General features: G+C 64.7%; 50 protein-coding genes (2 of these 50 running past the window's edge). 23 read left to right on the top strand and 27 right to left on the bottom strand.

The genetic code is table 11. The annotated features are described in order from the left end of the window. The 3 genes from HBA99_RS00535 to HBA99_RS00525 all read left to right on the top strand — a co-directional run. Positions 1-1,176, top strand: the 3' portion of a protein-coding gene (locus HBA99_RS00535; RefSeq protein WP_070951721.1) for an amino acid deaminase/aldolase. It extends 12 nt beyond the left edge of the window; the window shows 1,176 of its 1,188 coding nt (coding positions 13-1,188); its start codon lies beyond the left edge, outside the window; its stop codon occupies positions 1,174-1,176. Then, positions 1,173-2,459: a D-arabinono-1,4-lactone oxidase gene (locus HBA99_RS00530; protein ID WP_070951722.1), complete on the top strand. Its 1,287-nt coding sequence runs from the start codon at positions 1,173-1,175 to the stop codon at positions 2,457-2,459. The genes HBA99_RS00535 and HBA99_RS00530 overlap by 4 nt, the downstream gene beginning before the upstream one ends. A gap of 312 nt (positions 2,460-2,771) precedes the next feature. Further along, positions 2,772-3,425, top strand: coding sequence for a TetR/AcrR family transcriptional regulator (locus HBA99_RS00525; protein WP_057969530.1), 654 nt, complete (start codon positions 2,772-2,774; stop codon positions 3,423-3,425). A gap of 88 nt (positions 3,426-3,513) precedes the next feature. On the opposite strand, the gene HBA99_RS00520 is transcribed toward HBA99_RS00525, so the two are convergent. The 9 genes from HBA99_RS00520 to HBA99_RS00480 all read right to left on the bottom strand — a co-directional run bounded on the left by HBA99_RS00520 (position 3,514) and on the right by HBA99_RS00480 (position 13,511). Then, on the bottom strand, positions 3,514-4,998 hold the full coding sequence (locus HBA99_RS00520) for a flavin-containing monooxygenase (protein WP_070923233.1): 1,485 nt from the start codon (positions 4,996-4,998) through the stop codon (positions 3,514-3,516). A gap of 336 nt (positions 4,999-5,334) precedes the next feature. After that, entirely contained in the window at positions 5,335-6,453 is a 1,119-nt protein-coding gene (locus HBA99_RS00515; protein WP_070951723.1) for a DUF4238 domain-containing protein, read from the bottom strand. A gap of 153 nt (positions 6,454-6,606) precedes the next feature. Continuing rightward, positions 6,607-7,842 carry a cytochrome P450 gene (locus tag HBA99_RS00510; protein ID WP_070951724.1) on the bottom strand — a complete coding sequence of 412 codons (1,236 nt, stop codon included), beginning with the start codon at positions 7,840-7,842 and terminating at the stop codon, positions 6,607-6,609. Next, positions 7,839-8,681 carry a mycofactocin-coupled SDR family oxidoreductase gene (locus tag HBA99_RS00505; RefSeq protein ID WP_070951725.1) on the bottom strand — a complete coding sequence of 281 codons (843 nt, stop codon included), beginning with the start codon at positions 8,679-8,681 and terminating at the stop codon, positions 7,839-7,841. Before HBA99_RS00505 ends, HBA99_RS00510 begins: the two co-directional genes overlap by 4 nt. Continuing rightward, positions 8,653-10,227 (bottom strand): flavin-containing monooxygenase, encoded by a 1,575-nt coding sequence (locus tag HBA99_RS00500; protein ID WP_070951726.1) that lies wholly within the window; start codon positions 10,225-10,227, stop codon positions 8,653-8,655. The genes HBA99_RS00505 and HBA99_RS00500 overlap by 29 nt, the downstream gene beginning before the upstream one ends. Further along, the gene (locus tag HBA99_RS00495; RefSeq protein ID WP_030096185.1) at positions 10,224-10,817 is read right to left on the bottom strand and encodes a TetR/AcrR family transcriptional regulator; all 594 of its coding nucleotides are present in this window, start codon (positions 10,815-10,817) and stop codon (positions 10,224-10,226) included. The genes HBA99_RS00500 and HBA99_RS00495 overlap by 4 nt, the downstream gene beginning before the upstream one ends. Before the next feature lie 44 nt (positions 10,818-10,861). Continuing rightward, a complete protein-coding gene (locus tag HBA99_RS00490; RefSeq protein ID WP_030096186.1) occupies positions 10,862-11,872 on the bottom strand; it encodes a PHP domain-containing protein in 1,011 nt (336 codons plus the stop codon). Positions 11,873-11,881: 9 nt separating this feature from the next. Then, on the bottom strand, positions 11,882-13,216 hold the full coding sequence (locus tag HBA99_RS00485; RefSeq protein WP_070951727.1) for a glycosyltransferase 87 family protein: 1,335 nt from the start codon (positions 13,214-13,216) through the stop codon (positions 11,882-11,884). 28 nt (positions 13,217-13,244) lie between these two features. Next, positions 13,245-13,511 (bottom strand): helix-turn-helix domain-containing protein, encoded by a 267-nt coding sequence (locus tag HBA99_RS00480; protein WP_070951728.1) that lies wholly within the window; start codon positions 13,509-13,511, stop codon positions 13,245-13,247. A 75-nt stretch (positions 13,512-13,586) separates the two neighbouring features. On the opposite strand from HBA99_RS00480, the gene map reads away from it, so the two are divergent. Continuing rightward, positions 13,587-14,354 carry a type I methionyl aminopeptidase gene (gene map, locus HBA99_RS00475; RefSeq protein WP_070951729.1) on the top strand — a complete coding sequence of 256 codons (768 nt, stop codon included), beginning with the start codon at positions 13,587-13,589 and terminating at the stop codon, positions 14,352-14,354. Positions 14,355-14,786: 432 nt separating this feature from the next. On the opposite strand, the gene HBA99_RS00470 is transcribed toward map, so the two are convergent. Together HBA99_RS00470 and gltB are read right to left on the bottom strand one after the other, a co-directional pair. Further along, a complete protein-coding gene (locus HBA99_RS00470; RefSeq protein ID WP_070951730.1) occupies positions 14,787-16,253 on the bottom strand; it encodes a glutamate synthase subunit beta in 1,467 nt (488 codons plus the stop codon). Then, on the bottom strand, positions 16,246-20,838 hold the full coding sequence (gene gltB, locus HBA99_RS00465; RefSeq protein ID WP_057967345.1) for a glutamate synthase large subunit: 4,593 nt from the start codon (positions 20,836-20,838) through the stop codon (positions 16,246-16,248). The genes HBA99_RS00470 and gltB overlap by 8 nt, the downstream gene beginning before the upstream one ends. A 493-nt stretch (positions 20,839-21,331) precedes the next feature. Here gltB and HBA99_RS00460 point away from each other — a divergent pair, with 493 nt between their 5' ends. From HBA99_RS00460 to phoA, 4 genes are all read left to right on the top strand, one after another. After that, positions 21,332-22,168 (top strand): SDR family NAD(P)-dependent oxidoreductase, encoded by an 837-nt coding sequence (locus HBA99_RS00460; protein ID WP_070923224.1) that lies wholly within the window; start codon positions 21,332-21,334, stop codon positions 22,166-22,168. A gap of 9 nt (positions 22,169-22,177) precedes the next feature. Further along, positions 22,178-23,095 (top strand): metal-dependent hydrolase, encoded by a 918-nt coding sequence (locus tag HBA99_RS00455; protein ID WP_030096193.1) that lies wholly within the window; start codon positions 22,178-22,180, stop codon positions 23,093-23,095. Further along, on the top strand, positions 23,095-24,234 hold the full coding sequence (locus HBA99_RS00450) for a PDR/VanB family oxidoreductase (RefSeq protein ID WP_030096194.1): 1,140 nt from the start codon (positions 23,095-23,097) through the stop codon (positions 24,232-24,234). The genes HBA99_RS00455 and HBA99_RS00450 overlap by 1 nt, the downstream gene beginning before the upstream one ends. Positions 24,235-24,360: 126 nt before the next feature. Then, positions 24,361-25,920 (top strand): alkaline phosphatase, encoded by a 1,560-nt coding sequence (phoA, locus tag HBA99_RS00445; RefSeq protein WP_070951731.1) that lies wholly within the window; start codon positions 24,361-24,363, stop codon positions 25,918-25,920. 95 nt (positions 25,921-26,015) lie between these two features. Here phoA and HBA99_RS00440 read toward each other — a convergent pair whose 3' ends face one another. Continuing rightward, positions 26,016-26,948 carry a TauD/TfdA dioxygenase family protein gene (locus HBA99_RS00440; protein ID WP_070951732.1) on the bottom strand — a complete coding sequence of 311 codons (933 nt, stop codon included), beginning with the start codon at positions 26,946-26,948 and terminating at the stop codon, positions 26,016-26,018. A 71-nt stretch (positions 26,949-27,019) separates the two neighbouring features. Between HBA99_RS00440 and HBA99_RS00435 the strand changes: the two genes are divergently transcribed. After that, positions 27,020-27,580, top strand: coding sequence for a TetR/AcrR family transcriptional regulator (locus HBA99_RS00435; RefSeq protein WP_070918728.1), 561 nt, complete (start codon positions 27,020-27,022; stop codon positions 27,578-27,580). 6 nt (positions 27,581-27,586) lie between these two features. Here HBA99_RS00435 and HBA99_RS00430 read toward each other — a convergent pair whose 3' ends face one another. Together HBA99_RS00430 and HBA99_RS00425 are read right to left on the bottom strand one after the other, a co-directional pair. Then, the gene (locus HBA99_RS00430) at positions 27,587-28,666 is read right to left on the bottom strand and encodes a DUF1254 domain-containing protein (protein ID WP_081347651.1); all 1,080 of its coding nucleotides are present in this window, start codon (positions 28,664-28,666) and stop codon (positions 27,587-27,589) included. A gap of 40 nt (positions 28,667-28,706) precedes the next feature. Then, positions 28,707-29,141 carry a MarR family winged helix-turn-helix transcriptional regulator gene (locus tag HBA99_RS00425; RefSeq protein WP_070951733.1) on the bottom strand — a complete coding sequence of 145 codons (435 nt, stop codon included), beginning with the start codon at positions 29,139-29,141 and terminating at the stop codon, positions 28,707-28,709. Between the two features lie 86 nt (positions 29,142-29,227). Between HBA99_RS00425 and HBA99_RS00420 the strand changes: the two genes are divergently transcribed. Further along, a complete protein-coding gene (locus tag HBA99_RS00420) occupies positions 29,228-29,917 on the top strand; it encodes a PadR family transcriptional regulator (protein WP_057967350.1) in 690 nt (229 codons plus the stop codon). On the opposite strand, the gene HBA99_RS00415 is transcribed toward HBA99_RS00420, so the two are convergent. After that, positions 29,918-31,624, bottom strand: a complete 1,707-nt coding sequence (locus HBA99_RS00415) for a 3-ketosteroid-delta-1-dehydrogenase (protein WP_070952374.1) — start codon at positions 31,622-31,624, stop codon at positions 29,918-29,920. A 173-nt stretch (positions 31,625-31,797) separates the two neighbouring features. Between HBA99_RS00415 and HBA99_RS00410 the strand changes: the two genes are divergently transcribed. Then, positions 31,798-32,952, top strand: a complete 1,155-nt coding sequence (locus HBA99_RS00410) for a 3-ketosteroid-9-alpha-monooxygenase, oxygenase component (RefSeq protein ID WP_070951734.1) — start codon at positions 31,798-31,800, stop codon at positions 32,950-32,952. Continuing rightward, the gene (locus tag HBA99_RS00405) at positions 32,949-33,206 is read left to right on the top strand and encodes a ferredoxin (RefSeq protein WP_078321777.1); all 258 of its coding nucleotides are present in this window, start codon (positions 32,949-32,951) and stop codon (positions 33,204-33,206) included. Before HBA99_RS00410 ends, HBA99_RS00405 begins: the two co-directional genes overlap by 4 nt. Here HBA99_RS00405 and HBA99_RS00400 read toward each other — a convergent pair. From HBA99_RS00400 to HBA99_RS00385, 4 genes are all read right to left on the bottom strand, one after another. Next, positions 33,203-34,123 (bottom strand): alpha/beta hydrolase, encoded by a 921-nt coding sequence (locus HBA99_RS00400; protein WP_070951735.1) that lies wholly within the window; start codon positions 34,121-34,123, stop codon positions 33,203-33,205. The two genes, HBA99_RS00405 and HBA99_RS00400, sit on opposite strands and share 4 nt — an antisense overlap. Next, positions 34,120-34,968 carry an IclR family transcriptional regulator gene (locus HBA99_RS00395; RefSeq protein WP_070952375.1) on the bottom strand — a complete coding sequence of 283 codons (849 nt, stop codon included), beginning with the start codon at positions 34,966-34,968 and terminating at the stop codon, positions 34,120-34,122. Before HBA99_RS00395 ends, HBA99_RS00400 begins: the two co-directional genes overlap by 4 nt. 166 nt (positions 34,969-35,134) lie before the next feature. Further along, complete coding sequence (gene bphC / locus HBA99_RS00390; RefSeq protein WP_070950344.1) at positions 35,135-36,034, bottom strand: biphenyl-2,3-diol 1,2-dioxygenase; 900 nt, start codon at positions 36,032-36,034, stop codon at positions 35,135-35,137. Beyond that, positions 36,034-37,215, bottom strand: coding sequence for an acyl-CoA dehydrogenase family protein (locus HBA99_RS00385; RefSeq protein ID WP_030096207.1), 1,182 nt, complete (start codon positions 37,213-37,215; stop codon positions 36,034-36,036). The genes bphC and HBA99_RS00385 overlap by 1 nt, the downstream gene beginning before the upstream one ends. Before the next feature lie 131 nt (positions 37,216-37,346). Here HBA99_RS00385 and HBA99_RS00380 point away from each other — a divergent pair, with 131 nt between their 5' ends. From HBA99_RS00380 to HBA99_RS00365, 4 genes are read left to right on the top strand one after another with little or no spacing between them, the layout of a single operon-like run. Next, positions 37,347-38,960: a flavin-containing monooxygenase gene (locus tag HBA99_RS00380; protein WP_070951736.1), complete on the top strand. Its 1,614-nt coding sequence runs from the start codon at positions 37,347-37,349 to the stop codon at positions 38,958-38,960. After that, a complete protein-coding gene (locus tag HBA99_RS00375; protein WP_081347652.1) occupies positions 38,957-39,751 on the top strand; it encodes a mycofactocin-coupled SDR family oxidoreductase in 795 nt (264 codons plus the stop codon). Before HBA99_RS00380 ends, HBA99_RS00375 begins: the two co-directional genes overlap by 4 nt. Before the next feature lie 8 nt (positions 39,752-39,759). Next, on the top strand, positions 39,760-40,590 hold the full coding sequence (locus HBA99_RS00370) for a mycofactocin-coupled SDR family oxidoreductase (RefSeq protein WP_109394491.1): 831 nt from the start codon (positions 39,760-39,762) through the stop codon (positions 40,588-40,590). Positions 40,591-40,615: 25 nt separating this feature from the next. Next, positions 40,616-41,452, top strand: coding sequence for a sulfurtransferase (locus HBA99_RS00365; protein ID WP_070931852.1), 837 nt, complete (start codon positions 40,616-40,618; stop codon positions 41,450-41,452). Positions 41,453-41,456: 4 nt separating this feature from the next. Here HBA99_RS00365 and HBA99_RS00360 read toward each other — a convergent pair whose 3' ends face one another. From HBA99_RS00360 to bla, 4 genes are all read right to left on the bottom strand, one after another. Beyond that, the gene (locus HBA99_RS00360; RefSeq protein WP_070931854.1) at positions 41,457-41,846 is read right to left on the bottom strand and encodes a DUF1304 domain-containing protein; all 390 of its coding nucleotides are present in this window, start codon (positions 41,844-41,846) and stop codon (positions 41,457-41,459) included. A gap of 26 nt (positions 41,847-41,872) precedes the next feature. After that, complete coding sequence (locus HBA99_RS00355) at positions 41,873-43,120, bottom strand: MFS transporter (protein ID WP_459543433.1); 1,248 nt, start codon at positions 43,118-43,120, stop codon at positions 41,873-41,875. Further along, on the bottom strand, positions 43,113-43,751 hold the full coding sequence (locus HBA99_RS00350) for a GntR family transcriptional regulator (RefSeq protein ID WP_070932428.1): 639 nt from the start codon (positions 43,749-43,751) through the stop codon (positions 43,113-43,115). The genes HBA99_RS00355 and HBA99_RS00350 overlap by 8 nt, the downstream gene beginning before the upstream one ends. Positions 43,752-43,876: 125 nt before the next feature. After that, positions 43,877-44,794, bottom strand: a complete 918-nt coding sequence (bla, locus tag HBA99_RS00345; RefSeq protein WP_070952377.1) for a subclass B3 metallo-beta-lactamase — start codon at positions 44,792-44,794, stop codon at positions 43,877-43,879. A 59-nt stretch (positions 44,795-44,853) separates the two neighbouring features. Here bla and HBA99_RS00340 point away from each other — a divergent pair, with 59 nt between their 5' ends. The 3 genes from HBA99_RS00340 to HBA99_RS00330 all read left to right on the top strand — a co-directional run bounded on the left by HBA99_RS00340 (position 44,854) and on the right by HBA99_RS00330 (position 47,810). Next, positions 44,854-45,999, top strand: coding sequence for an acyl-CoA dehydrogenase family protein (locus tag HBA99_RS00340; protein WP_030096216.1), 1,146 nt, complete (start codon positions 44,854-44,856; stop codon positions 45,997-45,999). A 95-nt stretch (positions 46,000-46,094) separates the two neighbouring features. Next, positions 46,095-47,345 (top strand): lipase LipE, encoded by a 1,251-nt coding sequence (gene lipE / locus HBA99_RS00335; protein WP_070923210.1) that lies wholly within the window; start codon positions 46,095-46,097, stop codon positions 47,343-47,345. Between the two features lie 78 nt (positions 47,346-47,423). Next, entirely contained in the window at positions 47,424-47,810 is a 387-nt protein-coding gene (locus tag HBA99_RS00330) for a heme-binding protein (RefSeq protein WP_070951737.1), read from the top strand. A 6-nt stretch (positions 47,811-47,816) separates the two neighbouring features. Here HBA99_RS00330 and HBA99_RS00325 read toward each other — a convergent pair whose 3' ends face one another. The 3 genes from HBA99_RS00325 to HBA99_RS00315 are packed head-to-tail and all read right to left on the bottom strand — an operon-like array spanning position 47,817 to position 51,084. After that, positions 47,817-49,220 carry a mycothione reductase gene (locus tag HBA99_RS00325; RefSeq protein WP_070931859.1) on the bottom strand — a complete coding sequence of 468 codons (1,404 nt, stop codon included), beginning with the start codon at positions 49,218-49,220 and terminating at the stop codon, positions 47,817-47,819. 50 nt (positions 49,221-49,270) lie between these two features. Beyond that, positions 49,271-50,413: a sensor histidine kinase gene (locus HBA99_RS00320; RefSeq protein WP_070952378.1), complete on the bottom strand. Its 1,143-nt coding sequence runs from the start codon at positions 50,411-50,413 to the stop codon at positions 49,271-49,273. A 44-nt stretch (positions 50,414-50,457) separates the two neighbouring features. Continuing rightward, positions 50,458-51,084, bottom strand: coding sequence for a response regulator (locus tag HBA99_RS00315; protein ID WP_030096221.1), 627 nt, complete (start codon positions 51,082-51,084; stop codon positions 50,458-50,460). Positions 51,085-51,279: 195 nt separating this feature from the next. Here HBA99_RS00315 and HBA99_RS00310 point away from each other — a divergent pair, with 195 nt between their 5' ends. The 3 genes from HBA99_RS00310 to HBA99_RS00300 all read left to right on the top strand — a co-directional run bounded on the left by HBA99_RS00310 (position 51,280) and on the right by HBA99_RS00300 (position 54,566). Then, positions 51,280-51,594, top strand: coding sequence for a hypothetical protein (locus tag HBA99_RS00310; RefSeq protein WP_030096222.1), 315 nt, complete (start codon positions 51,280-51,282; stop codon positions 51,592-51,594). Between the two features lie 178 nt (positions 51,595-51,772). After that, complete coding sequence (locus tag HBA99_RS00305) at positions 51,773-53,002, top strand: MinD/ParA family ATP-binding protein (protein ID WP_070951738.1); 1,230 nt, start codon at positions 51,773-51,775, stop codon at positions 53,000-53,002. 103 nt (positions 53,003-53,105) lie between these two features. Next, the gene (locus HBA99_RS00300; RefSeq protein ID WP_070951739.1) at positions 53,106-54,566 is read left to right on the top strand and encodes a carotenoid oxygenase family protein; all 1,461 of its coding nucleotides are present in this window, start codon (positions 53,106-53,108) and stop codon (positions 54,564-54,566) included. 24 nt (positions 54,567-54,590) lie between these two features. Here HBA99_RS00300 and HBA99_RS00295 read toward each other — a convergent pair whose 3' ends face one another. Continuing rightward, complete coding sequence (locus tag HBA99_RS00295; RefSeq protein ID WP_070951740.1) at positions 54,591-56,261, bottom strand: NAD-binding protein; 1,671 nt, start codon at positions 56,259-56,261, stop codon at positions 54,591-54,593. Between the two features lie 136 nt (positions 56,262-56,397). Between HBA99_RS00295 and hrpA the strand changes: the two genes are divergently transcribed. Then, positions 56,398-57,671 carry the beginning of an ATP-dependent RNA helicase HrpA gene (hrpA, locus tag HBA99_RS00290; protein WP_070951741.1) on the top strand. 2,611 nt of this gene lie beyond the right edge of the window, so only the first 1,274 of its 3,885 coding nucleotides appear in the window; the start codon lies at positions 56,398-56,400; the stop codon falls past the right edge of the window.

The following is a 57,671-nucleotide window of genomic DNA, read 5'->3' as shown; positions in this document are numbered from 1 at the left end:
CGGCTGGCCACGGCACTACGGGGGGCACCCGCACCGCTGGCCGCGGTCGATATGGACGCGGCCCGGGCCAACGCCGCGTCGTTGGTCGCCGCCGCCTCCGGCTTACCCATCAGGGTGGCCAGTAAGTCCATACGCAGCACCGCATTGATCCGGAAATTCCTGGAAATACCGGGTTTTCGCGGGGTGCTCGCCTTCACCCCAGCGGAGGCCGTGCACCTCGCCGACGCCGGGGTCGACGATCTGTTGATCGCCTACCCGAGTGTCGATCGGGGGGCCCTGGCGACTGCGGCGCGGCATCGTTCGGTCATCCGCCCCTTGATCGATTCTGCCGACCATGTCCGTCTACTGGCAGACATCGCGCAGGAGACGAATGCACCGATCCCGGTGTGTCTCGACATCGATGCCGGGTGGTGGCCTCTCGACGGGCCGGTTCATCTGGGGCCCAAGCGATCACCGGTGCGCACCCCCGAACAGGCAGCCACCCTCACCGACCTGGTGTGCGCTACACCCGGTCTGCGGCTCGCCGCGGTAATGGCCTATGACGGGCAGATCGCCGGTGTGGGCGATATCGTCCCCGGAAATCCCTGGTACCAGTTGGCTGTTCGCGGAATGCAGGCCTCCTCGCTGCGTGATCTCGGCCAGCGCCTTCCCCGGATTCTGGACGCGGTGAGCGCGCGGCTTCGTGCCGCCGGAGCGCCGCCGCTGGAACTGGTGAACTCCGGCGGCACCGGCAGCCTGGCCCGTATCGGCGGGTTGGGATTCGCCACCGAACTGGCGGCCGGTTCGGGCTTCTTCGCTCCCGCTCTCTTCGACAACTATCGCAGCCTGCAGCTGGATCCCGCGGCGGCGTTCGCGTTGCCGGTGGTGCGCAAGCCGAGTCCCGAGCTCGCCACCGTGCTGGGCGGTGGGTACATCGCCAGCGGCCCTGTCGGGGCCAGCCGCGTACCGCTCCCGTCGTGGCCTACGGGTTTGTCCTTCGAGGCCTCCGAGGGCGCCGGTGAGGTACAGACCCCGTTACGGGGTGCGCGGGAACTACGGATCGGCGATGCGGTGTGGTTCCGGCATGCCAAGGCTGGTGAGCTCTGTGAACACTTCACCGAACTGCAGCTGGTCGAAGACGGTCAACACGCAGGTGCGGTATCCACGTATCGCGGCGAGGGAATGATGTTCCTATGAGTCAGTGGCGCAACTGGAGTGGTCAAACATCCTGCGCCCCAGGACTTGTGGTACGTCCACGGTCCGAGGACGAGCTGGCGTTCGCCCTGAGACGCTCCGCCGGACGAACAGTGAGGCCGATCGGATCATCACATTCCTTCACCGAACTGTGCGTCACCGACGGCGTACAGGTCGACATCTCCGAACTGCGGCAACTGATCTCAGTGGACGAACACGACCGGGTGCGGGTCCAGGCCGGCATCAATCTGCATGAGCTGAACCGCAAACTGCTGCGGCGCGGGCTGGCGCTGCCGAACCTCGGCGATATCGACGTCCAGAGCCTTGCCGGGGCCGCCGCCACGGGAACGCACGGGACGGGCCTGCGATTCGGCAACATCTCGCAGACCATCGTGTCGATGCGAATCATGACTGCCGACGGCGTAATTCATGAGATCGACAGCGGCGATGAGCTGCTCGCCTCGCGGATCTCATTGGGCGCACTGGGTGTGGTCACCGAACTCACCCTGCAATGTGTTCCGGCCTTCCGGCTGCACCGGCGCCAGTCAGTGCGTGACCTGGACACCGTCTTGGCTGATCTGCCCACATTGCTGGCCGAGACCGATCACCTTGAGCTGTATTTGTTTCCACATACACGACGGGTTCTGCTGCTGCAGTCGACACGCACCCAAGAGGATCGGTGGCCCAGTCATCCGGTGCGGCATTGGGTGGAGCGCGACCTGGTAGAGAACGGCGCACTCGGCGCGCTGATGTGGACGGCCGGGCGCCTACCCGTGGCTGCCCCCTACATATCCAGATTGGTCGCCAAACTCGCGGGTTCGAATGAGTCGCAGGATGAAAGCGCCGCGGTGTTCGCGAGTCCCCGCAAGGTGAAGTTCACGGAGATGGAGTATTCGCTTCCGCTGACAAATGCGGGTGATGCGATTGAGACCGTGCTGGCCACGATTGAACAGAATCGTCATCGAGTCGCCTTCCCGCTGGAGGTCCGCTTCACCCAGGCCGATGATGCGCTGCTGGCCCCGGCCTACGGCCGCGAGAGCGTGTACCTGGCAGTGCACCAGAGCATTCACGGGCTATGGGAGCCCTACTTCCACGACCTTGAACCCATCCTGATCGGGCTCGGCGGCCGGCCCCACTGGGGCAAACGACACACTTTGACCGCCGGGCAGCTCAGCGAGCGGTATCCGCAATGGCGGACCTTCCAGGAGGTCCGCGCCCGGCTGGATCCCGAGGGCGTGTTCAGCGGTGCGTACCTGAATAGGCTCCTGGGCCCGGTCAGCCCCTGAACCAGGGCGGCGGCGTTGGGGAGAACGCTGAGTCGGAATCGATCACCGCGGGCGATACCCCGGTCACTTCGCTGTCGACCAGGAAGTCGGCGCTCCAGTCTGTACGGATGGGCACATCGTCGGCTACGGCTGGCCGGTTGTGTCGTCCCACGACGTTCTCCAATCCCTGTGATGACGGCGGCTATCTGGCTACGTACTGTACCCAAAACTGTTCCGTGCCGGCGAGATGAGGGATTCAGCCCTCGATACGCTGCGGCGTTACTCGCGATATCTCTCCTGGCACGTGTCGATGACCGCATAGACTCACTGGTTGTGGCCAAGCGATTGACTCGTTCTGAAGCCCAGGCTCAGACAAAGGCCCGGCTGGTGGAGTCTGCGACCCAGCTCTATTTGCAACAGGGTTTCGCCGCGACGTCGAACGAGCAGGTGGCCGAAGAAGCCGGTTACAGTCGCGGCGCCGTGTACTCGAATTTTCCCAGCAAAGAGGCGTTGGCGCTAGAGGTCATCGACCGTCACACCGAACAGGTTCTGGAGAGCTATCGCACCACTCTCGCCGAAGGATCGTCAGAGGATCGCGTTCAAAAGTTTCAGGACTGGATCGAGCAATCACTCAGCGACACCGGCTGGGCCCTGCTGAAGATCGAGCTCGCCTTGGTTGCCCGACGCAATTCGACGCTGAACGATGAACTCGCTGCACGCGACAAAACCATGCTGGACCACGTTGCGGGTGCGATCTCGCAGCTGGACGACGACCTCGAACTTCCGGAGGCAAGCGTGCGTGACCTCGCCCGCCTCTGCGTCGCCATGGGTCAGGGAGTGGCCCTCGACAGCATCAAAGATCCTTCATCGACCACCGACTGGACGGCGCGGCTCCTGACCGCGGTGCAACGGCTGCTACCCATGAGCCCGATGCTTCCCATGCTGATCGCCGCCAGCACGGATCAGGCTGCACCCGAACAGAAATAGCGTTTTACGGGCGTCCACCGGTAGCGGTTCGTAGACAGCGAACGGCCGGGTGTCCGCGCGTGACACCCGGCCGTTCCGCAGAGAAGATCTAGCTGTTGACGGCCACCGGCGTTGTCTCGGTGGCGGCCTTCTTTCTGCCGAAGCGCATACCCTCGCTGACCCGGCTGCGCCGCATCATCCCGACGTCATAGGCATAGTTCTGCTTCAGACGCCACGGGTGCTTGTCACCCTGCTTGGGCAGCTCATCCAGCGCGCGCAGCACGTAGCCCGGTGTGAAGTCCATGAACGGCTGCTTTTCGAGCGTCTCATCGGCCAGCTCGGGAACCGCTGTGACATAGCCGTTCTCGTCCATGTAGTTCAGTAGACGTCCAACGTACTCGGATACCAGGTCTGCCTTGAGTGTCCACGAGGCGTTGGTGTACCCGATGGTGAACGCCATGTTCGGGATGCCCGTGAGCATCGCACCCTTGTACACGGTCTGCGCGGGCAGGTCTACGGGTACGCCATCAACCGTCGGGATGACACCGCTGAAGAATTTCAGGTTCAAACCCGTTGCGGTGATGATGATGTCAGCATCGAGATGCTTGCCCGACTTGAGCTTGATGCCGGTCTCGTCAAATGTCTCGATGTGATCGGTGACGATATCGGCCTTGCCCTTGCGGATGGTCTTGTACAGGTCACCGTTGGGCACCACGCAAAGACGCTCGTCCCACGGGTTGTACTTGGGACCGAAGTGGGTCTTGTAGTCATAGCCCTTGGGCAGCTGCAGTTTGGCCTGCTGCATGATGATCCGCCGCGCGGCCTTGGGGAACTTGCGACTGGCCTGGTAGCTGAAGATCAGCTGGCCGATATTGATCCAGCGGGCGATCGGATAGGCGACCTTGGCCGGCAATATCTTTCGCAAACCGTTGATGATCGGGTTCTCGTTCGGCAACGACAGGATGTAGGTGGGCGAGCGCTGCAGCATGGTGATGTGTCCGACATCGGGCGCCATCGCCGGCACCAGGGTCACCGCGGTGGCGCCGGAGCCGATCACCACGACCTTCTTACCCTTGTAATCGAGGTCCTCAGGCCAGTGCTGAGGGTGAATCACGGTGCCCTTGAAGTCGGCGACGCCGGGAAACTCGGGCGAGTAACCCTGGTCGTAGTCGTAGTAGCCGCTGCAGCAAAACAGGAAGGAACAGGTGTACTCGACGGTCTCGCCGTCGTGATCCACCTGGACCGTCCATTGCTGGGTCTCGGTGGACCAGGCCGCTCCGACCACCTTGTGGCGGTATCGGACGTGCCCGTCGATTCCGGAGTTGGCCGCGGTCTTGTGCACGTAGTCGAGGATCGACGGTCCGTCCGCCAGGGTGCGGCTGTCGTTCCACGGCGAGAAGCGGAACCCCAACGTGTACATGTCCGAGTCCGACCGGATACCTGGGTACTTGAACAGATTCCAGGTCCCGCCCATATCGTCGCGGGCCTCAAGCACCGCATAGGTCTTGGACGGGCAGCGGTTCTGGATGTGCCAGGCGGCGCTGATGCCGGAGATGCCGGCGCCGACGATGAGCACGTCAAAGTGTTCGGACATGCCGCGATGCTACCGCTTACGGATCGGGGAGAAAAGTAAAGTTAGACCCTTGCGGTTGCACACACACTGTGCCGCCGACGTCGCAGGTCAGGACTGTCCAGCGCCGGTGAACACGTACTCAGACCAGTCCAGGCTGCGGATCGCATGCCAATACTCGGGTAGTCGCCAGGGGCTGACGGTGTGCATCTCGCCGTCGGCGTTCTTACGGCACGACGGTCCACCCGTGTCGCCACAGCACCTCTGTCGCCTGGGGCCCTTGATGCGGATCTACTAGTAATCCAACTGCCATCGGCGCCATAGCATTCTGTCCATATTGTTGCCAGGCATCTAAGCCTGTCACGGCCACCACCTGGCAACAGGCTTGCTGGGCGCCTGCGGTTGTGCCCTCCACCGACGGCCCGGGGTGAACTTGTGGATCTCCTCACCTGTCGATTTACGTGAGACAACAACGCGCTCACCGGCTGGAGGTAAGGGTGGGACGTACAACCGTGTGGTCAGGGACATCGATGGCTTTTCGAAGCCGTGCAGGTACGCGTTGCCCAGGATTGACTGATTGAGGCCCAGCAATTCGTCGTGAGTCAGCATTTCGTCGTCGCGCAGCATCATCCGAAAATCGGAGAGAAATAGAGCAAGCACACGGTCCGGCGATAGTGGATAAACGACTATCGGCGCGTTTGCTACGCCGAAATCGCCACCGGTTGATCCCATGTCCTCGTCGAGCATTACGACCGGCTCGTCGCATGTGACCAGCCTTCTTGGAGTTCGGTAAATCACCGGCAAGCGGTCGGCAAGATAGGGGAACATCGCCTCCGCAGCTTCTGCAGTCTGCTTGATCTTTAACGTCGTCAGCATCGGAAATTTCTCTGGATCGGTTCGCATCTCATCAAGTTGAGATCGCATACGCGCTACATTCTCTTCCGACACTTCGTAGCCGCCGTCTGCCAGAAGCTGTCGGAGCGAATCATCGCCACTGAACTCGTACTTGATCAGATGCTCCTGAACGAGCGTCCACAGCAGACCTCGCCGAAAGTTCATTCCCCGAGTTAGCTGAAGCGAGATAAACCAGAGGATCTCTACAAGTTGATCGGCACGAAGGTCCTCAAGGCGCGCCGTACCGTTCGCAAGGGCATCGGTCGGAGCAGCAACACGGCCCTCGAGGACACTGAGCATGCTCTCGAACCAGACCGGCGAACCCCACTTATACGTCCCATCCTCAAGTCGATAGAAGTCGGTTCTGCGTGCCGCGTTCTCGGCCGATTGCGTGAATGTTTGCTTTGAATCCAGGTCAGTCGCTCGCAACTTGCCGTTCTCGGTCCATCTATCCAGGTAGAAGCGCGGGACGATATGGTGTTTCCTCGGCTCCTCGCCGCGAGCCGTCATGGCGTCAGCCTGGCGCTCGATTTGCTGTAGCACCGGATGGAACTTGTTCTGCCAACGCTTCGTCCTCCGGGGCACGTTAGGAATCTAGCGCTTGAGCCGAGAACAAAGCGTCGTATCTCAGATGTCCCCATCAACTACTGCCTAAGACAAACGTCCCTCCAGAGCCCCGGCGATCTCCTGCGTAGAAGTGGAAAACGGGTGCCCCGCATAACGGTTGCGCACGGATGTCTACCCTCGGTAGCTTGCGGGCAGCGACACCACGCCGTTAATCCACCCCGACCGGAAGCGGGTGGCTTCCCCGGTCGGCATCAGATCCGGAAGCCTGTCGGCCATGGCATCGAACATGATGCCTATCTCCAGCCGGGCCAGGTTCGCGCCGAGGCAGTAGTGAATGCCGTGTCCGCCGAAGGCCAGATGCGGGTTGGGGTCGCGCTCGATGTTGAAGGTGAACGGATCGTCGAAAACGTCCTCGTCGAAGTTGGCCGACGCGTAGAACATTCCCACGCGCTGCCCCTTCTGGATCCGCACACCACCGAGATCGACATTCTGCAGCGCCGTGCGCTGGAAGGCGATGATGGGGCTCGCCCACCGGATGATCTCGTCAGCAGTCGTCTGCGGGCGGCACTCGCGGTACAGCTCCCACTGTGCGGGGTTGTCGGCGAAGGCCAGTACCCCATGTGTGATGGCGTTACGAGAGGTCTCGTTCCCCGCGACCATGAGCTGGATGACAAAGTAGGCGAACTCCAGCGGGGTGAGTGGGCGGTCCTCGTACGCGCCCTGGACCAATCCGGTGAGAATGTCGTCGCGCGGATTCAGTTGTCGCTCTTCTGCCATCGCGTAGGCGTAGCCCAGCATAGAGACAGTTGCGGTGGTGGCCGTATCTTTACCGATCGCAGGGTCGTCGTAGGCGAACATCTGGTTCGTCCAGTCCAGCACCTGTTGGCGGTCCGACTCCGGGATACCCACCAGATCCGCGATGGCATGCATGGGAAGCACCGAGGCGATATCGGACACGAAGTTGCCGCTGGACTTTTCGGCGGCAGCTTCCACGATGCCCCTGGCGCGCACCACCAGCCGTTCGTGTAATCCGTTGACGGCCTTGGGGGTAAACAGCGGTGACACGATGCGCCGCAGGATGCGGTGTTTCGGCTCATCCATGTCGATCAGCAGATTCTCGCGCTGGATATCCAGCTGCTCGGCGGTGATGTCCTCGTTGTAGCGCACCACTGTGGTGTTCAGGCTGTTGGAGAAGACTTCGTTGAGCCGCGATATCTCTTTGACGTCACTGTGTTTGGTCACTACCCAGTAGCCGTCGTCGTCGAATCCGGCCACTCCCCTGGGCTGGGCGTTCCACCAGATGGGTTCGGTCTCGCGGAGATACGCGAACTCCTCGGCGGGGATGCGCTGCTGGATGAGGTCCGGGTCGGTGAAATCGAATCCGGGTGCGAACGGGCACGTGGTCATCGCTTCAAGTACCCCTTGTCGACGGGAATCTGGGCGCCGGTCATGACACCGGATGCGTCGCCGGCGAGCCATGCCACCACCTCGGCGATTTCGGCAGGTTCGACGAGCCTGTCGTTGTCCACCAGTGTCTGGCTAAAGCTCTGCAGATAACCCGGGTACTTCTCGAACATCCGCAGCACCGACTCGTCGGCTGCCAGCGGCGTGTTGGTTCCGTACGGGTGGATGGAGTTGACTCGAATCCCGTACTCCCCCAGCTCAACCGCCAGCGAGTTCGTCAAACCCACAACACCGAATTTAGCGGCCACATAGTGGCCGCAGCCGGGCATGGCCTTGATCCCGGCCGATGAGCTGACCGTGATGATGGACCCACCGTTGCCCGCTTCGATCATTGCGGGGACCGCTGCCTTGATGGTGTTCCACACACCGGTCAGATTGACGTCGATGACGTCGCGCCACTGGTCGGCCTCGATCTCCCACAGCCGCGCCCAGCTCGCGATGCCGGCGTTGGCGACCACGATGTCCAGCCGACCGAACCGGGTGATCGCTTCGTTGATCACCTTCTGCTGTCCGGCGAGGTCCCTTACGTCGATACGTTCTGCGACGATCTCACGGCCCAGTTCCCGTACCGCGGAGACGGTCTTGTCGAAGTCTTCGGCGGTGGTGGCCGGGTATTCGTTATAGGGCGAGGGCTTGTCACAGCTGTCGATGGCCACGATGTCGGCACCATCGGCGGCCAACCGGATGGCGTGTGCGCGGCCCTGCCCGCGCCCCGCCCCGGTGATGTATGCGACCCGGCCGGCCAGTGGTTTATCAGGCTGACTGTTCTGATCTTTTTCCATGGGAAGCCCTCGCTTGGATAGATGCCGGACGAAATGAGTAGTCGGAGAGTCGGGAATGCGTGGAGAACCAGTTCATTTCGCTTACGGTTTGGGGCCGGTAGTAGCGTGCCTCCCCCTTTGAGTTGACGAAGTAGGTGTTCAGTGGCGGTTGGCAGTCGGTCGCGTACAACCGGATCGCCTTGCTCTGATGGGCCATCCGCCGCACCCATGCGTCAAAGGCACGTTGGCGTACTTCCGCGATCTCTCGGCAGGTCCGCACGGATTCTGCGATGACCCGGGCGGCGTGACGCGCGTTGGCCTCCACCATGGCGTGCCACCCCTGCCCCTGGTTGCCCTCGGGTCCCACCAACACCCACCGGTTGGGCAGGCCCGGCAGTGCCGCGCCGCCGTAGGTCCGCATTTCGTGGTCGCGGTAGTACTCACCCAGGTCGAATCCGCCGCGGCCCCGCACGGTTCCGGGCCGGTAATGTTCCGGATCCGTGTAGATCTCATATCCGGTCGCCAATACCAAAAGGTCGACATCATGATGGGTGCCATCTGCCGTCTCGACACCATTCTCGGTGATCCGTGAGATCGGGTCGGTGATCAGTCGGACCGCGCCGGCGTCCACGGCCTGCAGGAAGTCATTGGACAAGATGGTGCGCCGTGCCAGAATTCCGTAGCTTGGCATCAAAGCCTCACGCAGAGCCGGATCGCGGACGGTGTCCGCCAGCAGTTTGCGATACCACCTGCGCGCCATATCGTCGTATCGAGGAATCATCTTGCGCAGCAGCGATTCCGGTAGCAGCGGCAGCAGATGGAACAGCACCGCCTGAGCGGCGTCCATCGATCCGATGATCAGCGCGTTGATGACTGTCAGCACAAACGGCGCGCCGAGAATCCGCTGCCCGCGGGCCGAGATACTCGGGTTGGGTTTGGGAATGATCCATGCGGGGGTGCGCTGAAAGGTGGTGACCGACGCGGCAGTTTCCGCGACTGCGGGGGCGATCTGGATGCCGCTGGAGCCGGTACCGATCACCGCGACGCGCTTACCCGCGTAGTCGTATGAGTGGTCCCACGCGTTGGGCCGCATGATTCTGCCGCGAAAGTCGCCGAGGCCCGGGATATCCGGGCCGGGTTTGGTGTCGATGTATCCACCCACGGCGCTGATGACATACCGGGCGCGCACCGTTGGCTTCCCAGCGACGGTGAGTTCCCAGTGGCTGCCGCCCTCGTTCCAGCGTTCCGCGGTAACGGCGCTGCCGCCCTGGAAGTGCTTGCGTAAGCCCAAGCGGTCCACCACCGACAGGTGGTAGCGCTGGATATCGGCACCGTCGGCGAAGAGCTTGTTCCACCGGCCCGTTCGCGCAAAGCTCAACTGGTAGAACAAGACCGGGATGTCCACGGCGAGGCCCGGATAGGTGTTATCGCGCCAGGTGCCACCGAAATCGTCGGCACGGTCCAGGATCACGAAGTCGTCGATACCCCGCCGGCGCAGATAGTGAGCGGCGGCGATGCCACCGGGGCCGGCCCCGATGATCGCCACTTGATAGTCGATGTCACTCATGCCAACCCACGCAGGATGAACCGGGAGAAGTAATCCCGCACCACGGCCGGGTCTTTCAGGTCAACGGAGATGGCGGGCAGCACCTCGATGCTCATCAGGGTCCGCATGATCCATTCGGCGCCCTCGGTGGCTTCGACGTCCTTACCGATCTCGCCGCGCTTCTTGGCCGCCTGCACCTGTGGCACCCAAAACTCCACCGAGCGGCGCATCAGGTCGTCACCGCACTCCTCGAGCACCAGCTCCAGCACGTTCGACACGTGCAGGGTCGGATCCAGGCGGTCGGACCAGGCCCGGTGATCGCTGATGCGTACCGCCGCCTCGCCCACCTGCTCGGTCAGCGTGGCTTTGGCACTCACCGCCCCGGCGAACAGCTCGATGAAGGCGCCCGCGATGAAGCCGACAGCGACATCGATGGCTTCCTTCTTGCCGCCGAACCAGTTGTAGATGGTTCCACGCGAGACACCCGCCTCGTCGGCGGCCGCCGAGAGGCTGAAACGCTGGATTCCCGAGCGGACCAGGGTCTGCGCGACGGCCGCGACAATCGGTTCAGGCACCTCACCGCGCGGACCCGCCGTCTTCACGAGCTTCACGTTTGAACACTTTGCGCGAATGTGTTCAAAGTGTCAATAGGCGATCAGCGGCCCTTGCTGGTCCTGGCCAACAGCTGCTCCACGGGCCACGTATTGATCACTCGTTCTTCCGGCACACCGGCCTCAAGCGCACGCTCGCAGCCGTACCCGGAGAACTCCAGTTGTCCCGGCGCATGCGCGTCGGTGTCGATGGAAAAGTCGCAACCGATGTTCAACGCCAAGTCCAGCAGCCTGCGCGGTGGATCGCGTCGCTCCGGGCGCGAGTTGATCTCGACGGCAGTGCCCGAATCGCGGCAGGCCCGAAATACCTCTGCGGCATCGAATTTCGATTCCGCGCGGAGGCCGCGCTCCCCCTCCACCAGCCGCCCCGTGCAATGGCCCAGCACGTCGACGCGAGGGTTGGTCACGGCGGCGATCATGCGGCGGGTCATCGCCGCGGAGTCCATCGCGAGCTTGGAATGCACACTCGCGACGACGATATCGAGCTGATCCAGAAGCTCAGGGTCCTGGTCCAGATCGCCGTCGTCCAGGATGTCGACCTCGATCCCGGTGAGGATTCGCATGGGCGCCATCTGTTCTCGTAGTCCGTCGATCACCTTCAGCTGAGCACGCAACCGTTCCGCAGACAGCCCGTTGGCGACCCGCAGACGCGGCGAGTGGTCCGTCAGCGCGCAGTATTCGTGTCCGAGCGCCTTGGCGGTGCTCATCATCTCCTCGATGGGCACCGATCCGTCCGACCAGTTCGAATGCAGATGCAGGTCGCCCCTGAGCGCTTCGCGCATGGTGCCACCGCCGGTGCCCGTGGCGCTGGCACGTAGTTGTTCGAGCGCAACCGGCACCTTTCCGGACCAGGCTTCGGCGACGACGGTCGCCGTCTTGGGGCCCAGGCCCGTGAGACTCTTCCAGGTCTTGTTGGCACCGTGGCGCTCTCGCTCTTCGGGGCTCAGCGCGGCGATGACGTCGGCGGCCTTGCGGTACGCCATGACGCGGCGCGACTCTTCGCGCGCCAGTTCCTTGTAGTAGGCAACTTCACGCAATGCCGCGACAGGGTCCACCCCTGGACTCTAGGCGCGCAGCGCCAGCTCCTCATCAAGAATTTCCGGCGGATAGTCCTCGACATCCGTCGAGAGCATCGAAAAGTCGTCCGGCTCATCTCGCACCGACGCACTGCTGAGCCGCAACCAGCTGACGGCGCCGATCATGAAGCACAGGAACACCAACGGATACCAGCCGCTCATCAGCTGGCCTATCCAGAACGGGCGCAGGTCAAGGAAGTTCCAGTACACCCCGCTGAAGTAGATGGTGGTGTGCCCACGGCCGGGCCGGTGCAGGGTCCACATGAACACCATCGCGAATAGCCCCGCCGCCCGCCAGGCCCAGCCGCTCGACCAGGGTCGCGCGGTCGTGCACGCCTTGGCGACAAGCCAGACGATCGCAGGGGCGAACCATACCCAGTGCGCAGCCCAGCTGAAGGGCGACACCGCGCAACCGGTGAGCCCTACGGACACCACTGCCAGCACGTACTCGCCCCTGCGGTGTGCCCACACCGCGACAGCCATGCCGGCGGCAAGCACCAAGAGGCTCAAGGAAATCCACAGCCACTCCGGGCGCACGTGTGGAAAGAAGTAGCGCGCCAAGAATCCGTTGATCGACTGATTGGCCAAGTGATCGATGCGGCTGATGTGCGCGGTGTCTCCGAGATGACTCCAAAACCATGCGCTGTCGCGCGAGAGCAGCGGCCACGTCAACGCCGCGGTGGCGGCGAACGTCGCCGTCGCGATGGCGCAGGCACGCCATTGCCGGGTGAGCAGGAGGTATGGCAGGAAAACCAGCGGCGTGAGCTTGATACCCGCAGCCAGTCCGAGCCCGATCCCCTGCCACCGTCCCGGGTTTGATCGCGCCAGGTCCAGGAACACCAGCGCCATGAGCAGGACGTTGATCTGCCCCCACCAGAGGGTGGCCTGCACCGGTTCGGCATCGATCACGACAACCGCGAGCGCCGTGGTCATTACGGCCAGCCGGATATCGGCGCGGATGCCGGCTAGACGCAGGACGCGCCACGCGATGGCTGTCAGCGCGACGATGGACAGCGCGAGCAACAGCCACTTGGCGACATCGAACGAGGCCCAGGCAAGCGGCGCGAGAACCACCGTCGCGAACGGAGGATAGACGAACCACGCCTGGTTGAGCGCCGGGGCCTCGTACAGCCTCTTGCCCTCCCAGAGGCCGCGTACTGCGGCGCGATAGGTGTCCAGGTCATAGCCGTTTTTGGTCAGTCCGAAGAACCGCGTGTCGAACGGGACGAGGCCGTTGTGCAGCACGATTGCAGCTCCGGCCACGATCAGCGCACTCAGAACGGCGCCCCGCGGCAGCCGCATCTCCCCGCCCCAGCTGTGCATCGGCCAGATTTTACGGCCGCTGGCCCAGCTACGACGCGGCGCCGATCTTGGCCTCTTCCTGCCAGGCCGCCGCGATGTCGTTGAGGTCGAGACGCAATGCGACGGCCAGCTGCACGACGGCACCGAAAGCGGGTGTCGGGAGCCGCCCGGTTTCAATCTTGCGCAGGGTTTCCGGAGAGATTCCGGACGCGCGGGCGACATCGTCCAGCGGTCGATCGCCCCGAGCGGAGCGCAACAGCACACCCAGACGCTTCCCCGCGGCGAGTTGTTCTGCGGTGAGCGGCTGCCGAACCATGCCGCCGACTCTAGTCTTGGTATTTAAATACCGAAAGCCCTAAGGTGGTATTTAAATACCGTCCAGGAGGTTCGCGTGATCGAGTTGAAATCGCCCGCAGAGATCGCGCACATGCGGGTGACCGGCGAGTTTGTCGCCTCGGTGCTCTCCGAGCTGTCGGCTATCGCCGCGCCTGGCATCAATCTGCTGCACCTGGAGCAGCGGGCGCGCGCAATGGTCACAGAACGCGGCGCGGTTTCCTGCTACTGGGATTACTCCCCCTCGTTCGGGCGCGGCCCCTTCCGTAATGTCATCTGCCTGTCGGTGAATGACGCAGTACTGCACGGGCTTCCACACGATTACGTGCTGGCCGACGGCGACCTGCTGAGCATGGACTTCGCGGTGAGTATCGACGGCTGGGTGGCCGATTCTGCGGTGAGCGTCATCGTCGGCACCCCGGATCCCGAGGACGTACGACTGATCGACACCACCCGCGCCGCCCTGGATGCGGCCATCGCGGCCGCTCAGCCGGGTAACCGGCTCGGCGATATCTCCGCAGCCGTCGCCGCGGTGGCCGAAGGTGGCGGGTATCGGATCAACACCGATTTCGGCGGGCACGGGCTGGGGCGGACCATGCATGAGGACCCCCATGTTCCGAACAAGGGGACGGCTGGGCGGGGAATGACCTTGAAGCCGGGCCTGACGCTCGCACTGGAGCCATGGTTCGGCCGGGGAACCCATCGGCTGACCGTCGATCCAGACGGTTGGACGCTCCGGCTGGCCGACGGGTCTCGGGGCGCGCATTCCGAGCACACCATCGCGATCACCGAGGACGGGCCACAGGTGCTCACGCTACGGAGTTAGGCGGGATCGGCGACCAGCACCGTCCGCTACCGCCTACGACAGAGACGGTTACGGATCGATAACGATCTTTAATGCCGGGCGTGTTCGCACCTCGACACGCCCAATGGCTGTCGCGAGCAACGCTCAGTGGCTGAAGCGCAGGAGCTCTTCGGGAGTGATGAGTCGCTCGTTCTTCGCAGGGAAACTATGACTCTTCATGGGATGACGGAGCAGTGACCAGGCAATTCGGCCAACCCATGTCTTCGTAACGGGTGTGTTGGGCACGAGAACATCTCCTGCGTCGGCAAGCTTTCAGAACCAGCCAGTAGCATATCGCAAATCCCGACCTAGATCACGTGTCACACCGACAACAAGCAAACATGTCAGGTAACACGAGGTGAAATCGCCCGGAGCTACCGGCCCTCGCGAGCCCGGCAACGCCGACCAGGAAGCTCAGCGCTGTGGTGCGGCAGTCGGCTTGATTGGCGCGGGCAGCGCCGTCTCACCGGTCAGGTACTCGTCCACCGCGGCAGCGGCGGAACGGCCCTCGGCAATCGCCCACACAATCAGCGACTGGCCCCGGCCCATATCGCCGGCCACGAACACGCCGTCCACCGACGTCGCATACGCGCCATCACGCGCCACATTGCCGCGGTCGGTGAGTTCCACGCCCAGGTTCTCCAGCAGGCCCGGCTTCTCCGGACCCACGAATCCCATTGCCAGGAAGACGATGTCGGCCTCCAGCTCGAAGTCCGAGCCCTCGACCTTCTCGAACTTTCCGGCGTTGAAGACGACCTCGTGGGCTCGCAAGCCGGTCACCTTGCCGTCCTCGCCGAGGAACCGCTCGGTGTTGACGGCGTAGATCCGCTCGCCGCCCTCTTCGTGCGCGGAGGCCACCCGGAACAGCGTCGGGTACGTCGGCCACGGGTCGCGCTCGGAACGGAGCTCCGGCGGCTTGGGCATGATCTCGAACTGCTGGACGCTTGTCGCGCCCTGGCGGTGCGCGGTGCCCAGGCAATCAGCTCCGGTGTCACCACCACCAATGATGATGACGCGCTTGCCCTTTGCGGTGATCGGGGGCTGCCCGTCCTCGTCCACGACGTCGTCGCCCAGCTGCACCTTGTTGGCCCAGGGCAGGTATTCCATGGCCTGGTAGATGCCCTCGAGTTCGCGTCCCGGAACCGGAAGGTCACGCCAGGCGGTCGCCCCGCCCGCGAGCACCACGGCATCGAATTTCGCGCGCAGCTCGTCGGCGGTGATGTCGACACCGACGTTCACTCCGGCCTCGAAAACCGTGCCCTCGGACCGCATCTGGTCCAACCGCCGGTCGATGTGGCGCTTTTCCATCTTGAACTCGGGAATGCCGTACCGCAGCAGACCGCCGATGCGGTCGGCCCGCTCATACACGGTGACATCATGACCGGCGCGCGTAAGTTGCTGCGCCGCAGCCAAACCAGCTGGACCCGAACCGACCACCGCGACCTTCTTGCCGGTCTTCACCTCGGACGGAATGGGCTTGACCCAGTCGTTTTCGAAGGCGTTGTCGATCAGTTCCACCTCGACCTGCTTGATGGTCACCGGGTCCTGGTTGATGCCCAGTACACACGACGCCTCACAGGGCGCGGGGCAGAGCCGGCCGGTGAATTCCGGGAAGTTGTTGGTGGCGTGCAGCCGCTCGATGGCCTCACGCCAGTTTCCGCGGTACACCATGTCGTTCCACTCGGGAATCAAGTTACCCAGCGGGCAACCCTTGTGGCAGAACGGAATTCCACAGTCCATGCATCGCGACGCCTGCGTCTGCAGGGCCGTGTGCTCGAAGTCTTCGTAGACCTCTTTCCAGTCGAGCAGCCGCAATGGCACGGGACGCCGCTTCGGCAGTTCGCGGGTGGTGTGAGTCAGAAAGCCGCTTGGGTCACCCACGAGCTGCCGCCATGATCGCCTCGTTCACATCGCCTCCGGTCAGCTCCGCGTCGGCAATGGCCTCCAGCACGCGACGGTAGTCGCGAGGCATCACCTTGACGAAGGAGTCGCTTTGGCCGCTCCAGTCGGCCAGAATACGTTGTCCGACAGCAGAGTCGGTCGCCGCTACGTGCTTTTCGATCAGGCTGCGCAGCACCTGCTCATCGTCAGGATCCAGCGCGTCCACATCGACCATCTCGTCGTTGAGGTTGTCCACCAGCTGTTTGGCCGGGTCGTACACATAGGCCACACCGCCGGACATCCCCGCGGCGAAGTTGCGCCCGGTCGGGCCGAGCACCACCACGGTGCCGCCGGTCATGTACTCGCAGCCGTGATCGCCCACGCCTTCGACGACAGCGGATGCACCCGAGTTGCGCACGGCGAACCGCTCGCCCACCAATCCGTTGAGGAAGGCCTCACCGCTGGTGGCGCCGAACAGAATGACGTTTCCGCCGATGATGTTCTTCTCGGCCTCAAAGTCTGCCGGTGCCTCGCGGGAGGGGCGCACCGCGATGTGCCCGCCGGACAGTCCCTTGCCCACGTAGTCGTTGGCATCGCCGAACAACCGCAACGTGATGCCACGCGGCACGAACGCGCCGAAGCTGTTCCCCGCCGAGCCGGTGAAGGTGATGTCGATGGTGTCGTCCGGAAGTCCCTCGCCGCCATAGGCCTTGGTGACCTCGTGCCCAAGCATGGTGCCGACAGTCCGGTTGACGTTGGTGATCAGCGTCTCGAACTTCACCGGAGTACCGCGATCGAGGGCCTCTCGGCTCATCACGATCAGCTGCTGGTCCAGCGCCTTCTCCAGGCCATGGTCCTGCGACCCACTGCAGTACAGGTCCTGGTTCATGAACGCCGACTCCGGCTCCGTCAGCACCGGGGTCAGATCGATCTTGCTGGCCTTCCAGTGTGCGATCGCCTTCTCGGTGTCCAGCGCGCCAACCTGGCCGACGGCCTCGTTGACGGTGCGGAAACCGAGCTCGGCCATCAGTTCCCGGACTTCCTCGGCGATGAACAGGAAGAAGTTCTCCACGAACTCCGGCTTGCCGTTGAACCGCTGGCGCAGCACGGGGTTTTGCGTGGCCACACCAACCGGGCAAGTGTCCAGGTGGCAGACGCGCATCATGATGCAGCCCGAGACGACCAGGGGAGCGGTCGCGAAACCGAACTCCTCGCCGCCCAGCAGCATGGCGATCATCACGTCGCGACCGGTCTTGAGCTGGCCGTCGACCTGCACGACGATGCGGTCACGTAGACCGTTGAGCAACAACGTCTGCTGTGTCTCGGCCAGACCCAGCTCCCACGGCGCACCCGCGTGCTTCATGGAGGTCAGCGGGGTGGCACCGGTGCCGCCGTCATGCCCCGAGATGAGCACCACATCGGCGTGGGCCTTCGAAACACCCGTGGCAACCGTGCCAACACCGTTCTCCGACACCAGCTTCACGTGGATACGCGCCTGCGGGTTGGAGTTCTTCAGATCGTGGATCAGCTGCGCCAGGTCCTCGATCGAGTAGATGTCGTGGTGTGGCGGCGGGGAGATGAGTCCCACGCCGGGTGTGGAGTGCCGCACCTCGGCCACCCATGGGTAGACCTTGTGCGCGGGCAGCTGGCCACCCTCGCCGGGCTTGGCGCCCTGCGCCATCTTGATCTGGATGTCGGTGCAGTTGCTCAGGTAGTGCGAAGTCACACCGAACCGGCCGGAGGCCACCTGCTTGATGGCACTGCGTCGCCAGTCGCCATTCTCATCGGGCGTGAATCGACGCGGATCCTCGCCGCCCTCACCGGAGTTCGATCGAGCACCGAGGCGGTTCATCGCGATCGCCAGGGTCTCGTGCGCCTCGGCAGAGATGGAGCCGAAGCTCATCGCACCGGTCGAGAAACGCTTCACGATCTCGCTGGCGGGCTCCACCTCGTCCAGCGGAACCGGCGCGCGCCCAGTGTCTTCGGAGGACTTGAACTTCAGCAGACCGCGCAGCGAAGCCATCCGCTCGCTCTGGTCGTCGACCAACTGGGTGTACTCCTTGAAGACCGAGTACTGGCCGGTCCGGGTGGAGTGCTGCAGCTTGAACACCGTGTCGGGGTTGAACAGGTGGTACTCGCCCTCACGCCGCCACTGGTACTCACCACCGACCTCGAGCTCCCGGTGCGCCCATTCTTCGGGGCGCTCCAAGAAGGCCAGGTGGTGGCGGGAGGCAACGTCGGCGGCGATCTCGTCCAGACCGATACCGCCTGTGGGACAAGCCAATCCGGTGAAGTACTCGTTCAGCAGCTCCGGTGACAGGCCGATGGCCTGGAAGAGCTGGGCACCCGTGTAGGAGGCCAGGGTGGAGATGCCCATCTTGGACATGACCTTGAGCACGCCCTTGCCCGCGGCCTTGATGTAGTTGCGGATCGCCTTGTCGCGCTCCACACCCGAGATCATGCCGCGGTCGATCAGATCTTCGATGGACTCGAAGGCCATGTAGGGGTTGACGGCGGCCGCACCGAAACCGACCAGTGCCGCCACATGGTGCACCTCGCGGGCGTCTCCGGCCTCGACCACCAGACCGACCTTGGTGCGGGACCGCTCGCGAACGAGGTGGTGGTGCACCGCGGCAACAGCCAACAGTGAAGGGATTGGCGCCATCTGATCGTCCGACTCGCGATCCGACAAGATGATCACCTGGGCGCCGCCCGCGATGGCCGCGGAGACCTCCGCACGCACCGACTCCAGGGCGGTCCGTAGTCCCGCACCACCCTCGGCAACCGGGTACAGGCAGCGAATCACGCGACTGGAGAAACCATGCGGACGCCCGTTGACCTCGTCCGAAGGGTCGAGGTGGATGAGCTTGTCCAGCTCGTCGTTGTGCAACACCGGCTGCGGCAGCAGGATCTGGTGGCACGACTCGGCGGTCGGGTTCAACAGATCGCCCTCGGGACCAATCACACCGCCGAGGCTCGTCACGACCTCCTCGCGGATGGCGTCCAGCGGGGGATTGGTGACCTGCGCGAAAAGCTGCTGGAAGTAGTCGAACAGCATCCGGGACCGGTTGGACAGCACCGCAATCGGGGTATCGGTGCCCATTGAGCCGAGTGCCTCGGCGCCGGTGCGGGCCATCGGTGCCACCAGGAGGTTGATCTCCTCATAGGTGTAGCCGAATACCTGCTGGCGCAACACGATCCGGTTGTGCGGCATGTGCTGGTGCGGCCGGTCTGGCAGCTGCTCCAGGCGCACCAGGCCCTCGTCGATCCACTTCTGGTACGGCTCCGCGGCGGCGAGTTCGGCCTTGACCTCTTCATCGGAGACGATGCGGCCCTGGGTGGTGTCCACCAGGAACATGCGGCCGGGCTGCAGGCGGGTGCGCTGCACGACGGTGGACGGGTCCAGATCCAGCACGCCGGCCTCGGAGGCCATCACGACCAGTCCGTCGTTGGTCACCCAAACACGGGACGGCCGTAGGCCGTTGCGGTCGAGCACGGCGCCGACAATGGTGCCGTCGGTGAAGCAGACCGAGGCCGGCCCGTCCCAGGGCTCCATGAGGGATGCGTGGTACTCGTAGAACGCGCGGCGCTGCGGGTCCATGGACTCGTGCCGCTCCCACGCCTCGGGGATCATCATCAGCACCGCATGGTGCAGGGGGCGGCCACCCAGGTGCAGCAGTTCCAGTGCCTCGTCGAACCGCGCCGTGTCCGAGGCACCGCGCGTACAGATGGGGAAGATCTTGTCGAGCTGGGCAGGATCGCCGAACGCATCGGTCTTGATGAGCGCCTCACGGGCCCGCATCCAGTTCTCGTTACCCGCGACGGTGTTGATCTCACCGTTGTGCGCCACCCGGCGGTAGGGGTGCGCCAGGGGCCAGGACGGGAAGGTATTGGTGGAGAAGCGCGAATGCACGATGCCCAGCGCGCTCTCGACGCGTTCGTCCTGCAGATCGAGGTAGAACGCCCGCAGCTGCGGAGTGGTCAGCATGCCCTTGTAGACGAAGGTGCGGCCGGAAAGGCTTGGGAAATAGACGGTTTCCTCGCCAAGGCTGCCGCGGCCCGATCCCTGGTTGCCCAGCTCGTGCTCGATGCGCTTGCGCACCACGTAGACGCGCCGCTCCAGGTCGATACCGGAGGCACCGGAGATGAACAGCTGCCGGAAGGTGGGCATGGCGTCGCGGGCGAGGGCGCCCAGCGATGAGTCGTCGTGCGGAACCTCACGCCAGCCCAGAACGGTCAAACCCTCTGCCTCGACGATCTTGTCGACGGCCTCGCACGCCGCCGCCGCGTCCTTGGATCCCTGGGGCAGAAACGCGATACCCGAGGCGTAGCTGCCCTCGGCGGGCAGTTCGAAGTCCACGACAGCGCGGAAGAACTTGTCCGGGATCTGCAGCATGATTCCGGCGCCGTCACCGCTATTGGGCTCGGCTCCCGCGGCACCACGGTGCTCCAGGTTCAGCAGTGCGGTGATGGCCTTGTCCACAATGTCGCGGCTGCGCCGGCCGTGCATATCCACGACCATGGCGACACCGCACGCATCGTGCTCGTAGGCCGGGTTGTAGAGCCCGGTCGCGGGGTGTGGCATGGCTGCTCGTCTCGTCTCCAGGGCCTCCCTGGGTGCACAGGCTGTATGCACCCGTCAATGCCCTCCTCGAAGGTGCCCCACAGACCGGCACGGGGTGGTGCTCAAACCCCGGGGCTGGCCCGTTGGCCCTTGTCCGTAGCGTCCTTCTCGGCCGTCTGCTTCGTGGGCTCGCGGCGATGAACCGCTTGCGTGAAGAGCATCCGGCTCCGACGATGAGGCACCCGCCGGACACCGTTGACCAGCGGATCTCGTGCCCCGACGCGACAAGTAATCAAAACGATATGTCAGGAACCCCGGTGGACGCCAACTCGGGTGGTTAGATGGCGCGACACCTTGCGGCGTCGTTCTCTCAACGTGTAGGTCAACGCCCGTTTCCTCGATAAACACCACCGGACCCCTTTACCAAACGCTGCGTCTTTTTTGACCCCCGTTTGGTGATTTACAATCTCCGCTATCACGTAAGCGCGCTCGGTGCGCAGGATTCGGAGGATGCATGACATCCGGCAGTGCACAGCGCAACAGCCTGGTGGTGGTGACCGGCGGCGGAAGCGGCATCGGCCGCGAGACCGCGTTGGCCTTCGCCCGCCAGGCGGCCCGTGTCGTTGTCGCCGATATCAACCTCGACACCGCGAACGAGACCGTCGGGCTCGTGGAGAAATTAGGCGGCACCGCCCACCCTTATGCCCTGGATGTGTCCGACGAGAACGCCGTGACCGCATTCGCCGACGAAGTCTGCGCCACGCACGGAGTGCCGGACGTCCTGATCAACAACGCCGGCATCGGCCAGGCCGGACGATTCTTCGATACGCCGTCTGCGGACTTCCAGCGCGTGCTCAACATCAATCTCAATGGAGTCGTGTACGGCTGCCGCGCGTTCGGCCCTCGAATGGCTGAGCGCAAGAGCGGGCACATCGTCAACATCTCCAGTGCCGCCGCGTACACGCCGATCCCCGAGATGGGCGCCTACGCCACCAGCAAGGCCGCCGTGTTCATGTTCTCCGACGTGCTGCGCGGCGAGCTCGCTCGCGCGAAGGTCAAGGTCAGCACCATCTGCCCGGGCATCGTCAACACGAACATCATTCGCACCACTCAGTTTTCCGGTCTGTCGGCCGAGGACCAGGCCAAGCGCCAGCGGCAGGGCGCGGGACTGTACGCCAAACGCGGCTACGGCCCGGAGAAGGTGGCCAAGGGCATCGTGAATGCCGTCCTCAAAGGCAAGTCGGTCGTCCCGGTCACTCCGGAAGCACACATGCAATACCACCTCAGCCGCCTGGCCCCGGCGCTGAACCGGCTCTTCTGGGGCAGCCTTGGCAACAAACTCAACAAATAGGAGGACACCATGGCGCGCAACACAACTGAGGCCACCGGCCTGCACGTCGTACCCACAGAGCCCGGCGAGGTAGTGCTCCGGCCGCGCAATGTCCAGTTCGACACCAGCCACACGCCGCTGCACTGGATCCCCAACGAGCCCATCGTCTCGCATTTCATCTCGGCCTTCAATCTCCTTCTGCCGGAGGGTGAGCGGGCATTCGTCGACACCTTCACCCGCGCGTTGCCGTATGTGAAGGACGACAAGATCCGCGAGGCGATGATCGGATTCATGGGCCAGGAGGCCGTGCACGCCGAGACCCACAGCAAGGTGCTGGGCGACTTCCTGGAGAAGAACGGCATCAACGTCGCGCCCGCGATCACCCAGATCGAATACATCACGCACATGCTGGAGCGCACCAACGAGCTGCGCAGCGAGAAGCTCCGGTACCGCGTGATGGTGGAGAAGCTAGCCCTCATCGCCGGTATCGAACACTTCACCGCCGTGCTCGGCGACTGGGTGCTCAACCACCCCTTCGAGAAGTTCAACGCCGACGCGGAGATGGTTGACCTGTTCCGCTGGCACGGCGCCGAAGAGGTCGAGCACCGCAGCGTCGCGTACGACGTGGCCCGGTACTTCCAGATCCGCCGCGGGCACATGATGCTGACCTTCGTGCTGGCCACCATGCTGCTGGTGGGCGTGATGCTGCGCTACACCAAGTTCTTGGTGCGGCAGGACCCGTCGCTGCCCAACTACGGCGTCTTCGGCGTGCTGCGGCAGATGAACAAGGCCATGAAGCGGGGAGCGTTCTTGCGGTGGCGCGAGCTGGCCAAGTCGGCCATGGAATTCATGCGTCCCGGCTTCTCACCCGACCAGGTGGGCAGCACGGCGCAGGCGGTGGCATACCTGAGTACGTCACCCGCCGCGAAGGCCGCGGCCGGCTACTGATGTTCGATCGCTTTCGCCGCACTCCGCAGCCCACTCCCAAGCGCAAACGGCCTTCGCTGCCGCCCACGCTGTACGGCACCCTGCCGGTGTCGCCCACGATCGCACTCGGCAGCGTGCTGTTCCCAGTCGCGGTCCGGGCCATCGGCGCCCTGCTGATTCTCAAGAAACCGCCCGAGAACCACGTCGACCGCACGCTGACGCTGGTGGTGAAGGACCGCTGGATCGAGGCGAAGGATCAGGACGTCGCCAGCCTGGTGCTCGCCGCACCCGACGGCGAACGCCTTCCGCCGTGGCATCCCGGCGCACACCTGGATCTACTGCTGCCGTCGGGCCGGATGCGGCAGTACTCACTGTGCGGCGACGTCTCCGACCCGTACCACTACCGCATCGCCGTGCGTCGTATCCCCGAGGGCGGCGGTGGCTCCATCGAGGTGCATGACGCGCTTCAGATCGGCGCCACCGTGTCGATCCTCGGACCGCGCAACGCCTTCCCGCTCGCGATGACCCAGCCCGGGCCGCGCAAGCTGCACTTCGTGGCCGGCGGCATCGGCATCACACCGATCCTGTCCATGATCGCCTTCGCCGAGCAGCTGGGTAAGCCATGGACCATGGTGTACACCGGCCGGAACCGCGATTCGCTCCCGTTCCTCAATGAGCTCAAACGCTTTGGTGATCGGGTCATCGTGCGGACCGACGATCAGTCGGGTCTGCCGACCGCCAATGACCTGCTGCCCGAGGTGGGCGAGAACGACGCGGTGTACTGCTGTGGCCCCGCACCGATGCTCGCCGTCCTGCAGCGGCGCCTACTCGAAATGCCGTCGGTGGAACTGCATTTCGAGCGATTTGCCGCCGCACCCGTGGTGGATGGTCATCCCTTCGAGGTACAGCTGGGCCCCGGTGGGCCGGTGCTCGAGGTGCCCGCCGATCGCACGGCGCTGGACGTCATCAAGAAGAAGCTGCCCCATGTGGCGTATTCATGCCAGCAGGGTTTCTGCGGTACCTGCAGAGTGAACGTGCTGGCAGGCACCGTCGACCATCGGGACCAGATCCTCACCGAATCCCAGCGAGACGAGGGACAGATCCTGACCTGCGTATCGCGCGGGGAAGGGCGCCTGGTTCTGGATCTGCCCGCCGAGTAACACCTCTGCGCCGAGACCGAGGTTGTGGCGAATTTGTGCGAGACGTATGCGCCATAACCTCGGTCTGGGTGAGGCGTTTCCCCATCGGTTCACCGAGCGTTCATCGGTTCCCTGGAAACTGGCCCGATGCGCATCTCCCACGCAGTCATCGCCCTCACCTCGACACTGATCCTGGCCCTTGCTCCGTCCGCGGCCGCCGCACCGCCCTCGGACGCTCCCGAGGTGCCTGTCGGCGAGATCGCCAAGACCGGTGGCGCGAACCGTACGCCGGGCGGACGTGACGGCGACAAGGCGGCAGATCTGCGGAATTCGGTGCAGGGCCGCAACGCCAAGAACGTCATCCTGCTGATCGGTGATGGCATGGGGACCTCGGAGATCACCTCGGCGCGCAACTACCAGCACGGCGCCGCCGGGACCCTTCCCGGACTCGACGCACTGCCCATCACCGGTGAGTACACCACGTTCGCGCTCACCAAGGACGGCCCCGAGAAGGGCAAGCCGGATTACGTCACCGACTCGGCGGCCTCCGGCACCGGGTGGGCGACCGGGACCAAGACCTACAACGGAGCCATCTCGGTCGACCTCGACGGCAAGCCCCTGGACACGATCCTGGAGATCGTGCAGAAGCAGGGATTCGCCACCGGAAACGTCACCACCGCGGAACTGCAGGACGCCACCCCGGCCGTGCTCACCGCCCATGTCGTCGATCGGGACTGCAAGGGCCCCAAGGAGACTCTCGAGAAGTGCGCGGGCAACGCCGTCGACAACGGCGGCAAGGGCTCGATCTCCGAGCAGCTGGTGGCCACCCGGGCCGATATCAGCCTCGGCGGCGGCGGTAAGTACTTCGAGGAGACCATCACCGGCGGCGAGCACAGGGGCAAGAGCTCACTGGATGTCGCCAAGGCCGCCGGATACCAGCTGCCCACCACCGCGGGTGATCTGAACAAGGTAGGCAGCCTGGACAATCCGGTGCTCGGTGTGTTCGCGAAGGGCAACCTGCCGGTGCAGTGGGACAAGGTGCCCGCGGCGGTTCCCAACGGCGGCAAGCTGCCCGCAACCACCTGCCGGCCCAACCCCGAGCTGCCCAAAGACCAACCTCAACTGTCCGCGATGACCACCAAAGCCATTGACCTGCTGGTGAACTCGAAAAAGGGGCAGGACAAGGGTTTCTTCCTGCAGGTGGAGTCGGCGTCGATCGACAAGCAGGATCACGCGGCCAACATCTGCGGTCAGATCGGTGAGACCATCGCGCTGGACGAGGCCGTCGCGGCGGCGCTGGACTTCGCCCGCAAGGACGGCAACACCCTGGTCATCGTGACCGCCGATCACGGGCACTCCTCGCTCATCGTTCCCGAGGACTTCGACAACCCAACCGCCCTGTCGGTCGCGGTGAAGACGGCCGACGGCGCCACCATGCGGATCATGTATCCCACCGCGCCGGAAGGGGAGTCGCAGACGCACACGGGAACGCAGGTGCGCATCGCCGCCTACGGGCCGGGTGCCGCGAACGTCTCCGGACTCACCGATCAGACCGACAACTTCAACACGATCGTCGGTGCGCTGCTCGCATCCAAGAGCCCCGACGCCTCGAACGGGCCGTCCTGGTGGCTGGCCGGAGGGATCGCGGTGGTGGCAGCCACGCTGGGCGCCGCCGCCACGTTCTTCTTGGGCAGGCGCGGGGCCTGACGGCCACGCACACCGGGCTCGAACAGCCGAGTGGGAACTTCGCGAGGAGAATCGGCCGGATTTCCTCGCGAAATTCCCACTCGATGCCCTGAGGCCTACGCCACCAGCCGCTTCGGGTTGTCGATCACCGAGTAGTCACTGGCGTCCCCGGAGATCACCCGGCTGCTTTCACCGTTGACACCCACCGGCACATCACCGGCCAGGGTGACGCGATGCATCCGGCGCCGTTGGTCACCGTAATCGGAGACGGCATAGTGCTGGGTGGCGCGGTTGTCCCACATCGCGACGTCACCGAGCTCCCAGCTCCATCGAATCGTGTTCTCCAGCCAGGTGATCCGATCCTGGAACATCCGGAACAACGCTTGCGATTCGCTGCCGTTCACATCCAGAATCCGCTTCACGAAGTTGCCCAGCAGCAGCGCCTTCTCGCCCGTCTCGGGATGCACCCGAACCACCGGGTGGTGCGCCTCGAAATGCGTCGACCCGAACTCGCGCACATACTTGGATCCGGATCCCGCCTTGGCCAAGAGTTCGGCCACCTTCGCGGGATCTACTTGGGCGTAATCAAATTGGTTGTTGTGCATGGCCCACAGATTGTCCGCCAACTCTTGCAGGGCCTTGGGCAGCTGCCGGTAGGCCGCCACCGTGGAGGTCCACGTGGTTGTCCCGCCATACGGTGGCAGCTCCACCGCGCGCAGGATCGAGGCCTTCGGAATCCGGTCCACGAAGGTCACATCCGTATGCCACTGGTTGGCGCGGCCCCCCTCCTCCGAGTCGAGCCGCATCACACGCTCTCCGTCGAACTTCAATGTGGGGTGCGGCGATGTCGGTACGCCCATGCAGCGCGCGAAAGCGAACTGCGCTTCGTCGTCGAGGTGCTGCTGTCCGCGGAAGAAGATCACCTTGTGCTCCAGCATGGCCTCGTTGATGGCAGCTGCCGTCTCGGCGTCCACTTCGCCGAGGCGCACTCCGTCGATACGGGCGCCGATGTTCTCGCCCAGCTTCACCACACGTACATCGCTGCTCATGACCCGCTCCTTCTTCCCGATAATTCGGTGTAGTCAAATGACTACACTCGCTCGTCCGCTACTGTACACACATGACTACACCCGAGGCAACGGCTGCCAAGCCCGTAGGCAAGGAAGAAGTGGTGGAGGCCGTTCTGAACGCCGCCGCCGAGCTTTTCGCCGAGAAGGGGCCCGCCGCCGCATCCATCCGCGAGGTCGCCGCCCGCGCCGGGGTGAACCACGGGCTGGTGCACCGCCATTTCGGCAGCAAGCGCCAGCTGCTGGCCTCCACGCTGCAACACCTGGCCGACACCGGGGCCGCACTACGCGAAGCCGGGGCATCCGCTCCGGACCTGGAGGCCGCACATGATCTGCAGCTGCGAGTGATGGTGCGCTCCACGCTCGACGGCTTTCCCATCGAAGAACTCCAGGAACGCAGACCGGGGATGGAATGGCTACTCGAACAGATACGCCCCGGTCACGCGGACGAGCGTGAGGCCCGGCTAGCGGGGGCCCACGCGATTGCCCTGCAGCTCGGCTGGCGGCTGATGGGGCCCAGCCTGCGTGCCGGCTTCGGCCTGGAGGACATGTCCGATGCCGACATCCGTGCAGAGGTCGCCGGGCAAGTCGCCAAGCTCGTTACACCCCAATAGATTCCACTAGGTGACGGGTTGCGCCTCCGGGAACACCCACTGGCCGTCGAGAATCTGCGGCTGCGCGCGGTACAGCCGGACCATGTAGTTCCAGCCTGGCGTGATCGGCAGGCAGTTCACCGTGGCGTCCGTGCACCCACCGAACTGCACCGTGGTATCGCCCCCGGCTCCGCGTCGCGCGGTGATGTTGTTGAGTGAGTAGGCATTACGGGAATTCGGCGTGAAGTACCCGTCCTTGTTGTAGACGGTGACCGACCAGAACCCATCTACCGGTACCTGTCCGACCGTCAGTCGATACACCGTGGTGCCGTCATTCTTGGCTGGGTTGACATTGAGGTAGAGGGCGTCTTTCTCGGGGTTGCCGCCCCAGGCCGAGGCGGTACCGATCAGATGGCGGACCGGGTCGGTGGTGTCCCTGGTACCGAACGTTGCCTTGGTATCGGGAAGTGTCGCGGCCAGCTGGAGCAGGCCTTCCCGCACCTTCTGTTGACTTGCGCTGTCCCATTTAGGGATATCGAAACTCCCGGGGCGTTCTTGTTGTGCCGTCACAGCGTCCTGCAAGGCATGGACCTCCGCGAGGTCCGCGGGATCACCCGGGTTCACCAGGGTCCGCACGGCAGCGGCTACATAGCGGGTTCCGGTCTGTTCCTTGGTGATTGTGTGCTGACCCTTGCCGTAGAAGACGGCCGGAACGTAGTGATCCTCCGTGATGAGCTGCAGCGACATGAATCGCTGCCCCGGGTCAGGCAGCGAGATGGTGACCGGACCAGCGTCAAGGTCGAACACCGCCGACGAGTAGAGGGTGTCACGGTTCTGGCGGATTACCAGCTGCCGATCCAGTGGTGACAACTCCCGGATGTGATGGAAGGAGCCGAAGCCGCCATCCTTCACGATGTTGCCGAAGTACAGGTCCGACTCTGCCCGCACGAAGTTGTCAGGGGTGACAACGATGGTGCCCTCGGGTGTGCGCCGCTCTGGGGACAACGCACTCGGCGTGTTGGCGGGAGTCGCCGACGGCGGATGCGCCGAGCACCCCGCCAGAACTGCCGTTACACCGACCACCACACCTGCCACAAGCCTGTTCATGGCATCGAAGCTACCCGCCGACAGTGCAACGAGAAGCGATTCAGCAGGTAGGGCCATCCTCGCCCGCGATGTCGCGGAGGGTCTGGAAAAAGTCGGCGCGCTGCCCCGCCGAGATGTCCGCGAGCAGGCGCTCTTCGGCCTCTCGTGCCAGCACGTCAGCCTGTTTGAGAAGTACCGCCCCGGACCGGCTCAGTTGAGCGGGCCGGGCACGGCCGGAGTCCACGGTGTCCGGCCGTGACACCAGACCGGCGTCCTGCAGCGCCTGCAAAACGGTGTTCATCGACTGCGGGGTCACATCCGTCGCACGGGCCAGATCCGCATTGGACCAGCCTGGGTTCTTGGACAACACCCGCATGCAGACGTACTGGGGGAATGGCAGATTCAGGGGCGCCAACGCCGCCGTGATCTCCGAACGCAAGGCCGCCGAGACGCGGTACATCAACGCACCGAGCGGTTGCCATTCCTGCTCATCCATATCAGTCATGTTGACACAGTTACCATTCTCCCGCTGAGCGGCCCCGGAGCGCCCTGGACGGCATGTCGCGTTGCTACCCTTGATCGATGGCAGCAACCAGTTCGCCCGACGAACCGAATCTCGCTGCCACCAGCTGGACGATCCTCGGCATGCTTTCCTACGAGGAAGAGGTCTCCGGCTATGACATCAAGAAGTGGGCGGATTGGAGTATCAGCTACTTTTACTGGAGCCCTTCCTTCAGCCAGATCTATTCGGAACTACGGAAACTGGAAAAGATCGGGTACGCCACGTCGCGAGTCGATCACGACAACGGCGCCCGTAGCCGCCGGCTGTACAAGATCACGGCTGCGGGTATGGCGGCGATGAACCAGTGGGCGAACGAGACGCCCGCCGAGCCGCAGGTTCTCAAGCACAGCGTGGTGCTGCGCGTCATGCAGGGCCATATGACGGATCCGGCCAGGCTCAAGGAGATTCTCGAACGTCACGTCGAGTACTCCGAAAACATGCAACGGCGCGCGGCGCTGGATGCGGATGGCGCTGCGGCCCAGCCTGCCTGGGCGTACTCGCGCGTGGCACTCAAATGGGCCGAGCGCTACTACGCGGCCGAGCGCGATCTCGCGCTGATGATGATCGACGATCTTGCCGAGGCCGCAGAGGAATTCGACAAGGCCGATCCCGACGGTGGAACCCCTCGCCTCGTCCCGGGTTACTGGCGCGAGGTCGAAAAACGAGTTGATGCCGAAAAGCTTTCCAAACAACACGATTCGCCGGAGTAGCTACCGCACCGCCGCGTCCTGTGCGGCGATGTAGCCGTACACCAGCCCCTGAGCAATCGTGGCCCCCGCACCCGGATAGGTGGCGCCGAAGGCATTGGCGGCGGTATTGCCGATCGCGTAGAGCCCCTCCATCACGGTGCCGTCTTCGCACAGCACGCGTGCGCGCTCGTCCGCACGAAGTCCGCCGCAGGTGCCGAGGTCGCTCAGCACCATGCGCACCGCATAGAACGGGCCGTCGCGCAGCGGCCGCAGGTTCGGATTCGGTGTCACGGTCGGGTCACCGTAGTAACGGTCGTACACGCTGCGGCCCCGGTGGAAATCAACGTCATCACCGGCTGCCGCCGATGCGTTGAATCGCCGCACCGTGGCCAGAAAATCCTCACGCGGTATCCCCATCATCGGCGCCAGTGCCGCTAAACTCTCTGCACGATAAGCAATTCCGGCATTGAACCAGCTGGCCGGTATCGGCATACGCGGATACAGCTGGCCGGCGAAGACGTAGCTGTTGCGGTACTGCCGGTCAAAGATGATCCACATCGATTCCACCGGGTCGCCGCACCGCTCCCGCTCAAGTACACGCTGCCCAAACGACATGTAGTCGGTTGCCTCGTTGATGAAGCGTCGTCCGGTCTGGTCGACGATGAACGATCCCGGTAACGATCGCTCCGCCAGCATCACCTTTGGGCTACCGCCGGGCAGCGGCGCCACCGCCGGGAACCACCAGGCCTGGCTCATGGAATCGATTGCCGCACCGCACTCTTGGCCTATCTGCAGCGCATCACCGGTGTTGGTGTCGGCACCCAGGCTCATGTTCCTGCCGAGGGTCGCCGACTGGAATTTGTGCCGCATCTCCATGTTGTGGTCAAAGCCTCCGGCCGCCAGTACGATGCCTCGACGGGCCGTCACCGTGATCTCGCGGCCCTCGTGAGTGACCACCGCGCCGGTGACACGCGCGCCCTGGGTGACCAGACGCACGAGCGAGGTGTCCGTCCAGATCGGAATCCCCGCACGCAGCACCCCGGCGAACAGTCCCGCCGCCAGGGCCTGACCGCCCGCCAGGTAGCGCCGGCCCAGTACCGCCCCGCCGACTCCTTGCGCGACTCGTTTCACGATGAGCGGCAAAGCCTTACGGGGGAGCCGTGCCATCAGGTTCATCCACCGATAGTCGGCGCTGGTGACGGGCATCGGGACCGCGGGGGGCTTCATGACACCCGGTTGCAGTCGGTTTCGGTACGCGCCCAGCACGGATGCATCGAACGGGCGGCATTCGCAGGTACGCCCGACCGGGCTGCCGCCAGGCTCTTCGGGGTGGTAATCCGCGTAGTCCCGGCACCAGGTAAAACGCATCGGTGTCAGTCGCATCAGCATCTCGATGGTCGCCGATTCGTGCTCAAGGAACCCGTCGCTGCGCGCCTCCGAAGCGGTTCCCGCGACCACCGACCGCAGGTAGGCGCGTGCCTTATCCAGGGTGTCGCCCGTGCCGGCGGCACTCAGCACCGGACTCGCCGGAAGCCACAGGGCTCCTCCCGAGCGGGCGGTAGACCCACCCACGTAGTGCGATTTCTCGACGATCAGCACCGACAGTCCGCGCTCACTGCCGGCCAGCGCGGCGGCCATCCCCGTTCCCGCGCCGACCACCAGCAGATCGACCTCGGTGTCGGCCGCGACGGTTCCCGCCGGAATCAGCCCATGGGGTGCTGATGCCATCTGCATGTACCTCCGTCGAATAGGTCTGAACGCCCGCGAGGTTATGCCGATAGTTCCTCGCGGTAGCCGCCGATTCCCTCCCAGCGGGACGTCAGCTCTGCGGGCGACAACCGATGTCCGGTGAGCGGACCGACCCCCTGCTGTGAGGGCAAAGACGCTGTTAGAACGGGTCCATGACGACAGCCCAGTCAGAGCCCGATCTTGATTCTGTGAAGGTGCGAAGCATCGAGGCGGACGCGGCGCCTACCCGGTTCGCCCGCGGCTGGCATTGCCTTGGCCTCATCAAGGACTTCGGCGACGGAAAGCCACACTCCATCAACGCGTTCGGTCAAAAGCTTGTGGTGTTCCGCGGCGCCGGAGGCAAGATCAGCGTCTTGGACGCCTACTGCAGGCATATGGGCGGTGACCTCAGCCAGGGCGAGGTCAAGGGTGACGAAATCGCTTGCCCATTTCATGATTGGCGCTGGGGCGGCGATGGCCGCTGCAAGCAGGTGCCCTATAGCCGTCGCACCCCCAAGCTCGCACGCACGGCGACCTGGACCACGCTGGAACAGGACGGCATGCTGTTCATCTGGAATGACCCGCAAGGGAGTCCGCCGCCGGCGGGCATAACGATTCCCCGGATCGAGGGCGCCGGCAGTGACGAGTGGACCGATTGGCACTGGTACACAACGATTGTCAACACCAACTGCCGAGAGATCGTCGACAACGTCGTCGACATGGCGCACTTCTTCTACGTACACGGTGCGCTGCCTACGTACTTCAAGAACATCTTCGAGGGCCACGTTGCGACGCAGTACATGAACGGCGGAACCCGGCCGGACGTGCCCAGCCCGGAAGGGGTGGAGATGATCGGACAGACCTCCGTCGCGTCGTACTACGGACCCTCCTTCATGATCGATGACCTGACCTACCACTTCGTTGGCGGCGACCAGCAATCGATTCTCATCAACTGTCACTATCCGATCGATGCGGATTCCTTTGTGCTGCAATACGGCATCATCGTCAAAAAGTCTCCCGCATTGCCCGATGACGCCGCCACAGGCGCTGCTATCGCACTCGGCGACTGGGTGAAGATCGGGTTTGAGCAGGATGTGCAGATCTGGAAGAACAAGGCACGTATCGACAATCCACTGCTGTGCGAGGAGGACGGCCCCGTGTACCAGTTGCGGCGCTGGTACCAGCAGTTCTATGTGGACGCCGAGGATGTGGCCGACGAGATGATCGACCGGTTCGAGTACGAGGTGGACACCACTCGTCCCGGGGAGGCCTGGAAATCGCAGATCGAGGAGAACCTCGCGGCGATGGCCGGAAGCTCATCGTCGTGATCCGCGCCGATAATCGCCTGGCCGACTCACCGATGGTGCCGGTCGGCTGTCAGCGTTGCGGCGCAGAGGTTTTGGCGCGCAAGAGTAGCTGGCAGCAGACCAGCGTGCAGTGGAATGCCCAGGCCGAATCTCGGTGCCTTCGGCGGCGGGACAGCACCGGACTGTTCCTGGTATGCCCGGAGCTGCGGGGCTCGATTCTCGATGCCGCACGCAGCGGACGACTACCCGTTCTCGCCGAAGAGTACGGCGTTTAAGCAAGCAACTCGTGGACATCGCGGCACAACCGCTCGATCGCGGCGGCGGCCAGGTCCAGACTCGGCATGGTCATGAAACCGTGAATGGCGTTGTCGTAGCGCCGGTAGCGCACCGCAACCCCCGCCTTCTGCAACGCCCGCGCGTAGGCTTCACCCTCACTGCATGGCGGGTCGTAACGCACCGTCACCACCGCCGCGGCAGGTAGTCCAGTGAGATCTGCCCGCAGTGGTGCCGCGTAGGGATGTGTGCGCAGGGCGTGATCGGGCAGGTACTGATCCCAATACCACTGCATGGCGGCGCGGGTGTTGTAGTAACCGTTGGCATACCGCCGATAAGAGTCCGTGTCGAAATTCGCGTCCACCACCGGGTAGATCAGGATCTGGCCCGCGAGGGCGGGCCCACCCATATCGCGGGCCATCAGCGCGGTGACTGCGGCGAGATTGCCTCCAGCGCTGTCGCCGCACACGATGACGCGGCTGGGGTCTCCTCCGAGAGTGCGCGCCTGACGCACCGCCCAACACGTCGCTAGAAACACGTCGTGCGCCGCCGCCGGCCACCGATGTTCCGGCGCGCGCCGATAGTCCACCGATACCACCACGGCGGGCATCTGATTAGCCAGCCGTCGGCACAAGCCGTCGTGGGAATCCTTGTCGCAGAAGACAAATCCACCACCATGGGCGAAGACGAGAGTAGCTAGCGGCCCCGCCGCAACTGGGCGGTACACCCTGACCGGTATCTCACCATGAGGCCCGGAGGCATACTCATCGGTCACCGACCGCATCGGCAGCGGATCGGCCGGTGCGGTGTATCGCGCACGGATGGCAGCGCGCGCCGCTGCTCCGGTCATCGTCTCGACGCGCGGAAACCCCTCGTTCAGCGATGGAAGCAGCGACGCGATCTGTGGATCGAGGCTCACGCGTATTGCAGTGCGCGTGAGTTCGTCTCGCGCGGAGCAGAGGACGGGTCGCACCGCAGTGGCCGAATCGGCTGCAGGGTCGGTGCCACCCGGGTCGGGCCGTTCTCGACATTGCGCCAGATGCCCATCGCTGTCATGCGCACCGGAGCCACCAGTCGCTGATCGAAGGTCATCCGCGACATCGAACCGGATACCGACACCGCAGCGACGGCATCGCCGATGCTTCCGATCGGGGACGCCACACATCCGATGCCCTGCTGCAGCTCCTCGCGGTCGAAGGCCACGCCGTGCCCACGAACCTTGTCGAGCTCCGGACGCAGCTGTGCCGCCGAGCCTATGGAGTAGCGCGTCTTACGGGCCAGGGCGGCGAACTCGTCGAGCGTCTCGCCGCGGTACGCCAGGATGGCCTTACCCGAGGCCGTACAGTGCGCCGGCTGGCGACCACCGATGCGGGTGGCCAGGGCCGCGCCCATCGCGGCACCGATCTTCTCCAGGTACACAACGTCTGTGCCGTCCAGGATCGACAAGTGGACCACGAGCCCGGTGGCCCGATGCAGCTCATGCAGCATCGGCAGCGCGGCCGCATGCAGCCTGTCCTGATGCACCGCGAGTGAGCCGAGCTCAACCAATCGCGTGCCCAGTTCGTAGTCGCGACCATCGCGTCGCAGCCACCGCAGCTGTACCAACCGCTCCAGCATGCGATGAACGGACGAGCGAGGCAGGCCGGTGCGGCGCACCAGCTGCGCCAGCGTGAGCCGGCCCGGGCCGTCGAAGGCGTCAAGCAGCAGAGATACCCGATCGATGACAGCGCTCGGGGTCGCCGATTCGGCGGTAATGGTGGTCATGGTGCCCTCCCACGGCGTTGGGGTCTCGGTCACATATGACTATTAGTCATATACCTGTTTGTATCATGGGTGTGTTCGCCGACACAACCCCGCAGAGCCCCCACACGCGAACAGACGCCCGTTGCGTCTGCAACAGGCGTCTGTTTTATCGGAGAGAAGACCCGGGCTACATGGCGGCCAGCGGCTCGCTGCCCGACCAGTCATGGCCCCAATAGCTATCAGCAGTGATTTCCTCTGCGGTGTAATACGTTTCGTCGACCCGCATACCTTCGGTACCGAACTCGATATCCCAGCCGCCGGGAGCCCGGACGTAGAAGGACACCATCTTGTCGTTGGTGTGGCGCCCCAAAGTGGAAGAGACCGTGGCGTCTGATTTCAATACCCGGTCCAGGGCCTGCCCCACGGCATCGAGACTGTCCACCTCAACCATCACGTGGACCAGCCCCGGTGCACCACCGTGCGGCGCGGGACAGAGCGCCAAACTGTGGTGGCGCTCGTTGATGCCCAGGAATCGCACCCGCATCGGGCCGAACTCCGGAGGCGCGGGAATGCGGAACGCTCCCCTCGACCGGAATCCCATCACCTCGGTATAGAACGTGAAGGCAGCATCCGGATCGGTGACCGGCAGCACCACATGCCCGAGCCCCTGAGCGCCGGTGACGAATCGCGCACCGAAGGGCGTGACCACCGGGCTGTGGTCCAGTACCGGGCCATGGAACACCTCGACCGTGGCGCCGCCGGGGTCGGTGAACGTCACCGCCTCTTCCACTCGCCGCGCGTCGGCCTCCTCGACGGACAACTGCTTGACCCCAAGGCCCGCAGCCTCCACTGCCCGCGTGACGTCGCGTAACGCCGCACCGTCACGCACCTCCCAGCCGATCGTGACGACCTGGTCCGTATCGCCGGGCACCACGACGATCCGCGCGGCGCGTTCATCCATCCGCAGATACAACGCCGCGGGATCGGGCCCGCTACCTTCGGCGAATCCCAGCACCCCCAAGGCGAAATGCCGCCAACGGTCCACGTCCTGGGTTTGGACGGTGATGTATCCCAAGCTCTTCAGCATCAGATCATCGCCCTCAGCGGCCCCTGCGGTTCGATGCCCAGCGAGCTCAGCGCCGATGCGTGAAACACGGTGCTGGGCACGTGAATCGCATGGGCGAGCCCGGTGTGCGCATCACGCCAGTACCGCTGCAAGGGCTTGTCCAATCGCATCGCGTTACCCCCGGAACGCGAGAAGATCTGATCGACTGCCATCACGGCGCGCCATGCGGCGCGCACCTGGGTACGACGGCCCGCGGCCCTGTCCTCGAATGACACTTCCTTGCCTGAATCGACGATGTCCCAAATCTTGTCGACATTCGCGAGAATCTCCTGGCGGGCGGCATTGATATCGGCGGCAGCCTCCCCGATCGCGAACAGCACATACGGATCGTCCTTGACCGCGGTGCCCTGGGCCCCGACCCGCTCGCGCTGATAGTCCAGGTGCGCCGCCAGCGCACCTTCGGCGATGCCGATCACCGCCGAACTGATACCCAGTGGGAACATCGTCGACCACGGCATCCGGTACAGGGTGCCGGTCATGCCGGCGTTGCGCTGCGCGGTGCCATCAATCACCTCGTCCCCGTCCATCACCCGATACGACGGTACGAACGCGTCCCTGACGATGATGTCTTTCGAGCCGGTACCGCGCAGCCCCACCACATTCCAGGAGTCTTCGACGATCTCGTAGTCCTGACGCGGCAGGATCATATGCAGCATTTTCGGTGGCATGAGGGGCTTGCCCTCGCCGTCACCGAGCAACGCGCCCAGGATGATCCAGTCGCAGTGGTCGGTGCCCGAGCTGAACTGCCACCGTCCGTTGAAGATGTATCCGCCGTCCACCGGCTTGGCCACACCTGTGGGCGCATAGGGGGAGGCCATCCAGACGTCCTGGTCCTGACTCCACATCTCGGCGGCAACCTTGGGGTCGGCGAAGGCCACCTGCCAGGGGTGCACACCGACGACCCCACAGATCCAGCCCGAGGCGGGATCCAGTGCGGCGGTGGCCATGACGGTTTCGGCGAACTCTCGAGGGTGCACCTCGTATCCGCCGTACCCCTTGGACTGGAGCAGCCGGATCGGTCCGGCAGCCCTGAGCATCTTGGCGGTCTCATCGGGCAGCTTGCCCAGCTTCTCCGCCTCCCACGCCTGCTCACGTAGCTGGTCAGCGAGATCGTTAATGCGATCGATTACGCGTTCGGTCATGCGCTTGATAGTGCGCTCACCACCCCATCCCCATGGGATGTTTTCCCGATCAGCGGTCCGTTGGATCTGATTGACCGGTCACCGGGAACGGGGGACCGGGGGATTGCGACACGGACCTAGCGTGGCCAACCGTGAAGGCCCTCGTAAAAGACGTTGATGTGGTGGTGGTCGGCGCCGGTTTCGCCGGGTTGTATGCCCTGCAACGGCTGCGGTCACAGGGCCTGTCGGTCATCGTGTTCGAAGCAGGCTCTGACGTGGGCGGCACCTGGTTCTTCAACCGGTACCCGGGTGCGCGCTGCGATGTGGAGAGCATCGACTATTCCTATTCGTTTTCCGATGAACTGCAACAGGATTGGGACTGGACCGAGAAGTACGCCACCCAGGAGGAGATCCTGAGGTACATCAATCACGTCGCCGACCGATTCGACCTGCGCCGCAACATCCGCTGCCGTACCCGCGTCACGTCGGCGGTACTTGACGAGGGACAGATGTCCTGGACTGTGCGTACCGACCGAGGGGACGAGGTGACAGCGCGGTTCTGCGTCATGGCCACCGGCGCCTTGTCCACCGCCAACATGCCCGACATCCCCGGGCGTGATGCATTCGCCGGCGAGCTGTACCACACCGGACACTGGCCGACGGCAGGCGTGGATTTCACCGACAAACGCATCGGGATCATCGGAACGGGATCCTCGGGTATCCAATTGGTGCCCATCGCCGCCCAGACCGCCGGCGAACTCTTCGTATTCCAGCGCACCGCCAATTACAGTGTCCCCGCGGGCAATACCGTGATCACTCCGCAACGCCGCGCCGAGGTGAAGGCCAGCTACGACGAGCGGCGGCGACAATCCCGGGCAAGTGGCGGCGGCTCCCCACACCAGGCCCATCCCAAGAAGACTCTGGAGATCACCGCCGAAGAGCGGCGGGCCGCGTTCGAGCAACGCTGGGATCTCGGCGGGGTGCTGTTCGGTAAGACCTTCCCGGATCAGACGACCGACGTGCGCGCCAACGACGAAGCGCGCGCCTTCTTCGAGGAGAAGGTGCGCGCTGTCATCGACGATCCCGCCGTCGCCGATGTTCTCATCCCGACGGATCATCCCATCGGCACCAAGCGAATCTGTACAGACACCAACTACTTTCAGACATTCAACCAGGATCATGTGCATGTGGTGGATCTGCGCACCAGCCCGATCGAGTCGATAGACGTCGACGGAATTACCACCACTGCACAGCATTACAGACTCGACATGATCGTCTTCGCCACGGGGTTCGATGCCATGACGGGCTCGCTGAATCGGATCGATATCCGGGGCCGGGGCGGCAAGACACTCCAGGACACCTGGCGGGCCGGGCCGCGCACCTATCTGGGGCTCGGGGTCGACGGATTCCCCAACCTGTTCATCGTGACCGGCCCGGGCAGCCCCTCGGTGCTGGCCAACATGGTGCTGGGCGCCGAGCAGCATGTGGATTGGATCGGCGAGCTGTTGGGACATATGGCCGAACACGGCTTCTCGGCAGTGGAGGCCGACCCTCGAGCCGTCGACGACTGGGTCGCCGAGTGCAATGAACGCGCCGCCTCCACCATGTTCCCGCAGGCCAACTCGTGGTACCTCGGCGCCAATATCCCCGGCAAGCCAAGGGTTTTCATGCCGTTCATCGGTGGTTTCGGCGTGTACGGGGCCATCTGTGCCGATGTCGCTGCCAGCGGGTACAAGGGCTTCGCCCTGAGCGGTGGCAACGCGTGACACGGCTGCTGGGGCGGGTTGCGCTGGTCACCGGCGCAGGCCGGGGCATGGGGCGCACGCATTGCGAGCGCCTCGCCGACGAGGGTGCCGATGTCATCGCGATCGACCTACCGGGCTGCACCGAGCTGGCTGACACCGTCAAAGAGGTGCAGTATCGCGGCCGGCGCTGCGTGCCCGGCTTCGCCGATGTCCGCGATCCGGAATCACTCACCCAGGCCATCGATGCCGGAGTGCAGATGCTGGGACGGCTGGACATCGTCGTCGCCAACGCCGGAATCTACGAAAGCCTCGGCCCCTCCTGGGAGATCACCGCAGATGCCTGGCAGCGGTCGCTCGACGTGAATCTGACGGGTGTCCTCCACACCGTTCAGGCGGGGGTGCGACATCTGACGTCGGGCGGCTCCGTCGTGGTCATCAGTTCCACGAACGGCCTTAAGGGCACCCCCAACACCGTGCACTACACCGCGAGCAAGCACGCCGTCGTGGGCCTGGCCCGCACGGCCGCCAATGAGCTGGGACCGTTGGGTATTCGGGTCAATACCGTGCATCCGGGCGCGGTCAACACGGGGATAATCCTCAATCCCGAGGTCATCGCTCGCCTGCGGCCGGACCTCGCACATCCCACCGAGGCCGACGCCGCCGAAGCCCTGGCGGAGCGCACCTTGTTGCCGGTGCCGTGGGTGGAAACCGTGGACATCAGCAATGCCGTGGTGTTCCTGGCCTCCGACGAAGCGCGCTACATCACCGGCACCCAGCTGGTGGTCGACGCCGGACTAACGCAGAAAGTGTGATGAATCGCGTGACAGGACGATTGGCGGGCAAGGTGGCGCTGGTCACCGGCGCCGCCCGGGGTATTGGGCGTGCGCAGGCGGAGCGCTTCGCGCAGGAGGGTGCCGATGTCATCGCTCTCGATATCTGCGCGCCGGTGCACACCACCGTCACGCCGCCCGCGACACGGGCCGACCTGGACCGGACGGCCGATCTGGTGGAGTCTTACGGCCAACGGGTCATTCCGGGTGTGGTCGACGTACGGGATCTGCGTGCGCTGGAGACCTTTGTCACCGACGCGGTTACCGCATTCGGCGGACTGGATGTCGTGTGTGCCACCGCCGGAATCAGCTCGCGCAGCATGCTCGCCGAGATGAGTGAAAGCGTGTGGCAGACCATGCTTGACGTCAACCTGACCGGCGTGTGGCATACCACCCGCGCCGCGATTCCACACCTGATCAGCCGTGGCGGCGGCTCCATGGTGTTGGTGAGCTCCATCGCCGGGCTGCGCGGTCTCGTCGGGGTCTCGCACTACGTCGCGGCCAAGCATGGCGTGGTGGGGCTCATGCGTTCACTGGCATCGGAGTTGGCGCCGCACAAGATTCGCGTGAACACCGTGCACCCCACCAACGTGGATACCCCGATGATCCAGAACGACCATGTGCGACGGATGTTCCGGCCCGACCTTGAGGAACCGACTCAAGAAGAATTCGCTCACGCCGCCAAGACCATGAACATGCTCGACCTGCCGTGGGTGCAGCCGCTCGATATCGCCAACGCCTCACTGTTCCTGGCCTCCGACGAGGCGCGCTACATCACGTCGGTCGCCCTGCCCGTCGACGCGGGCAGCACGCAGCGGTAGCAGCGTTCGGCGGTACCGTCGAGGCATGAACGTGCTCATCTCGGCCGACGAACTCGCACAACGCCTGTCCGATTTTCGCGTTCTCGATGTGCGCTGGACCGTGATGCAGCCGAACGGCCGCGCGGCCTACCTCGAGGGTCATCTTCCCGGCGCGGTGTTCGTTGACCTGGATGCCGACCTCGCCGACCACGCGGTGACGGGCCGTGGCCGCCATCCGCTGCCCACGCCGCAGGCTCTCCAGGCCAGTGGCCGGCGCTGGGGTCTGAGCGACGGTGACGCCGTGGTCGTCTACGACGATTGGAACGGGCAGGCGGCCTCGCGCGCCTGGTGGCTGCTGCGTGCCGCCGGAGTTGCCGATGTCCGGATTCTCGACGGCGGCTGGGCGGCCTGGCAGCGCTTCGGAGGACCCGTCGAGGCGGGAGAGGTTGTCGCCGAGCCCGGCGGGATCACCATTTCCTCGCTGGACGGCTTCGCCTCGGTCGACGCTAATGCGATTGCTTCCCAAGCGGAATCACCCGATGCCTTGGTCCTGGACGCCCGGGCGGCAGCCCGCTACCGCGGCGACGAAGAACCCCTGGATCCCCGCGCCGGGCACATCCCCGGTGCCGTCTCCGCTGCGACTGCCGAGAACCTCACACCGCAGGGCACATTCCGGTCCGCTGCCGAATTGCGCGAGCGCTTCGAGCTACTCGGCGCCGGACGGCACCCTGTCACGGTGTACTGCGGGTCCGGTGTCACCGCCACGCATCAGATCGCGGCGTTGGCCGTCGCGGGATACGACGCCGCCCTCTATCCGGGGTCGTGGTCGGAGTGGTCGAGCGATCCACAGCGCCCCGTCGCGACCGGGCCCGATCCGAGCTAGCCGATCAGAGCGCCAGCCCCACGGCCAGCGCGATAACCCCGAGAAGTGGCGGCACCAGCTGCTTGAGCGCGGCTGACGCCTTGTCCGGCGACGAGATCAACAGCACCAGTCCGGCCGCGACCATCGAACCGGCGCCGGTGAACACCAGCGTCGCACCGACCGACGTGCAGCCCCGTGCCCACAGCACCGTGCCGACCGCGATGGCGATCGCGAGGAACAGGTTGTAGAAACCCTGGTTGAAGGCCAGAGGTTTCGTCACCTCGGCCTCTTCGAGCGTGCGAACACCGAAAATCTTGCGCGTGTTCTCACTGGTCCACGTGATCGATTCCAGATAAAAGATGTAGACGTGGATGAGCGCGGCGATTCCGGTCAGTACCAGCCCTGCGATGATCATGCTGCGAGAGCCTATCCGTCTCGCCGCTAACGCAGAGCCGGCTCGGGCGTCATGCCGGATTCCGCCGCCTCTAAGGGGGCCGCTTCGCGGATATCTGTGCGCGAGTTCATCGCCAGCACCACCATGCAGAGCGCCGCCAGTATCGCGCCACCGCAGAGCAGCACGGGGTGTGTCAGCACCGGCAGCGCGTCACTGAGCATTGTCAGCATCATCGGCACCCCGAAGCCCAGGTAGGTCAGCCCGTAGAAGACGGCGGTGAGTCCGGCCAGGTCCGTGGGCCCGGCGATCCGGTTCACCTCCTGGAGCCCGCTGACCAGTGCCGTCCCATACCCCGCACCCAGCACCAGCGCGGCGATCAGGACCCATGGGATCGTGAGCCGGTGCGCGGCAACGGCGGCCAGCGCCATCCCCGCGGCGACCAGCGCCAGCCCGATGATGCCGAGCCGCGCGGTACCCGGCCGATCGATCCTGGGCGCAAGCAGCTGTGCGGTGAAACCGCAGCCCAGGCAGACCAGACAGCACAACGCGGAGAACGCGATGCGCTCGCCCGGGAGTGTCGGGGCGATGAGCGTGGGCAGCACCGCGTACGCCACCGCCGCCGAGCCGAACACCCAGGGCGCCAAGGGCATCACAACGAACAGGAAGCGGCGACGGCGCGCGGCAGGGATCTTCAGATCGTCCACCAGCCGACCCGGCGCTCGCTCGGCCGCAGACTCCGGAACCGAAAGTCCCAGTACCGCACCGGGAATCGTGATCGCGATGTTGACCAGGAACGCCAGGTGCTGAGGCCAGGGGCCCCACTGCGCCAACGCTCCGGCCACGGCCGCACCGAGCGCGAATCCCGCGGTCAGGCTCATGGCTCCGCGCCGCGCACCGGCGCCGATCCGGTCAAACGGGGGAGCCGACAGTTCCTTGACCCATGAGCTTCCTGCGGCCATGGCCAGGCCCAGCGCGATACCGGAGAACACCCGCCCCGTGAAGAGCAGCGCGAAATGCTGTGCCCCCAGGGCCAGCACCAGGGACCCGGCCATCGAGATGAACGGGGCCGGCAGCATCACCGCACGTCGGCCGTAACGGTCCGAAAGTGGTCCGCCCAGGAAGAGCGCCGGGATGATGCCCAGCACGTAGGCGAATAACAGTGTGTCAACGGATGCGGCGGATTGCCCGGCCTGCCGATACATCACCAGCAGCGGGGTGAACTCGTTACCGCCCCAGGCAATTCCGAACATCGCGAGGGCCACCCGCTGCCATGGCGCCAGCAGTCGGCTAGTCACGCTCGGTCACCACTTTCATGTGCTCCACCAGCTCGACGCTGAAGCGTGCCGCGTCGCCCGCCGCAAGCGCGTCCACCAGCGCGCGGTGTCCGGCAACCGAGCGTGCGACCCGCACCGGGTCTACCCCGATGGCGGCCGCCGCCATTCGGCGCTGACGCTCGCGAAGGCTGTCGTAGAAGTTCTCCAGCAGTGGGTTTCCGAGCTTGGCCACGATCGCGCGGTGGAAGTCCACGTCTGCGGCGGCAAAACCTGCGGCATCGCCCTGCGCGGCACGCCCCAATTGCACCTCGATGAGCGCTGACAGGTCTGACAGGAGTGCCGGAGATGCGCCGCGTTCGGCAATGCGCGCCGCGGCAGCACTCTCCACGACGCGGCGCGCGTCGACGACGTGTCGGCGTTCCTCTGGGGTGATGGGCACGACCAGCGCCCCGCGCTTGGGATAGAGCCGCAGCCAGCCTTCGGTTTCAAGCCGCAGGAAGGCTTCCCGCACGGGAGTGCGGCTACACCCCATCCGCGCCGAGATCTCCCCTTCGCTCAGCAGCTCACCGCCGGGGATATCGCCGCTGAGGATGCCCTCCTTCACCGAGCGATACGCCTCTTCACTTGCGGAGATAGCCACCGTTCGAATAATAGACACAACTTGTATCTAAGATGAAGACGGCAGCCATCGCAAACCGAAAAACACACTTCACGGGGTGTTCAGCGTCACGTTGGGCCGGCTATCGATGCCGCCGTCACCGCAGACGCACCGCCTCGCTAGCGGGCCGCCTGCTCGTCGGCGATCCGCTTGTCCAGCTTCGCGTCGAACGTGTTGGCGAGCGTCGTGCACGCCGTCGGGTCAATCATCGGATTCGGGTCACGTTGCGCCGCGAGCCTGTTCAGCTTCGTGATGTCGTCGGCTTGTTCGGGGTGCACGGAGAACAAGATGTCGCAGGGCAGCGCGCGCACCGTCTGAATGCTCTGCCGGAACCTGGACACGTGGCCGGGCGCAAAACGGTAGTTACCGGTGGCGACAGCATTGAGGCTATCGGCGTAGACCATGTCCAGGCACCGGCCTCCCTCGCACGATTTCCAGGTCCAGCTGACACCTCCGGGTGTGTGGCCCGGCGTGAAATGCGCTGTCACCGAAACATTTCCGAGGTTCAGCACCTCCCCATCGGCAATCTCCCGCACTCGTTCAACGGCAGGGAAGGCTGCGTTCGCGGTATCGGAGGCCTGCGGATCATCGACGGACACGTGCCCGGCGCGCAGCGACTGTGCACCGATAGGGCTCGATACCGCGGTGGCGCCACTGTCATGGACCACCGCGGCGATACCGCCGGCATGGTCGACGTGAGTATGCGAGGACAACACGTACTTCAGGTCCTCGACGGCGAAGCCAAGCGTGCGGATGTTGTCCTCCACCTGGGGCGCCGATTGCGGCATGCCCACGTCCAGAAGAATCAGACCCTCGTCGGTCCGAATCAGCACCGAACTGATGCCCTCGGTCCCGACGTAATAGGTGTCACCGTGCACACGGATGGGCGCACGCGGCTGCGTCCAGATCGGGTCTCCCGCCACCGGTGCGGTCAGCGAGTTCCCGTGTTCATGCTGTTCGGGCCCCTCCGGCGAGGCAGTGCAGCCCGCGACGAGGACAGCGAGAGCGGCGGCGGCGAGCAGTTTCACGATCTCCATCCCTACCACCTCACCGAACACCCGAGCACGCGGATTTAGACGCGTGCTTCGATAACACCATGCAACGCACTATCTACACCGAGGACCACGACGCGTTCCGGGAGTCCGTGAAGACATTCGTGCAGCGCCACGTCGAGCCGCGCGCCGAGAACTTCATCGAGCAGCGCTACATCGACCGCGAGCTGTGGCTAGAGGCCGGCAAGCAGGGCTACCTGGGGCTCGACGTGCCCGAGGAGTTCGGCGGCAGCAGTGCCGGCGACTACCGCTACAACGCGGTTCTGCAGGAGGAGCTGTCGCGCTCCAGCGCCGCACTGGCCTCCTCGATGTCCATCCACTTCGACATCGTCGCCCCCTACCTGGTCGAGCTGACCACTGATGAGCAGAAGCAGCGCTGGCTGCCGAAATTCTGTAGTGGCGAGATGATCACCGCCATCGGCATGACCGAACCGTCGGGCGGCTCCGATCTGGCGGCCCTCAAGACCACCGCGGTCAAGGACGGTGACGACTGGGTCATCAACGGCTCCAAGACGTTCATCACCAACGGCGCGCGCGCCGATCTCGTCGTCGTCGCCGCGCGCACCGCACCCGAGCTCAAGGCCAAGGGCATCACCTTGTTCGCCGTCGAAGAGGGCATGCCCGGCTTCGAGCGCGGCCGCAAGCTGGACAAGGTGGGCCAACCCGAGGCCGATACCGCCGAACTGTTCTTCACCGATGTGCGGGTGCCCGCCGAGAACGTGATCGGCGAGGTCAACCAGGGATTCATCTCCATGATGCAGCGCCTGCCCCAGGAGCGGATGGGCTGTGCGGTCGCCAACATCGCCCACGCGGCCGCGGTACTCGAGGAGACGATCGAGTACGCCAAGGAGCGCAAGGCGTTCGGTCAGCAGATCGGCAGCCTGCAATACAACAAGTTCCTCATTGCCGAGCTCGTCACCAAACTCGAAGCGGCGCAGGTGTATGTCGATCAGGGTGTGCTCGCGCACAGCAAGGGCGAGCTCTCGGCGATCGATGCCGCGAAGGCCAAGTGGTGGTCCTCTCAGGTGCAGAACGAGGTCATCGACGCCTGCGTGCAGCTGCACGGTGGCTACGGCTACATGAAGGAATACCGCGTCGCACGGGCCTGGATGGACGCGCGCGTCACCAAGATCTGGGCCGGTTCCAACGAGATCATGAAGGAGCTCATCGGTCGCGACCTGGGCTTCTGATCCGACCCCGCCCGGGCCGCTACCGTCGAATGGGAATCTGGCGAGGCGTTTGGCCGGAATTTCCTCGTGAGATTCACACTCGGTGAAAGGGCATCATGACTGACGACGGACGCATACGGGTTCCAGCAGATCTGGACTCGGTGACGAACATCGGCAGCGGCGATCAGGCCGAGGACCACTCCGAGATCGATCCTGCCGCCGTTGAGCGCATTTGGCAGGCGGCCCGGTACTGGTATCAGGCGGGTATGCACCCGGCGATCCAGGTGTGTTTGCGGCACAAGGGAAAAGTGATCCTCAACCGTGCCATCGGGCATGGTTGGGGTAACGGGCCCACCGATCCGGCCGACGCCGAGAAGATCCCCGTCACCACCGACACGCCGTTTTGCGTGTACTCGGCCGCCAAGGCCGTCTCGACGACGGTGATGCATCTGCTCATCGAACGCGGAGCGCTCTCGCTCGACGACCGTGTGTGCGAGTACCTGCCCACCTTCACCAGCCGCGGCAAGGATCGCATCACCATCCGCCACGTGCTGACGCACAGCGCGGGCATCCCGGTGCCCACCGGACCCCGGCCGGATGTCACCCGGATGGATGACAGTGAGTACACCCGCGAACAGCTCGGCCAGCTGCGCCCGCTTTACCGTCCCGGCCTGGTGCACATGTATCACGCGCTGACCTGGGGGCCGTTGGTGCGCGAGATCGTGCTCGGTGCGACCGGCAAGAGCATCCGCGACATCCTTGCCACCGAAATCCTTGATCCCCTTGGGTTCCGGTGGACCAACTACGGTGTCGCCCCGGAGGATGTGCCGCTGGTGGCACCGAGCCATCCCACCGGTAAGCCACTGCCCGCACCCATGCGCGCGGCCTTCCGGGCGGTGGTCGGCGGGACGATGCACGAGATCATCCCGATGTCGAACCAGCCCTTCTTCCTCACCGGCGTGGTGCCGTCGTCCAACACCGTCTCCACCGCGAACGAACTGTCCCGCTTTGCCGAGATCCTCTGCCGGGGTGGCGAACTCGATGGGGTACGGATCATGTCCCCCGAGACCATCCGGGCCGCGGCGGCACCGGCCCGGCGCCTGCGGCCGGACATGGCAACCGGCGGCATGCCGATGCGCTGGGGGACCGGATACATGCTGGGCTCCAAGCGGTTCGGACCATTTGGGCGCAACTCGCCTGCGGCGTTCGGGCACACCGGGCTGGTGGACATCGCCGTGTGGGCGGACCCCGCCCGGGCGCTATCCGTCGGTGTGGTCAGCAGCGGCAAGCCGGGTAACCACAAGGAAGCCAAGCGCTACCCCGCCCTGCTGGACCTGATCGCCTCGGAGGTACCGCTCGTCTCCTGATGTTTCAGCACTCGTTTACGGGGTACACCTCGCGTGGATCGGGGATCAGCAACTGCCCCCAGCGAAGGAAACATCGACATGACGCTCTCCCACACCCTCATGCGCCGGGCCGCCAGCACCGCCGGTGTGCTCGGCTTCATCACCGCGACAGCGGTATTGCCCACGGCGTCGGCCGCGCCGGACTGTAGCCGCGAGAGGCTCTCCAACACCGTCGGCTCGACAACGATCGCCGCCCGCGGATACCTCGACAGTCACCCCGGTGCACGGGCGGTGCTCGACGCCGCGCCCGACCAGCCGCGCGCCCAGGCCGCCGCGAACATCCGCGCGTACTTCACCGCCAACCCCGGCGAGTACCACGAGCTGCGCGGCATCCTGGCCCCGATCGGTGATGCCCAGCGCGAATGCAATGTCACCGTGCTGCCGCCGGGCCTGGCCTCGGCGTACGACGAGTTCATGGCCGGCTGAGCTCGGCTAAAGCTCCAGGCCAAGCAACGCGTTCTCGATCAGCTCGGGCAGCGCCGGGTGTATCCAGTACTGACCTCGTGCCATCTCGCGCACCGGTATCGAGAAGCTCATCGCGGTGATCAGCGATTGGATCAACGCCGACGCCTGGTAGCCGACGATGTGCGCGCCAACCAGCAGCCCTGTCGACCGGTCGGCGACCAGCTTGCACAGCCCCTCGGTGTCCTCCATCGCCCATCCGTACGCGATGTCGCCGTATGTCTGCACCTTGACCGCCACGTCGATCCCGCGTTGCCGCGCCTGGTCCTCTGACAACCCCACCGATGCCACCTGCGGACGGCTGAACACCGCGCCGGGGACAAACCGGTGATCGCTGGCGGTAGTCGGGGAATCCCAGCCGGACAGCAGATTCGCCTGTACCACCCGCGCTTCGTGATTGGCCACGTGCTTGAGCAGATAGTGCGAACTCACATCGCCGAGGGCGTAGATGCCGCGCACCAGTGTGCGCTGGTACTGGTCGACCGGCACCCGGCCCTGCTCGTCGAGCGCCAGTCCCGCCGCGGACACGTTCAGCTGATCACCGTTGGGGGTGCGTCCGGTGGCGACCAGCAGCACATCGCCCGTCACCGTTGATCCGTCGGTGAGGTCCAGTTCGACACCGGCACCATCGATCTCGCGAGCGGCCACCACTTCTGTGTTCAGCCGCACATCCCACCGCGCCGACACCACATCGGTGAAACGCTGCGCGATCGTCTCATCCTGCGCGCGCAACAGCCGCGGGCCGCGCGCGATCACCGTGACCGCCGAGCCCAAGCCACTGAAAACGTGCGCGAACTCGGCGGCGATGAAGCCACTGCCCACGATCACCACACGCTCGGGTAACTCCGGTAGACGCATGATGTCGTCGTTGGTGTGAAAGGCCACGCCGCTGTCGGTGATCACCGGCGGGATGACCGGACGTGAACCCGCGGCGATGACCACCTGCCGGGCCTCCAGGATCGTGCCGTCCGCCAGCTGGAGTCGATGGATCGGGTCGCCGTCGGTATCGGTGCCCGGCGCCGTGAATCGCGCTTCTTGCTGAAAGACCGTGATGTTGGGGCAGTCCTCGACGCGGTAGCGCAACCCACCCGCCGCGATCGGGTCGATCCTGCCGAAGACGCGTTCACGGATGTCGGCCCAGCGAGTTCCCTGCACCGAGCTGTCCACACCGAGCCGGGAGCCGTCACGGGCCTCGTCGGCCAGGTCTGCGGGGTAGACGAACATCTTGGTGGGTATGCAACCGACATTCAGGCAGGTGCCACCGTAGGCGCCCGCGTACACACCGCGATCCACGATCGCGATCTTCTGGTCCGCGAAGCGGTCATCGGGCAACGAGTTTCCGCTGCCGGAACCGATGATGACGAGGTCGTACACCTGTTCTCCATCCGTTGAGGGCGCGCTCTCTCGGTGCCGAGCGTTCCCCCTTACGCTGCCATATCGGCCGGCACCGTGACGCACACCCGGGTACCGGCGCCCGGTGCCGACGTGATCGCGACATCGCCGCCCGCGGCGTTGATGGGAACCGTCAGCGAGGCCAGCCCGATGTGCCCGTCGGCGACCGACGCGGACAGATCACGCGGATCGAAGCCGTTGCCGTCATCGGCGACCACCAGCGTCAGGAGATCGTCATCTCTAGCCAGTTCGACGTGAATGTTCTTGGCACGTCCGTGCTTAACCGCATTGGTCAACAGCTCTTTAACCGCGCGATACACCAGCGGCTGCGCCGGGGGACTGCCCACTTCCTGCAACTCAGTGCTGACCTCGACGGTGCCCCGCGCCGCGTACTGTCGGCCGAGCTCACGGACCGCCGCCGTCAATCCCAGCTCGGCGAGCACCTGCGGATGCAGGGCCGACACCGCGCCGCGCAATTCCGCTGCCGTGTCGCGCAACGACGCATGCACCGCCACCAACACCGGATCAGGTTGTCGTTCAAGAACTTCCTCGATTTCCAGACGTGCCGCCAGCAGATTCTGCAGCGGGCCGTCATGCAAGCGCTCGGCGACTTCGCGGTTGTGCCGCTCCTCGGCGCGCATCGCTTCCAGCACCAGCTGCTCGCGCGTGCGCAAGAGCTGCTCGACGTGTTCGGAGCGGCGTTTGAGCACGAAGCACATTCCGGCGGTCGCGGCGGCCAGCCACAGCAATGTCACAACGGTGAGGTACTCGTCGCCGGGAATACCGTCGATGTTGCCACTCCTGGTGTAGAACACCAGAACACCTAAATACCCTGTAGCGGTAATGGTTCCGAGGACAGCCGTCACAGCCGGCCGCTCTTGAAAGGCCACCGAAACGGGAAGCAGGAAGAACACCGGGAGCAATTCCGACGTGCCGTAACCGGAGGCCACACACAGCGCCACCACGGCGGCGATATCCACGGCGGTGGCGGCAGGGGCCACCCACATCGGGACATGTCCGCGCACCGCGATCAGCACCCACACAATCGCAGACACCGTGTACACGGCCAGTACCCCGTAATACACACCGACATGCCACATTTCGATGTTCGGGTTAGACCCCAGCAGCACAATCAGCACGATCAGGGGCAGACGTAGCCAGGCCGAAACGCGCATGGGTTCAGCGGTGAAGTACCCGGCCACCCGCTCCAGCGCCACGGCTACTCGAGCAATCCACGCCGCATGGCCTCGGCCACCGCCGCCGCCCGGTCACCGACGCCGAGTTTTTCGTACAGCCGCTGCACGTGCGTTTTCACGGTGGACGGAGCCAGGAACAGTTGCTTGGCCATGGCCGGCACGGTGAGCCCGTCGGCGATCATCCGGAGCACCTCACGTTCACGCGTGCTCAACGACGGGCCTGCCGGTTGTGCGCGCTTGCGGATCTCACCGGCCAGCCCCGCCGTGAGGCTGGCCGTCACCACGTCCCGGCCCCGCGCGCAGTCGAGCACAGCACTGACCAGTTCCGCGCGCGTGGATTCCTTCGACAGGAAGCCCGCGGCACCCTCCGCCAGCGCGTGATAGACGATCGCCGCGTCGTCATGCGCCGAGAGCAGCAGTACCCGGGTACGCAGCTCGTCGCGGCGCACGGCAGCCGCCACCTGCGTCCCGTCGAGCTCCGGCATCCGGTAATCGAGCAGCGCGACGTCGGGCTGGTGCTCTCTGATCAACGCGAGCGCACCGGCGCCATCCTGAGCCTCCGCTACCACGGATATCTGGCCGCTTCCGGTCAGCGCCCGCACCACACCCTCGCGAAAAAGCGGGTGATCATCGCCGACAACCACCCGCACAAGTTCGCCGCTCACCTGCACAAACGCAAGCTTGGCACGCCAAATCCACGTGTGTCCCCCAATTGGGGGACATCAAGATCCTCCGGTGTATCAGCCGGTCGCCCGACATACATTCCGGCCTCCGCGCCGCATCGTTGAAGTATCACCAAGCAACCCGGTGATCCAACTCAAAGACTCACTGGCACAGGAGAAATCATGAAGAAGTACATCATCGCCGGAACCGCAGCCGCCGCCCTCGCGCTGGCGCCACTCGGCTTCGCCCTCGGCACCGCATCCGCTCAGACCGACGGCTCCAACGCCCAACAGACCGTCAGCGAGCTTCAGGCACAGGGCTACAGCGTGATCGTCAGCAAGACCGGATCCAAGGCCCTCAACCAGTGCACCGCCAGCAGCGTGCGTCCCGGTCAGACCACCGTGCGATCCGATTACGGCCTGCCGAGCAACAAGCGTCCGGGCGTCTTCACCAACACCACGACCACCAAGACCATGTATGTGGATGTGACCTGCTGATTTAGCGCCGGTACCGACTACATACCAACCTCGTTCCATTTGATGCCGATTCAGACACGGGTGGGTAACGGCCCTCGCCAACCGCGCAACGACCATAAGAGACTGCGTATGCGACGGGTCTCACGCTGCCCGCGATGCAGATCGAAACTGTCGGAGCGCTGGGGCCAAACGGCTTCTGGTGGAGGAGGAGATTGCCGTGAGTGCGCCCAACGATTCCCCGGCGGACGGCTCCGAGGACGAGATCCTCGACCGGACCGGACCCATCATCCCCATCAAGCTGGGCGCGCACGCCAAACGGCAGCGCGCCGAAGCCGTCTCGCTGCAACAGCGCCAGCCCGAAGTGGAACCCCGCCCACTGCAACTGCCCCCTCGTGGCCCGCTGTCCATCGTCGATGCCGTGCCGCCCCACGATCCGCATGTCGATCTCCCTCCTGCCATCGGCGATGCCTTGGGAGCGCAGCTTCGTTCAGAAATTCTGCCCTCACCGCGTCGGCCCGCGTCCATTGGTTGGCGTAAGTGGGTGTACCGCGGGAGTTTTGGCGTCATCAACCCGGGCGAATCCCGTGAAGAGGCCGAGCTTCGTGAGCTGACCGCAGTGGTGCGCACCCCTTGGCGGGGTATCCACTCCCTGGCGGTCCTGGGCGGAAACGGCGGCGTCGGCAAGACGATGATCACCGCGGCCCTCGGTTCGGTGCTTTCAGAGCTGCGCCGCAAGGACATGGTGCTCGCCACCGACGCCGATCCGGGCCAGTCGGCCAACCTGGCATCGTGGATTGATCCGTCGGCCTCGTCCACCTTCGCCGATGTGCTGGCCCAAGACGAACCCGAACGCAACTTCGATCTGCGCTTCTTCGTCGGCCAAAATCCGGTGACCGGCCTGGATGTGCTTGCCGCCAACGCGCATTCGGTGCGTCCGCGCGGAGAACTCAATTCCGATATCTACAGCCAGGCCCACAATCGGCTGCAGCGGCTCTACAGCCTGCTGCTCACCGACACTGGCGTGGACTTCTGGCATCCGGTGATGCCTGGCGTGCTGCGGTGCGCCAACGGCGTGGTGCTGGTTGCGGCCGCCACGCCGGTCGGCGCCGAGGGCGCTGTCCGCGCGATCGAGTGGCTTATTTCCGAGGGGTACGAGTATCTGATCCCCCGCATGGTGGTGGTGATCAACCATGTCCGCGGCTACGACAGTCGCGAGGATCGCAGGAACTCCGAGCGTCTGGTCGCGGCGATGGTCGCCCGGTTCCATCGCTGGATCTCGCCGAACCACATCGTCGCCGTGCCCTATGACCCGCATATCGCCACGGCGGGCCCGCTGGACATCCATCAGCTGCAGCCCGAGACCTGGCATGGCCTGGTCACCGCGGCAGCCTCGGTCTCGGCGGGCCTGGCGAGCGCCTGGAGCGTCTAGTCGCGACGAGGCGTCCCCGGCCTCATCGATCCGACCTGGCTATTGACTTCTGATCCTCGAGGCGACCACAATCGGTCATATCTGCGAACAAATGTGTGCAGATATGGCCGATACTCTCTCTCCGCCCGAGGAGCACGCGATGACCCTTGCCGACAGCCACGTGGCCGACGCACTCAAGATGTATCGACCCGCGCAGGAAACACCCGGCGAAATCGTGTTACCCCTCCTCGGCTCCGTGCCACAAGAACTACGCGGCACCCTCTATCGCAATGGGCCGGCCGACTGGGATCATGGCGGTTTCCGCGCTGCACACCCGTTCGACGGTGATGGTCTGGTGGTGAAGTTCACCATCGACAACGGCGAGATCCGTTTCCGCTCACGCTTCGTCGATACCCCCAAGCGACGCAAGGAGACACGTGGCCGAGGTGCACACGTGCGAGGCATCTACACACAGGGAAAGCACCTGTGGGACAACATCGGCCGTCAGCCTGCCGATGCCGCGAACACTCACGCCGTCCTGCACGCCGATCGGCTACTGGCGCTCAGCGATGGCGGAAGGCCCTGGGAAATTCACACGGATGACTTGAGCACAATCGGTCCTTGCACATTCGGCGGTCAGCTGCCACGTTTCTCCCGGTTCTCACCACATCCACGTATCGACCCGGTGACCGGTGAGCTGTTCAATTTCGGGCTGGACATTTCACCATCCCTGACTGGAGCTACCGTCGCGTGCCTCCGCTGCTTCCGGGTCGATCCGAACGGCGCACTGAAACAGGTTGCCAAGATCCCCACGGACCACATCTACATTCAGCACGACTTTGCCATCACCCCAACCTATTTGGTGTTCGCGCTCGCACCGATCACCGTCGATCCCATTCAAGCAGCATGGGCAGGTCTGGGACTAAAAGCGCTCGGTGACAGCGCGGACTATCGACCCGAGCAGGGCATGAAGATCGTGCTGGTCCCTCGTGACGGGGGCCCGCACCGCGTCATCGAGTGCGATCCCCTCGTCTATGTCCACGTCGACAACGCCTACGAGGACGGCGACGATGTCGTGCTGGATATCCTGCGCCACCGAGACTTCGGCTTTCTCACCTCTGGGCTGAAGCAATTCCGCACCCAGGCGCCCACTCTGGGCTGGCCGACCCGGCTGCGGATCACGCGGACCGGAAGGGTGCACGTCACCGACTACCCGACGGATCCCGCAGAATTCCCCACACATGACGACAGACGAACTGGCCGTGAACATCGGTACACCTACCTGTCGGCCCAGAGCCAACCCGATCAGAACGTAATCGTGAAGCTGGATCGCATCACCGATACGCAACGGCACCACACGTTCGCGCCGGGCCTGGTGGCCGGCGAGCCCATTTTCGTCCCGAAGTGTCCGACCGCCGACGAGGACGAGGGTTGGATACTCACCGTGGCCTACAACAGCGGGTCCCACCGCACAGAGCTCCATATCCTCGACGCTCACGCCGTCGAAGACTCTGCGCTCGCCATCGCGATCCTGCCGGGCCACCACTTTCCCGGATTCCACGGCAGCTTCACCGACAGAATCTAGAGGCGATGATCTCGGCTTTAGCGTCTAGTCGCGACAGACCGTCCGACCCCCGCGAAGCGTCTCAAGCAGCTCCCGGTACGGGCCGACTACGTAGGCAGTATCTCCAGCCGAAAGGCGGGTATCCCGACGGGGATGCAGCCGGATCGGTAGGCCCGGCCGGGATATCGCGATGACCCGCGTCTTCGTGGACAAGTCGGCCATCCGCATTCCGGCCAGTTCACTACCTTCTTCGACCAGCACCCCGCCCACGGTGAAGGATTGCTGCCCCACCGAGAAGGTGCCCAGCACCTGCAGTCCCATCGCAGCGCCGATGAACCAGGGCGCCGCGAGTTCGACAGTGGAACGCAGATTCTCGAATCCGAATCGCTGCGCCACAGCCGTTCCAAGCGTGCGGTCGAAGACCCGAACCACCAGCGGCACGTCGGACCATCTGGCCCCCAACCGGTTTCGCACCACAATTCCGGTTTCGATATTGGTGACGTCGTCTTGGGTGAGCACCGCGACCGCCGCTGCCTCGTCGAGTCGCGCCGCATCCCACGTCTGCGGCAGGGTCGCGTCGCCGAATATCACCGGAATCCCCAGGTCGGTGACCGTCGCCAGGTATCGGTTGCTCTCCGAGCGCTCGATGATGACGACGTCGCAACCGGCCGCTTTCAGATCTGTTGCTACCCGGACGCCAAAGGAGCCCACACCGACGACGATGACGTGATCCGAGAGTTCGCGCACCTTCCGGCGACCCGAATTCTGCGCGATGCGCCGTGACAGCAGCAGATCCACCACAAAGGCCATCACCACCGCGGTAGTGGCGATTCCGGCGAACATCAGGAAGATACTGAACAATCGCAGCCACGTCGGCTGATCGACGAAGCTGAAGTCCCCGTATCCGACGGTGGCGATCGTCTCAGTAGAAAAGTACAGCGCATCAACGTAACTCATTCCGGGCCGCTGGTAGGTGTACCGCAGCAGAACGGTCGCTCCGACCAGTAGCCCTAAGGCAACGCCCAACGCCCGGAAGAAGATCGGATTCACATCGTCGCGAAAGGCGCGAACGCCGTCCAGCATTCGCGATACGGGGGAACGCCGCCGCCGCATCTTCGTCCGCCCCGACACAGCGACAATTCCCTGGGCCGCCAGCTCCTCTCCCGTACCGATCATTGCCGCCCAATCACCCTCCCGAACCGCAAGATCCCGCCCCGGGCACGCGACTACCTCTCCCGGGGTGGGCGAGCCTTCTCCATGAACGACCGCCACCGGGGCCAAGTCTCCGTAAATCCCTCGTAGGGTCCCCTCCCGCGGCACGGTCGCTCCCGAAACAATGAAATCGACACCGGCCGCGGGAATGACGTGGGTGGTGCGCCGCAGACATGCCTCCACCACCGAGCTCGCCGTCAGATCCGCGACGCTGAGCACCGCACCCGGCCCGTTGTCCGCCGCGACGGCCGCGCGCAGCACATCATTGGCAAGACGGGCAATGACCCTCATCGTGGGGTTGAGTTGCCTTGCCAGTAAGGCGATCTCGAGGTTCTTCTCGTCGTCGGAGCTCGCGCACACAATGGCAGCGGCATCGACGACACCCGCTGCGATCAGGCCTTCTACGCCGGGCAACGCTGAGACGACGACCCCTGCGCTCCATAACTCCTCGGCAATACGCACCGCCAGCGCGTCCTTGCCGTACACGATCGTGTGTCCCTGCACTGAGCTTCCCCTTCTCACCGCGCTCTTCCCCGCGTGACATGCTCGGGCAAACACGTTTCACCCTGGTCAACAGTGCATTTCCACAGTTTGACGCCGAGTCGGTGGCAGCGCGGGCAGCGCGTTTATGATTGCGTGAGTGTCCGACCTGTCCCGCGCCGAGATCCGTGCGCGCCTCGACGGCGTGACCCTTCGCGACGCGTCCCGGCTCGGCCGCCGCCTCAAAAACCTGCGCAACCCGGCCGACGCCGAGAACCTCCTCGAACAGATCTCCACCGCCGAGGCACTGGTGGCCACCCGGACCGCTGCCGTCCCGACGATCACGTACCCGGACCTACCCGTCAGCGCGCATCGGGACGAACTCGCCCGCGCAATTTCCGCGCATCAGGTGGTCGTCGTCGCCGGCGCCACCGGCTCGGGGAAAACCACACAGCTTCCCAAGATCTGTCTGGAGCTGGGCCGTGGCATCCGTGGCACCATCGGCCACACCCAGCCACGCCGACTCGCGGCACGCACCGTCGCCGAACGTATCGCCGAGGAACTGGGCACGCCCCTTGGCGAAACCGTGGGCTACACCGTCAGATTCACCGACCAAGCCAGCGACCGCACCCTGGTCAAGCTGATGACTGACGGCATTCTGCTCGCGGAGATCCAGCGCGATCGACGGCTACTGCGCTACGACACCCTCATCCTCGACGAGGCGCACGAACGTAGCCTCAACATCGACTTCCTCCTGGGCTATCTGCGCGAGCTGCTGCCACAGCGGCCCGACCTGAAGATCATCGTCACCTCGGCCACCATTGAGCCGCAACGCTTTGCGGAGCACTTCGGGGGCGCACCCATCGTCGAGGTGTCCGGGCGGACGTACCCGGTCGAGATCCGCTACCGGCCGCTGGAAGTCCCTATTTCCAGTGATTCGTCAGATGATCCGGACGACCCCGACCATGAAATCGTCCGTACCGAGATCCGCGACCAGACCGAGGCAATCGCCGACGCCGTCCGCGAGCTGGAAGCCGAACCACCCGGAGACGTATTGGTATTTCTGTCGGGTGAGCGCGAGATCCGCGATTGCGCCGAGACGCTGCGTGGCAGCTTCCGCAACACCGAAATTCTTCCGCTGTACGCACGTCTACCAACAGCAGAGCAGCATAAGGTCTTTGCGCCTCACACCGGCCGGCGCGTGGTGCTAGCGACCAACGTCGCCGAAACCTCCCTGACCGTTCCGGGCATCCGCTACGTCATCGACCCCGGCACCGCACGCATCTCCCGCTACAGCCGGCGCACCAAGGTGCAGCGCCTGCCCATCGAACCCATCTCCCAGGCGTCGGCCGCCCAGCGCTCCGGCCGTTCCGGACGCACGGCACCCGGTATCTGCATCCGGCTGTACTCCGAACAAGACTTCGAGGCCCGGCC

It is taken from the genome of Mycobacteroides chelonae (genome assembly GCF_016767715.1).
GTDB lineage: Bacteria > Actinomycetota > Actinomycetes > Mycobacteriales > Mycobacteriaceae > Mycobacterium > Mycobacterium gwanakae.
This window is presented reverse-complemented; position numbering and strand designations above follow the sequence as displayed.

What these genes read in the sequence shown, in the direction of transcription:
- HBA99_RS00530 (WP_070951722.1), top strand. Translation starts at nt 1,173, where the DNA reads ATGAGTCAGTGGCGCAACTGGAGTGGTCAAACATCCTGCGCCCCAGGA.
- HBA99_RS00520 (WP_070923233.1), bottom strand. Translation starts at nt 4,998, where the DNA reads ATGTCCGAACACTTTGACGTGCTCATCGTCGGCGCCGGCATCTCCGGC.
- HBA99_RS00510 (WP_070951724.1), bottom strand. Translation starts at nt 7,842, where the DNA reads ATGACCACGTGCCCGTTCGCACCCGGATTCGATTTCACCGACCCGGAC.
- HBA99_RS00505 (WP_070951725.1), bottom strand. Translation starts at nt 8,681, where the DNA reads ATGGAAAAAGATCAGAACAGTCAGCCTGATAAACCACTGGCCGGCCGG.
- HBA99_RS00500 (WP_070951726.1), bottom strand. Translation starts at nt 10,227, where the DNA reads ATGAGTGACATCGACTATCAAGTGGCGATCATCGGGGCCGGCCCCGGT.
- HBA99_RS00485 (WP_070951727.1), bottom strand. Translation starts at nt 13,216, where the DNA reads ATGCACAGCTGGGGCGGGGAGATGCGGCTGCCGCGGGGCGCCGTTCTG.
- HBA99_RS00480 (WP_070951728.1), bottom strand. Translation starts at nt 13,511, where the DNA reads ATGGTTCGGCAGCCGCTCACCGCAGAACAACTCGCCGCGGGGAAGCGT.
- gltB (WP_057967345.1), bottom strand. Translation starts at nt 20,838, where the DNA reads ATGCCACACCCCGCGACCGGGCTCTACAACCCGGCCTACGAGCACGAT.
- HBA99_RS00460 (WP_070923224.1), top strand. Translation starts at nt 21,332, where the DNA reads ATGACATCCGGCAGTGCACAGCGCAACAGCCTGGTGGTGGTGACCGGC.
- HBA99_RS00455 (WP_030096193.1), top strand. Translation starts at nt 22,178, where the DNA reads ATGGCGCGCAACACAACTGAGGCCACCGGCCTGCACGTCGTACCCACA.
- HBA99_RS00450 (WP_030096194.1), top strand. Translation starts at nt 23,095, where the DNA reads ATGTTCGATCGCTTTCGCCGCACTCCGCAGCCCACTCCCAAGCGCAAA.
- phoA (WP_070951731.1), top strand. Translation starts at nt 24,361, where the DNA reads ATGCGCATCTCCCACGCAGTCATCGCCCTCACCTCGACACTGATCCTG.
- HBA99_RS00440 (WP_070951732.1), bottom strand. Translation starts at nt 26,948, where the DNA reads ATGAGCAGCGATGTACGTGTGGTGAAGCTGGGCGAGAACATCGGCGCC.
- HBA99_RS00435 (WP_070918728.1), top strand. Translation starts at nt 27,020, where the DNA reads ATGACTACACCCGAGGCAACGGCTGCCAAGCCCGTAGGCAAGGAAGAA.
- HBA99_RS00430 (WP_081347651.1), bottom strand. Translation starts at nt 28,666, where the DNA reads ATGAACAGGCTTGTGGCAGGTGTGGTGGTCGGTGTAACGGCAGTTCTG.
- HBA99_RS00425 (WP_070951733.1), bottom strand. Translation starts at nt 29,141, where the DNA reads ATGGATGAGCAGGAATGGCAACCGCTCGGTGCGTTGATGTACCGCGTC.
- HBA99_RS00420 (WP_057967350.1), top strand. Translation starts at nt 29,228, where the DNA reads ATGGCAGCAACCAGTTCGCCCGACGAACCGAATCTCGCTGCCACCAGC.
- HBA99_RS00415 (WP_070952374.1), bottom strand. Translation starts at nt 31,624, where the DNA reads ATGGCATCAGCACCCCATGGGCTGATTCCGGCGGGAACCGTCGCGGCC.
- HBA99_RS00410 (WP_070951734.1), top strand. Translation starts at nt 31,798, where the DNA reads ATGACGACAGCCCAGTCAGAGCCCGATCTTGATTCTGTGAAGGTGCGA.
- HBA99_RS00395 (WP_070952375.1), bottom strand. Translation starts at nt 34,968, where the DNA reads ATGACCACCATTACCGCCGAATCGGCGACCCCGAGCGCTGTCATCGAT.
- bphC (WP_070950344.1), bottom strand. Translation starts at nt 36,034, where the DNA reads ATGCTGAAGAGCTTGGGATACATCACCGTCCAAACCCAGGACGTGGAC.
- HBA99_RS00385 (WP_030096207.1), bottom strand. Translation starts at nt 37,215, where the DNA reads ATGACCGAACGCGTAATCGATCGCATTAACGATCTCGCTGACCAGCTA.
- HBA99_RS00365 (WP_070931852.1), top strand. Translation starts at nt 40,616, where the DNA reads ATGAACGTGCTCATCTCGGCCGACGAACTCGCACAACGCCTGTCCGAT.
- HBA99_RS00360 (WP_070931854.1), bottom strand. Translation starts at nt 41,846, where the DNA reads ATGATCATCGCAGGGCTGGTACTGACCGGAATCGCCGCGCTCATCCAC.
- bla (WP_070952377.1), bottom strand. Translation starts at nt 44,794, where the DNA reads ATGGAGATCGTGAAACTGCTCGCCGCCGCCGCTCTCGCTGTCCTCGTC.
- HBA99_RS00340 (WP_030096216.1), top strand. Translation starts at nt 44,854, where the DNA reads ATGCAACGCACTATCTACACCGAGGACCACGACGCGTTCCGGGAGTCC.
- lipE (WP_070923210.1), top strand. Translation starts at nt 46,095, where the DNA reads ATGACTGACGACGGACGCATACGGGTTCCAGCAGATCTGGACTCGGTG.
- HBA99_RS00330 (WP_070951737.1), top strand. Translation starts at nt 47,424, where the DNA reads ATGACGCTCTCCCACACCCTCATGCGCCGGGCCGCCAGCACCGCCGGT.
- HBA99_RS00320 (WP_070952378.1), bottom strand. Translation starts at nt 50,413, where the DNA reads ATGCGCGTTTCGGCCTGGCTACGTCTGCCCCTGATCGTGCTGATTGTG.
- HBA99_RS00310 (WP_030096222.1), top strand. Translation starts at nt 51,280, where the DNA reads ATGAAGAAGTACATCATCGCCGGAACCGCAGCCGCCGCCCTCGCGCTG.
- HBA99_RS00300 (WP_070951739.1), top strand. Translation starts at nt 53,106, where the DNA reads ATGGCCGATACTCTCTCTCCGCCCGAGGAGCACGCGATGACCCTTGCC.